At 62.0% G+C, this 57,671-nt stretch carries 49 protein-coding genes (1 of these 49 running past the window's edge); 36 read left to right on the top strand and 13 right to left on the bottom strand.

Features of this window, described 5'->3' with window-relative positions:
- From napA to ACMNI9_RS03795, 3 genes are all read right to left on the bottom strand, one after another.
- Nucleotides 1-523, bottom strand: the beginning of a protein-coding gene (napA, locus tag ACMNI9_RS03805) for a nitrate reductase catalytic subunit NapA (protein ID WP_418830927.1). It extends 2,036 nt beyond the left edge of the window; the window shows 523 of its 2,559 coding nt (coding positions 1-523); the start codon lies at nucleotides 521-523; the stop codon falls past the left edge of the window.
- Between the two features lie 87 nt (nucleotides 524-610).
- Complete coding sequence (locus tag ACMNI9_RS03800) at nucleotides 611-1,219, bottom strand: 4Fe-4S dicluster domain-containing protein (protein ID WP_225749065.1); 609 nt, start codon at nucleotides 1,217-1,219, stop codon at nucleotides 611-613.
- A gap of 211 nt (nucleotides 1,220-1,430) precedes the next feature.
- A complete protein-coding gene (locus ACMNI9_RS03795) occupies nucleotides 1,431-2,222 on the bottom strand; it encodes a teichoic acid transporter (RefSeq protein ID WP_418830926.1) in 792 nt (263 codons plus the stop codon).
- 307 nt (nucleotides 2,223-2,529) lie between these two features.
- Between ACMNI9_RS03795 and ACMNI9_RS03790 the strand changes: the two genes are divergently transcribed.
- Nucleotides 2,530-3,642, top strand: coding sequence for a TerC family protein (locus tag ACMNI9_RS03790; protein ID WP_114566894.1), 1,113 nt, complete (start codon nucleotides 2,530-2,532; stop codon nucleotides 3,640-3,642).
- A gap of 565 nt (nucleotides 3,643-4,207) precedes the next feature.
- On the opposite strand, the gene ACMNI9_RS03785 is transcribed toward ACMNI9_RS03790, so the two are convergent.
- Complete coding sequence (locus ACMNI9_RS03785) at nucleotides 4,208-5,116, bottom strand: diacylglycerol/lipid kinase family protein (RefSeq protein WP_225749067.1); 909 nt, start codon at nucleotides 5,114-5,116, stop codon at nucleotides 4,208-4,210.
- Between the two features lie 70 nt (nucleotides 5,117-5,186).
- Here ACMNI9_RS03785 and rnd point away from each other — a divergent pair, with 70 nt between their 5' ends.
- From rnd to ACMNI9_RS03755, 6 genes are all read left to right on the top strand, one after another.
- Nucleotides 5,187-6,332, top strand: coding sequence for a ribonuclease D (gene rnd, locus ACMNI9_RS03780; RefSeq protein ID WP_418830924.1), 1,146 nt, complete (start codon nucleotides 5,187-5,189; stop codon nucleotides 6,330-6,332).
- A 185-nt stretch (nucleotides 6,333-6,517) separates the two neighbouring features.
- Entirely contained in the window at nucleotides 6,518-7,180 is a 663-nt protein-coding gene (locus ACMNI9_RS03775) for a zinc metallopeptidase (RefSeq protein WP_418830922.1), read from the top strand.
- A 9-nt stretch (nucleotides 7,181-7,189) separates the two neighbouring features.
- Nucleotides 7,190-8,560: an exodeoxyribonuclease VII large subunit gene (gene xseA, locus ACMNI9_RS03770; protein WP_418830920.1), complete on the top strand. Its 1,371-nt coding sequence runs from the start codon at nucleotides 7,190-7,192 to the stop codon at nucleotides 8,558-8,560.
- Nucleotides 8,557-8,814, top strand: coding sequence for an exodeoxyribonuclease VII small subunit (gene xseB, locus ACMNI9_RS03765; protein WP_114566889.1), 258 nt, complete (start codon nucleotides 8,557-8,559; stop codon nucleotides 8,812-8,814). The genes xseA and xseB overlap by 4 nt, the downstream gene beginning before the upstream one ends.
- Nucleotides 8,815-8,973: 159 nt before the next feature.
- Entirely contained in the window at nucleotides 8,974-9,327 is a 354-nt protein-coding gene (locus tag ACMNI9_RS03760) for a histidine triad nucleotide-binding protein (RefSeq protein ID WP_114566888.1), read from the top strand.
- A 220-nt stretch (nucleotides 9,328-9,547) separates the two neighbouring features.
- On the top strand, nucleotides 9,548-10,762 hold the full coding sequence (locus ACMNI9_RS03755; RefSeq protein WP_114566887.1) for an acetate/propionate family kinase: 1,215 nt from the start codon (nucleotides 9,548-9,550) through the stop codon (nucleotides 10,760-10,762).
- A gap of 83 nt (nucleotides 10,763-10,845) precedes the next feature.
- Here the strand turns inward: ACMNI9_RS03755 and pta are convergent, their stop codons facing one another.
- Complete coding sequence (gene pta / locus ACMNI9_RS03750) at nucleotides 10,846-11,847, bottom strand: phosphate acetyltransferase (RefSeq protein WP_114566886.1); 1,002 nt, start codon at nucleotides 11,845-11,847, stop codon at nucleotides 10,846-10,848.
- A 223-nt stretch (nucleotides 11,848-12,070) separates the two neighbouring features.
- On the opposite strand from pta, the gene glf reads away from it, so the two are divergent.
- Together glf and ACMNI9_RS03740 are read left to right on the top strand one after the other, a co-directional pair.
- Complete coding sequence (gene glf / locus ACMNI9_RS03745; protein WP_114566885.1) at nucleotides 12,071-13,285, top strand: UDP-galactopyranose mutase; 1,215 nt, start codon at nucleotides 12,071-12,073, stop codon at nucleotides 13,283-13,285.
- Nucleotides 13,286-13,350: 65 nt separating this feature from the next.
- Nucleotides 13,351-14,373, top strand: a complete 1,023-nt coding sequence (locus ACMNI9_RS03740) for a glycosyltransferase family 2 protein (protein ID WP_418830918.1) — start codon at nucleotides 13,351-13,353, stop codon at nucleotides 14,371-14,373.
- 174 nt (nucleotides 14,374-14,547) lie between these two features.
- On the opposite strand, the gene ACMNI9_RS03735 is transcribed toward ACMNI9_RS03740, so the two are convergent.
- Nucleotides 14,548-15,615, bottom strand: a complete 1,068-nt coding sequence (locus tag ACMNI9_RS03735; protein ID WP_418830917.1) for a type IV toxin-antitoxin system AbiEi family antitoxin domain-containing protein — start codon at nucleotides 15,613-15,615, stop codon at nucleotides 14,548-14,550.
- A 271-nt stretch (nucleotides 15,616-15,886) separates the two neighbouring features.
- On the bottom strand, nucleotides 15,887-17,599 hold the full coding sequence (locus tag ACMNI9_RS03730; RefSeq protein WP_418830915.1) for an OPT/YSL family transporter: 1,713 nt from the start codon (nucleotides 17,597-17,599) through the stop codon (nucleotides 15,887-15,889).
- Between the two features lie 146 nt (nucleotides 17,600-17,745).
- Between ACMNI9_RS03730 and ACMNI9_RS03725 the strand changes: the two genes are divergently transcribed.
- The 4 genes from ACMNI9_RS03725 to cydC all read left to right on the top strand — a co-directional run bounded on the left by ACMNI9_RS03725 (nucleotide 17,746) and on the right by cydC (nucleotide 24,204).
- On the top strand, nucleotides 17,746-18,555 hold the full coding sequence (locus ACMNI9_RS03725; RefSeq protein ID WP_114566881.1) for a type III pantothenate kinase: 810 nt from the start codon (nucleotides 17,746-17,748) through the stop codon (nucleotides 18,553-18,555).
- Between the two features lie 42 nt (nucleotides 18,556-18,597).
- A complete protein-coding gene (locus tag ACMNI9_RS03720; protein WP_114566880.1) occupies nucleotides 18,598-19,917 on the top strand; it encodes a Na+/H+ antiporter NhaC family protein in 1,320 nt (439 codons plus the stop codon).
- A 327-nt stretch (nucleotides 19,918-20,244) separates the two neighbouring features.
- Nucleotides 20,245-20,688 carry a YbaN family protein gene (locus tag ACMNI9_RS03715; RefSeq protein WP_225749071.1) on the top strand — a complete coding sequence of 148 codons (444 nt, stop codon included), beginning with the start codon at nucleotides 20,245-20,247 and terminating at the stop codon, nucleotides 20,686-20,688.
- Between the two features lie 6 nt (nucleotides 20,689-20,694).
- Nucleotides 20,695-24,204: a thiol reductant ABC exporter subunit CydC gene (cydC, locus tag ACMNI9_RS03710; protein ID WP_418830914.1), complete on the top strand. Its 3,510-nt coding sequence runs from the start codon at nucleotides 20,695-20,697 to the stop codon at nucleotides 24,202-24,204.
- Nucleotides 24,205-24,294: 90 nt separating this feature from the next.
- On the opposite strand, the gene yfcE is transcribed toward cydC, so the two are convergent.
- Both yfcE and ACMNI9_RS03700 read right to left on the bottom strand, forming a co-directional pair.
- Entirely contained in the window at nucleotides 24,295-24,840 is a 546-nt protein-coding gene (yfcE, locus tag ACMNI9_RS03705) for a phosphodiesterase (RefSeq protein ID WP_114566878.1), read from the bottom strand.
- A 15-nt stretch (nucleotides 24,841-24,855) separates the two neighbouring features.
- Nucleotides 24,856-26,085, bottom strand: coding sequence for a deoxyguanosinetriphosphate triphosphohydrolase family protein (locus tag ACMNI9_RS03700; protein ID WP_114566877.1), 1,230 nt, complete (start codon nucleotides 26,083-26,085; stop codon nucleotides 24,856-24,858).
- 870 nt (nucleotides 26,086-26,955) lie between these two features.
- Here ACMNI9_RS03700 and ACMNI9_RS03695 point away from each other — a divergent pair.
- The 10 genes from ACMNI9_RS03695 (at nucleotide 26,956) to ACMNI9_RS03650 (ending at nucleotide 37,851) form a co-directional block, all read left to right on the top strand.
- Entirely contained in the window at nucleotides 26,956-27,726 is a 771-nt protein-coding gene (locus ACMNI9_RS03695) for a methyltransferase domain-containing protein (protein ID WP_418830913.1), read from the top strand.
- A 134-nt stretch (nucleotides 27,727-27,860) separates the two neighbouring features.
- Nucleotides 27,861-28,559, top strand: coding sequence for a hypothetical protein (locus ACMNI9_RS03690; protein WP_114567998.1), 699 nt, complete (start codon nucleotides 27,861-27,863; stop codon nucleotides 28,557-28,559).
- A 786-nt stretch (nucleotides 28,560-29,345) separates the two neighbouring features.
- On the top strand, nucleotides 29,346-31,037 hold the full coding sequence (locus tag ACMNI9_RS03685; RefSeq protein ID WP_181792631.1) for a response regulator transcription factor: 1,692 nt from the start codon (nucleotides 29,346-29,348) through the stop codon (nucleotides 31,035-31,037).
- Between the two features lie 87 nt (nucleotides 31,038-31,124).
- Nucleotides 31,125-31,835, top strand: coding sequence for a hypothetical protein (locus ACMNI9_RS03680; protein ID WP_114567995.1), 711 nt, complete (start codon nucleotides 31,125-31,127; stop codon nucleotides 31,833-31,835).
- Nucleotides 31,836-32,244: 409 nt separating this feature from the next.
- Entirely contained in the window at nucleotides 32,245-32,475 is a 231-nt protein-coding gene (locus ACMNI9_RS03675; protein ID WP_418830911.1) for a hypothetical protein, read from the top strand.
- A gap of 234 nt (nucleotides 32,476-32,709) precedes the next feature.
- Nucleotides 32,710-35,076 carry a molybdopterin-dependent oxidoreductase gene (locus tag ACMNI9_RS03670; protein ID WP_114567994.1) on the top strand — a complete coding sequence of 789 codons (2,367 nt, stop codon included), beginning with the start codon at nucleotides 32,710-32,712 and terminating at the stop codon, nucleotides 35,074-35,076.
- Entirely contained in the window at nucleotides 35,048-35,401 is a 354-nt protein-coding gene (locus ACMNI9_RS03665) for a 4Fe-4S dicluster domain-containing protein (protein ID WP_114567993.1), read from the top strand. The genes ACMNI9_RS03670 and ACMNI9_RS03665 overlap by 29 nt, the downstream gene beginning before the upstream one ends.
- A 21-nt stretch (nucleotides 35,402-35,422) precedes the next feature.
- Entirely contained in the window at nucleotides 35,423-35,653 is a 231-nt protein-coding gene (locus ACMNI9_RS03660; RefSeq protein ID WP_114567992.1) for a zinc finger protein, read from the top strand.
- Nucleotides 35,654-35,939: 286 nt separating this feature from the next.
- A complete protein-coding gene (locus ACMNI9_RS03655; RefSeq protein WP_216529542.1) occupies nucleotides 35,940-37,340 on the top strand; it encodes an MFS transporter in 1,401 nt (466 codons plus the stop codon).
- Nucleotides 37,341-37,608: 268 nt separating this feature from the next.
- Nucleotides 37,609-37,851 (top strand): hypothetical protein, encoded by a 243-nt coding sequence (locus tag ACMNI9_RS03650; RefSeq protein WP_216529543.1) that lies wholly within the window; start codon nucleotides 37,609-37,611, stop codon nucleotides 37,849-37,851.
- 249 nt (nucleotides 37,852-38,100) lie between these two features.
- Here ACMNI9_RS03650 and ACMNI9_RS03645 read toward each other — a convergent pair whose 3' ends face one another.
- Together ACMNI9_RS03645 and ACMNI9_RS03640 are read right to left on the bottom strand one after the other, a co-directional pair.
- Nucleotides 38,101-38,451 carry a hypothetical protein gene (locus ACMNI9_RS03645; RefSeq protein WP_114567989.1) on the bottom strand — a complete coding sequence of 117 codons (351 nt, stop codon included), beginning with the start codon at nucleotides 38,449-38,451 and terminating at the stop codon, nucleotides 38,101-38,103.
- A gap of 113 nt (nucleotides 38,452-38,564) precedes the next feature.
- A complete protein-coding gene (locus ACMNI9_RS03640) occupies nucleotides 38,565-39,830 on the bottom strand; it encodes an MFS transporter (protein WP_225749079.1) in 1,266 nt (421 codons plus the stop codon).
- Nucleotides 39,831-40,014: 184 nt separating this feature from the next.
- Between ACMNI9_RS03640 and ACMNI9_RS03635 the strand changes: the two genes are divergently transcribed.
- From ACMNI9_RS03635 to ACMNI9_RS03595, 9 genes are all read left to right on the top strand, one after another.
- Entirely contained in the window at nucleotides 40,015-41,331 is a 1,317-nt protein-coding gene (locus ACMNI9_RS03635) for a trigger factor (protein ID WP_418830909.1), read from the top strand.
- 117 nt (nucleotides 41,332-41,448) lie between these two features.
- Nucleotides 41,449-42,825: a ribosomal protein S18-alanine N-acetyltransferase gene (gene rimI / locus ACMNI9_RS03630; protein WP_418830907.1), complete on the top strand. Its 1,377-nt coding sequence runs from the start codon at nucleotides 41,449-41,451 to the stop codon at nucleotides 42,823-42,825.
- Nucleotides 42,826-43,334: 509 nt separating this feature from the next.
- On the top strand, nucleotides 43,335-43,526 hold the full coding sequence (locus tag ACMNI9_RS03625) for a hypothetical protein (RefSeq protein ID WP_114565961.1): 192 nt from the start codon (nucleotides 43,335-43,337) through the stop codon (nucleotides 43,524-43,526).
- Nucleotides 43,527-43,535: 9 nt separating this feature from the next.
- Nucleotides 43,536-45,392, top strand: coding sequence for a DNA primase (gene dnaG / locus ACMNI9_RS03620; protein WP_418830905.1), 1,857 nt, complete (start codon nucleotides 43,536-43,538; stop codon nucleotides 45,390-45,392).
- Nucleotides 45,393-45,481: 89 nt separating this feature from the next.
- Nucleotides 45,482-45,910 carry an NfeD family protein gene (locus tag ACMNI9_RS03615; protein ID WP_114565963.1) on the top strand — a complete coding sequence of 143 codons (429 nt, stop codon included), beginning with the start codon at nucleotides 45,482-45,484 and terminating at the stop codon, nucleotides 45,908-45,910.
- Entirely contained in the window at nucleotides 45,907-46,845 is a 939-nt protein-coding gene (locus ACMNI9_RS03610; RefSeq protein WP_418830903.1) for an SPFH domain-containing protein, read from the top strand. The genes ACMNI9_RS03615 and ACMNI9_RS03610 overlap by 4 nt, the downstream gene beginning before the upstream one ends.
- 254 nt (nucleotides 46,846-47,099) lie before the next feature.
- A complete protein-coding gene (def, locus tag ACMNI9_RS03605; RefSeq protein WP_114566116.1) occupies nucleotides 47,100-47,648 on the top strand; it encodes a peptide deformylase in 549 nt (182 codons plus the stop codon).
- Between the two features lie 2 nt (nucleotides 47,649-47,650).
- Complete coding sequence (gene fmt, locus ACMNI9_RS03600) at nucleotides 47,651-48,610, top strand: methionyl-tRNA formyltransferase (protein WP_216529548.1); 960 nt, start codon at nucleotides 47,651-47,653, stop codon at nucleotides 48,608-48,610.
- Complete coding sequence (locus tag ACMNI9_RS03595) at nucleotides 48,603-50,048, top strand: RsmB/NOP family class I SAM-dependent RNA methyltransferase (protein WP_418830902.1); 1,446 nt, start codon at nucleotides 48,603-48,605, stop codon at nucleotides 50,046-50,048. Before fmt ends, ACMNI9_RS03595 begins: the two co-directional genes overlap by 8 nt.
- A gap of 197 nt (nucleotides 50,049-50,245) precedes the next feature.
- Here ACMNI9_RS03595 and ACMNI9_RS03590 read toward each other — a convergent pair whose 3' ends face one another.
- Nucleotides 50,246-50,494: a hypothetical protein gene (locus ACMNI9_RS03590; protein WP_418830901.1), complete on the bottom strand. Its 249-nt coding sequence runs from the start codon at nucleotides 50,492-50,494 to the stop codon at nucleotides 50,246-50,248.
- A 74-nt stretch (nucleotides 50,495-50,568) separates the two neighbouring features.
- On the opposite strand from ACMNI9_RS03590, the gene brnQ reads away from it, so the two are divergent.
- A complete protein-coding gene (gene brnQ, locus ACMNI9_RS03585) occupies nucleotides 50,569-51,921 on the top strand; it encodes a branched-chain amino acid transport system II carrier protein (RefSeq protein ID WP_418830899.1) in 1,353 nt (450 codons plus the stop codon).
- Here brnQ and ACMNI9_RS03580 read toward each other — a convergent pair.
- The gene (locus ACMNI9_RS03580; RefSeq protein WP_216529550.1) at nucleotides 51,880-52,521 is read right to left on the bottom strand and encodes a TetR/AcrR family transcriptional regulator; all 642 of its coding nucleotides are present in this window, start codon (nucleotides 52,519-52,521) and stop codon (nucleotides 51,880-51,882) included. The two genes, brnQ and ACMNI9_RS03580, sit on opposite strands and share 42 nt — an antisense overlap.
- Before the next feature lie 229 nt (nucleotides 52,522-52,750).
- On the opposite strand from ACMNI9_RS03580, the gene ACMNI9_RS03575 reads away from it, so the two are divergent.
- The 3 genes from ACMNI9_RS03575 to ACMNI9_RS03565 all read left to right on the top strand — a co-directional run.
- Nucleotides 52,751-53,509 carry an ABC transporter ATP-binding protein gene (locus ACMNI9_RS03575; protein WP_216529551.1) on the top strand — a complete coding sequence of 253 codons (759 nt, stop codon included), beginning with the start codon at nucleotides 52,751-52,753 and terminating at the stop codon, nucleotides 53,507-53,509.
- Nucleotides 53,502-54,770, top strand: coding sequence for an ABC transporter permease (locus ACMNI9_RS03570; protein WP_418830898.1), 1,269 nt, complete (start codon nucleotides 53,502-53,504; stop codon nucleotides 54,768-54,770). Before ACMNI9_RS03575 ends, ACMNI9_RS03570 begins: the two co-directional genes overlap by 8 nt.
- A gap of 453 nt (nucleotides 54,771-55,223) precedes the next feature.
- Nucleotides 55,224-57,671 (top strand): DEAD/DEAH box helicase (locus ACMNI9_RS03565; RefSeq protein ID WP_418830897.1); only part of this gene is annotated, 2,448 nt, incomplete at its 3' end.

Genomic DNA, 57,671 nt, shown 5'->3' with positions numbered 1-57,671 from the left:
TGTTGTTGGACAGCAGGCCGGCCTTCCAGAACTTGGCGGTGGCGTAGCCTTCCGTGATGGGCTGCTGGCCCGATCCCCAGAACGCCAGGCGGCTCTTGTCCTTCTTCCAGGTGTCCTTGAGCTTGCCCGCCACCAGTTCGAGCGCCTCGTCCCAGGTGGCTTCGCGCAGGCCGTCGTCGGTGCCCTTCGTGGACTTGTCGTCGCGGATAAGCGGCACGGTCAGACGGTCGTCCCCGTACAGGATCTTTGCCAGATAGTAGCCCTTGACGCAGTTGAGGCCCTTGTTGGACTGGTTGTCCGGGTCTCCCGTCACCGACACCAGCTTGTTGTCCTTCACTTCGCAGATGACGCCGCAGCCGCAGCCGCAGAAACGGCACACCGACGTGAATTTCTGCCCCTCGCCCGAAGACGCTCCCTGCTGGTTGCTGCCGCATCCAACGAGCGACGACATGGTGCCCGCCGCCGCGGCGCTTGCCAGCGCTACGGCCGTGGCTTTGACGAACCCTCGTCTTGAGATGTCCATGACATCCCTCCTTCTCCCGTTTCTCTCCCGTTGCATTCGTGTCCTCAACCGCCGTCCGGACGGTGTGAAACCTCGTTCGCAGCTTCGTTACTGCGGATTGCCTCGCGCGCGTTCCGCATCGGTCGCGATGCGGATGGGCACGGTCGGCTCGCTGACCACGCAGCGCTCGACGCACAGCCCGCAGCCGACGCACGCGTCCTCGTCGATGACGGGGGCGAACAGCGTGTGGATGGCGTCGCCTTCGCGCATGCGGTAGTCGATGACGATGGCCTGGTCGATAAGGGGGCAGGCGCGGTAGCACACCTCGCAGCGCATGCCTTGAAACGCGATGCAGCCTTCCTCGTCGATGACGGCTACGCCCATGCGCACGTCGGAGCGCGCGGATACGTCGCGCAGCGCGCCGGTGGGGCAGGCGTCGACGCAGGGGAAGTCTTCGCAAAGGCGGCACGCCTGGTCGCGCGCGTCGATGCGCGGCGTGCCGACGGCCATGCCGGCTTCGTTGCCTGCGGGCTTGAGCGCTTGGTACGGGCACGCTTCGATGCACTTGCCGCATTTGATGCAGCGCGCCATGAAATCGGATTCGCCCTGCGCTCCCGGAGGGCGCAGCAAGCTGGACTCGCCGCGAGAGGCGTAGGCAACTGCCTGGAAGGCCACGATGGCGGCCGATGCGCCCGCTATGACGCTCGATAGTTTCATGAAATCCCCTCCTCGTACCCTGTATCATGCGCTTGAACGGGCGCGGTGCCTATCGGGGTATGTCCGAGTGCAAGGAGGGGATAAACCCGCCTTGTTGCGAGGGTTTTCTTCTATTCTTTTGCGAGGATATTAGGGAAGGGCGAAACGGGAAAACGAAGCCCGGCATCGAAAAAGACGGGGTCGATGACCCCGTCTTCCTGTGGTTTGCCTGCTACAGCGTGAGGCGTACGCCGACGTACACGGCGGTGTCGGGCAGGCCGGAGATGTCGTAGACGCTGGAAAGCGCGATGGCGGACACCTTCCAGGTGTAGACGGTGCCCCCTACGTCGACGGTGCCGGTTTGGAAGGTGTTGCCCACCTCGTCGACGCCCGCGCCGCCCTCGGGGGTGGTGGCCGGGTCGAATCCTTCGGAGGCGATGGCCGCCTGCACGGCCGCTTCCACGGTTCCCGACGTGAAGTCCGCGTACGTGACGCGCATGGAAACGCCTTCGCTGCGGTCGACCTCGAGGGTCCACGACCCGTTCAGCAGCAGCGCGGCTTCGGCGGCGCTCAGGTTCGCTACGCCCTTGCTGTACAGGACGCCCGCGTCAAGCTCGCTCACGTCGGAGGGCAGCTTGATGATGTCCATGTTGCCGGCGGCGGCTTCCTCTTCGCTCGTGGTGTCGTAGATGGTTGCGCCGGCGTCCACGAATCCCTGCTTGATGCTGGCGTTGTCGCCGTTTTGGATGACGGAGGGCAAAACCGGCAGGTCGTACGTAACTTCGCGAGCCAGGTTCTGTTCGACGCTCGCCTGGGCGCGGGCTGCTTTGCCCTGCACCTCGTCAAGCACGTTGAACAGCATGAATCCGCCGATGACGGCAGCTGCCGCCACGAACAGGCCCATGATGGCCATTTGGGAGCGCGGCATGTCGAGCGGGCGTTGAAGGCCGCTGGCGTCCAGGTAGCGGACGGGGCCGTCGCTTTCGACGTAGTCGTTGCGCTTGTTGAAGAAATTGAACTGCATGGCATCTCCTGCAGGAGGTCTCGGGTTCGTCCGGGATGATTTTGTGCATTGCGTAGTATAGCATTGCCGACGTGGGAACCTCGTGTTAGGATACGATCCGCCCGTGGGGGAGTAGTTGGCATGCGGCTTTAGCGCGCATGCGACACGTTCAACATCATGGCCGAAAGGTCTGGCGTGTCTTAATTAACGAGACTCATGGCGCGGTTCGCATGCATCTGCAGCCGCGCCATGAGTCTTTTTTTGTGAGCTGCGCCTTCCCCGGGAAAAGACGAGCAACCGAAGAAGCAGCAGAAGGAGCAATCAACCCGTGGATCTTTCAATCTTCGCATCACCCGAGGCTTGGATCAGCTTGGTCAGCCTCATTTTCCTGGAGATCGTGCTGGGCGTGGACAACCTGGTGTTCATCTCCATTACGACGAACCGCCTGCCCGAGGACAAGCAGCACATCGGTCGCAAGCTCGGCCTTGCCGGCGCGCTCGTCATGCGCATCGTGTTTCTGTGCTTCGCCTCGTTCCTCGTGCACATGACCGAGCCTTTGTTCACGGTCGACCTGGGCCCCTACACCCACGGATTCTCCGTGCGCGACCTGGTTCTGCTGATCGGCGGCGGGTACTTGATCTACAAGGGCATCGCCGAGCTGCGCGATACGCTCAAGCTCACCGAGGTCAAGGCCGAGCATTGCGAAGAGCACAAGGCGCTGCACCGCATCGCGCTGCCGCAGGCCGTGGGCACCATCATGGTCATGGACCTGGTGTTCTCCATCGACTCGGTCATCACGGCGGTGGGCATGGCCGACCACCTTATCATCATGATCATCGCGGTCATGTCGGCCGTGTTCTTGATGATGATCTTCATCGACCCCATCTCCAACTTCATCAACGGTCATCCCGAGATGAAGATGCTCGCGCTTACGTTCATCGTGGCTATCGGCGGGTTGCTCGTCATCGACAGCGCCGGCTTCCATACGGGCATCGAGCTTCTGCACATGCCGCTTGAGAAGCTGATCGTGTACTTCGCCATGGTGTTCTGCATCGTGCTCGAGCTTATCCAGATGCGCTACAACGCGAACTTCCTTGCGTGGCGCAAGGAGCGCTGGAAGAACGAGACGGCAGCTCAGATCGAAAACGTGCGCACCGAGATGCTTGAAGAGCTCAAGCGCGAGGCGGCTGCCGACGTGGCCTCCGGCAAGCCGGCCGACGCGGCGCGCGATGCCGTTGCCGATCGCGTCCGTCCGGTGATCATCGGCAACAACGTGTACGTGATGATGCCGATGGTGGGCGAGGACGCCGCATCGTTCAAAGAGCTGATGGCCGGTTCTGCCGCGGCCGGGGAATCGTTCAGCGCGCCGCTTGAGATCGGGGCGCACGTGGAGGACGTTTCCGGCGACGATCCCACCTACGAGGTGCCGAAGGACAAGTAGGGCTGTCCCTTCCCGATGGCTCGCTGGCGAACGGCCGTGCAGCTGCAACAAGCTGCACGGCCGTTTTGCGCGCGCCGTCGCGCTGGCGTGCGCGATGCCGGGTGGATGTTGCTGTGCTGGCGGATGCGCCGCCGGGTGGATGTTGCTGCGCTGGAGTGCGCGATGCCGGGTGCACGTTGCCGTGCTGGCGGATGCGCCGCCGGGTGCGGTTGCTGCGTTGGAGTGCGCGATGCCGGGTGGATGTTGCCGTGCGTGGCAAAACGGACGAGTTTTGCTGGTCCTCAAACGAGAATAAAAGCAACCGTCGACTCTGTGACCTGGGACGATAAAAAATCTCGGCGCACAACCTTCGGGCGAAAGCGCAAAAACCCCCGCAAAACTCGTCCGTTTTGACACGCGGGCGAGGTTTGCGGGGGTGCAGGGTTCGTGAGGTTCACGGGGGTTGCGGGGTTCGCAACGGGGCGCAAGGTTCGCAAGGGTCGTGAGGTTGCGGAGTTCGCGAGGAAACGTCCCCGATGCTGGCGCGGAAGCGCGTCGAAGCCGATAAGCGCACGGCGCGAAGCGGCTATTCCGCGAACTGGTTGTAGCCTTCTTCCGACACGATGAGGCGTGCCGCATGCGGCATCATGCGCGCGCTGAAGGGGGTGGTGAGGCGGGTGGCTTCGCCGTCGTACTGCACTTCCATGGGCGGATCGGCCTCCACGCGCACCGTGCGGGCGCGGTGGATTTCCAGGGCGCCCGTGCGATCGGGGAAGTCGCCCCCTCGATCTAGGATTCCCGCGAGCAGAGCCGGTATCAGCTCGAAGGCGTTTTGCGCTTTGAGCACCACCACGTCGAACACGCCGTCGCGCGGCTTGTTCTCGTGCGTGACGGCGATGTCGAATTGGATGCGGGAGAAGTTCACCAAAAGGATGCCCACGCCCTCGCTCTGCACGGTTTCGCCGTCCAGCTCGATGGTGAAACGCGACGTTTGCGGCAGCGGGTTCGCGATGGCCGCCGAAAGATAAGCCATAGGTCCGAACAGGCGCTTTGCAGGTTCGGCGCCGTGCATGATGGCGGCGTCGTAGCCTGCTCCGGCCATGATGCCGAAGCCGAACCGCTTGTCGGCCACCTCGATTTCGCCCATGTCGAAGTCGAGGGTGCGCATTTCCCGGATCATCTTCGCCAAGGCGTGCGGCTCAAGAGGCGAGGAGAGGTTCAGCGCAAGCAGGTTCGCGGTTCCCGCGGGAAACGGCAAAACGGGCACGCCCGTGTTCGCCAGCAGATAGTTGACCGTCGCCACCGTGCCGTCGCCGCCGCTTGCAACCACGGCATCGTAGGATGCGGCGTCGTCGAGCAGCGCGCTCACGGGGGTCGTTCCGTCGGTTGAGCGGACGCATACCTCGTCGCCGTCTTGGACGGCGGAGCGGATGAAGTCGTATACGGAGCCGTCTCCGAACCCGGACGAGAGATTGTTGATGACGAGCAGTTTCACAGATTCCCTTTCAGTTGCTATGATGGCATGGTACAACATAGAGCGTGAAACACAAGGTAAGGAACCCCCGGTGTACATAGCAAACCAAGAAAACCTCGTGGCGTTCGTCGAGCGCGCCATGCGTTCGAGCGTCCTGGCGATCGATACGGAGTTTCTTCGTGAAAAAACCTACTACGCCAAGCTGTGCCTTATTCAGCTGGCCACTGACGACGAAGCTGTTATCGTGGATCCGTTCTCCGTCGGCGATCTGGGCGCACTGAAGCCGGTGCTGGAAAACGAAAGCGTCGTAAAGCTGTTCCATGCGGGTTCTCAGGATCTGGAGATTCTTTTGCGCGAAGTGGGCGTGCTGCCGCGGCCGATTTTCGACACGCAGGTGGCGGCGGCCCTTCTGGGCCACACGCAGCAGATCGGCTACGCCGCGCTGGTGGGGACGGAATGCGGCGTCACGCTCAAGAAGATCGACTCGTTCACCGATTGGTCGCGTCGGCCCTTGTCCGAATCCCAGTTGGAATACGCGGCCGACGACGTGCTGTACTTGCCGCGCATGTACGCGCGCATGCGCGCGCAGCTCGAGCGAAAGGGCAGGCTTTCGTGGCTCGATCGCGACTTCAAGGAGATGAGCGACCCGGCCAAGTACGCGACTGACGAGCGCAGCCGCTATCGCCGCCTCAAGCGGGTCTCGCAGCTGTCGCGGCGCCAGCTTTCGGCGGCGCGCGAAGTGGCGGCCTGGCGCGAGCTGGAGGCCCAGCGCCGCGACGTGCCGCGCAAATGGGTGATCACCGACGAGCAGATCGTCGAAGCGTGCAAGCGCGAGGCGCGTTCCATCGACGAATTGTTCATGGTACGCGGCATGTCCGACAAGCTGTCGACGCGCGAGGCGCGCGCGGTGGTTTCGCTCATGGGATCCGCGCTGGACGCACCGCCTGATTCCTGGCCCGACGTCGATCGTTGCAGCAAGAACGAGCCGAACGTCGACGCGCAGGTTGATATGATGACGGCTGTCGTGCGCTTGCGTGCGAAGGAAAGCGGCGTGGCGTTTCCCACCTTGGCGAGCCACGACGACCTTGCGCGGGTCGCGCGCGGCTATCGCGACAACATCGACCTTTTGCGCGGATGGCGTCGCTCGCTCGTGGGCGAGGAGCTTTTGGAGCTTTTGGAGGGCAGGCTGTCGCTCAGGCTCGACGGGGGCGATCTCAAGGTGGACCGCATCGCGTAAGCGCCTGCTTTGCGGGGCTCGGCCCCGCATCTTGCAGTTCACGAAACGGTGACGGACGTTTGGTGATTTCACATAGCTTTTCGGCTTGTTTTCAGCGTGATTTCTGGGTCTTGTATACTGAAAGGGTAAGAGATGCAGCGGCCGGAGCGGCCGCGGAAGCTACCCCTTCGAAGGAGTGTTTCGAGTTGAGCACATCGTATATCCTCTTGATCGTCGTTACGCTTGCCATCGGCGGCTTCGCCACGTGGTACGTCAATTCGCAGCTGAAGAAGTACACGCACGTGCCCATTTCCACGGGCCTGACCGGCGCTGAAACCGCGCGCCGCATGCTGCAGTACTACGGCATCACGGGCGTCGAGGTGCATCGGGGCGGTCCCGGCCAGGACTTCTTCGACCCGCGCACGAACTCGGTGACGCTGGGCCCCGATTCGTACGACGGACGTTCCATCACCGCCACGGCTACCGCTTGCCACGAGGTGGGCCATGCGTACCAGTTCGCGCAGGGCTACGCGCCCATGAAGATCCGCGGCGCTCTGGTGCCCGTGGTGAACTTGGCTTCGAACGCGTGGATCTTCTTGCTGATGCTGGGCATTTTCATGCAGAGCATGGGCATGCAGACGCTCGCCATCGTCATGTACGGTGCTGTGGTGCTGTTCCAGCTGGTCACGCTGCCGGTTGAGTTCGATGCCTCCAAGCGGGCCATGGTGTACATGAACACCGCTGCGCTGCCGCAGTCCGAACAGGCGGGCTCGTTCAGCGTGCTGCGCGCATGCGCGTTCACCTACGTGGCGGCCGCCCTCACCTCCGTCCTGCAGCTTCTGTGGCTGCTGAGCCAGCGCCAGGAATAGCGTCGATCCATGGACGAACAGGAAAAATCGGCGGCGCTTTCCGTTTCCGCCGCGATGTCGCTTGCGAAAAGCGCGCTCGAAGGCGTGACGGTGCGGCTTGTGGGCGAAGTGTCCGAGCTTTCCAACAAGCCGGGCTACAAGGCGGTGTACTTCACCGTCAAGGACAAGAGCGCCGCTCTGCCCTGCATGATGTGGGTCAATCGCTACCAGGCGTCCGGCGTGCAGCTGAGCGTGGGGCAGCTGGTGGAGTTGACCGGTCGCTTCACGCTGTACGCAGCGAAGGGGCGCATGAACTTCGACGTGTTCTCCGTGGCGCTGGCGGGCGAGGGCAACCTGCGCTTGCAGGTGGCGAACCTGGCGCGCAAGCTGGAGGCCGAAGGGCTCATGCGGCCGGAGCGCAAGCAGCCTGTTCCGGCGTTTCCCCTGACGATCGGCCTGGTAACCTCACCGCGCGGCGCGGCCGTCCATGACGTGCTGCGCACGCTGCGGCGCCGCTTTCCCGTAGCGCGCGTCGTTTTGGCGGGTGTTCCGGTGGAGGGTCCGCGTGCGCCGGAGGATATCGTCGAGGGCATGCGCTGCGTGCTGCGCGCGGGCGCCGAGGTGATCCTCGTGGTGCGCGGCGGCGGGTCGTTCGAAGACCTCATGCCGTTCAACGACGAAGGCCTTGCGCGGGCGATCTCGAAATGCCCCGTGCCCGTGGTGACCGGCATCGGGCACGAGCCCGACACGTCCATTGCGGACATGGTCGCCGACGTGCGCGCCTCTACGCCCACGGCTGCCGCGGAAGCGGTAAGCCCGGCGCGCGAAAGCTTGGAGCACGTGCTCGAGGCTCGTTCGCGATCGCTTGCCGCGAGCGCCGGGCGCGCCGTGGAGCGAGCGACGGCCGAGGTGCGACGCATTGCGACCCGGCCCGTGCTGCGCGATGCGAACCTGCTGTTCGCGGCCGAGGCGCAAGGGCTTGACATGGCTGCGGAGCGCTTGTTCCGCGCCATCCCCGCGAACCTCGAGCGCGATCAAGAGCGATTGGAGCGTCAGCGCGAACGCCTTGCGCGCGTCCTTCCGCAGAACGTGGCGCGCGATCGCGAACGCCTTGCGCGCGAACGCGATCGGCTTGCCCTTGCGGGCAATGCGGTTATTGCGCGGTTCGAGCAGCAGGCCGGTCTTGCCGCTGCCCGCTTGAACGACCTTTCGCCGCTTGCCGTGCTGGGTCGCGGCTACGCCATCGCGCGCACCGCCGAGGGCGGCGTGGTGAAAAGCGTGGAAGCTGCGCCTGTCGGCTCGCTGGTGGACGTGTCGGTGTCCGACGGCGTGCTTGCTTGCCGCGTGGAGAACACGCATCGAATCGATACCGAAGTCGTAGTTTGGGAGGACGTGTCATGATGGAGAATACCGAACCGAAGCCCATCGAGGAGCTGTCGTTTCGCGAGGCCATGGCGGAGTTGGACGGCATCGTAGGCGTTTTGGAGAGCAATTCGCTCGAGCTGGAGGACAGCCTGCGAAGCTACGAGCGCGGCGTGTCGCTTCTGCGCGCTTTGCAGGGCCGTTTGACCGAGGCGCAGCAAAAGGTGGACGTGCTCATGGGCGAGCTCGTGGCCGACACCGACGACGGCGCGCGCGACACCAGCCTGTCCTGATGCGTTCCTACGCTCGGGGTGGGGTCCGCAAGACCGTCGCTTTGTTCCAAGGATCTTGCGAGGCTCCATCCCGAACGCTTGGCGAAGCCGATAGGTTTCGGGGCGCGCCGTCGTCGGCGACGTTCCCAAGATACGCTCGAACCGGAAAGAGGGATCAGCATGATCAAAGAGGATTGCCTGTTCTGCAAGATCGTGGCGGGGGAGATCCCGTCGACCAAGGTGTACGAGGACGATCGCGTGCTGGCGTTCGAGGACGTCAATCCGCAGATGCCCGTGCACACGCTCATCGTGCCGAAGAACCACTACGACAACATCGGCGACAACATTCCCGAGGATGAGATGGGGTACCTGTTCAACACGGTCAAGAAAGTAGCCGAGCTCAAGGGCATCGCCGAGAGCGGCTACCGCGTGATCGTGAACACGAACGACGACGCGCAGCAGTCCGTGCACCATGTTCACGTTCACGTTTTGGGCGGCGCGCCCATGAACTCGGGCGATCCTTCGCAAAAGTAGCATCTTCGCCTGCAAGGGCGCAGGGCCGACAAGACGGAGCCGGTAAGGTGGGGGGATGCCCTTCTGCCTTGCCGGCTCTTGCTGTATCCGGCATAAAGGCCCGGCTTTGTTTTCGGTGAACGGCGCGCCGCTTGCCGATAGGACGCCTCCTTTGAATACGGCCTTTTGCGCATGCGCCTAAAATATATCCCTTGGGAATAGTAAATAAGGAGGCAGATCGTTGAACGTCCTAGTTATCAATGCGGGATCATCTTCCTTGAAGTACCAGCTGGTCAACGTTGAGCAGCATGAGCTTTTGGCGAAGGGCATCTGCGAGCGCGTGGGTTCCGCCGAGGCTTTTCACAAGCATGGTCTTGACGAGAACGAGCAGGTCATCGATGCGAAAATGGCCGATCATGACGATGCGATGGCGTTGGTGCTCGAATCTTTGACCGAGGGACCTACCAAGGCCATCGATTCCCTTTCGGAAATCGACGCCGTTGGGCATCGCATCGTGCAGGGCGGGAAGTACTTCGACCGGTCCGTCCTCATTGACGACGAGGTGATCGCGAAGATCGACGAGTTGGCGGAGCTTGCTCCTTTGCACAACGGCGCCGCGCTCATGGGCATTCATGCGTGCATAAAGCACATGCCGAACGTGCCCATGGTGGCTGTGTTCGACACGTCGTTCTTCCAGACGCTGCCGCCGAAGGCGTTCATGTACCCCTTGCCTTACGAGCTGTACGAGAAGTACGCCATTCGCAAGTACGGTGCGCACGGCACTTCCCATCGTTACATCTCCGAGCGCGCGGCAGTGGTGCTCGACGAGCCGATCGAGGACCTCAAGCTGATCACGTGCCACCTGGGCAACGGCTGCTCCATCAGCGCCATCGACCACGGCGTGGCCGTGGACACGTCCATGGGGCTCACGCCGCTCGACGGCCTCATGATGGGCACGCGTTGCGGAGCGATCGACCCTGCCATCGTGCCGTTCGTCATGGAGCATGAGAACCTGACCGGCGCCGAGATGAACGACTTGATGAACAAGAAGTCGGGTCTTCTGGGCATCTCCGGCATCTCGAACGACCTGCGCAGTGTGCGCGACGCCTCCGAGCAGGGCGACGAGCGCGCGCAGTTGGCTTACGACATGTACTCGAACTCGGTGAAAAAGTACATTGGCCAGTACATCGCCGTCATGGGCGGCGTGGATGCCATCGTGTTGACGGCGGGCGTGGGCGAGAACTGCGAGAAGATGCGCCGCATGATCTTCTCGGGCTTGCAGCCCCTTGGCATCGTCCTGGACGAGGAGCGCAACCGCCAGCGCGGCTTCGAGCGCGAGATTTCGACGGACAGCTCGCTGGTGAAGATCATCATCATTCCCACGAACGAGGAGTACATGATCGCTCGCGACACCTTCGACATCGTGCACGAGAAGGCGAACGAGCCGCTGATCTAGCGCGTTCGGTGCAATCGACGGTAAAAAAGGCGACCTACGGGTCGCCTTTTTTGTCGGGTGCTTGCAGGTGCTGCTCCGGTAGGTTATTCGGCGGCTTTCTTCGCCTGGGCCTGCACGCAGGTGATGGCGATGACGCCCACGATGTCGTCGGCGGTGCATCCGCGCGACAGGTCGTTCACCGGGGCTGCGATGCCCTGCGTCACCGGGCCGTACGCCTCGGCGCGCGCCAGGCGCTGCACCAGCTTGTAGCCGATGTTGCCGGCGTCCAGGTCGGGGAAGATCAGCACGTTGGCACGGCCTGCAACGGGGGAGTCCGGAGCCTTCGATGCGCCCACGGAGGGAACGATGGCAGCATCAAGCTGAAGCTCGCCGTCAAGCGCCAATTCCGGTGCCAGCTCCTTGGCGATGGCCGTAGCTTCGACCACCTTGGCGGCGTCGTCGTTCTTCGCCGAGCCGTACGACGAATGCGAGAGCATCGCCACGGTGGGCTCGGTGCCGATGAGCGTTTTCCACGACTTCGCGGAGTTCACCGCGATATGCGCCAGCTTCTCGGCGTCGGGCTGCACTTCCAGGCCGCAGTCGCTGAACAGGAAGGTTCCTTCCTGGCCCAAATCGCAGTTGGGAACCACCATGATGAAGAACGAGCTGACCAGCTTCACGCCCGGTGCGGTCTTGAGAATCTGCAGGCTGGGGCGCAGCACGTCGCCCGTGGAGTGGCAAGCGCCGGCCACCATGCCGTCGGCAAGGCCGGCCTTCACCATCATGACGCCGAAGTACAGCACGTCGTTCAGCTTCTCGTCGGCGGCTTCGGGGGTCATGCCCTTCGCTTTGCGCAGCTCGTAGAATTGGCTTGCAAGCTCGGCGCGCAGCTCGGACGTGCGCGGGTCCACGATCCGCGCACCGTCGAGTCGGTATGCGGAGGCTTCGATGGCGGCCGCGTCGCCAAGGATGACGAGGTCGGCCACGCCGTCGGCCAGGATGCGCTCCGCAGCCGCCAGCGTACGCTCGTCGTCGCCTTCAGGGAGCACGATGGTTTGCTTGTTCTCCGTGGCTCGGGCGAGCATGGAATCGAGAAATGAACTCATGGCACCGTCCTTACGATCAAGTATCAAATTGCCGCTTCCAGCGCTGCGGCCGCGCTCGCATTCGTTTCCGAATTTATCCACTTTATATGATAATCCACGCAGCCCCGACCCTTCCCGGTAAAATAACGTGCGGCATATTTGGCGCGGCAAAGCGCGCGTCTCAACCATAGGATTCCCTCGCAGGCGCAGATGAGCCGGCGGGAAGGACAAGGAAGGCAGCTTCATGGGTGTGCAGTACCGGAAGTTCACTGATCTGGACAGGTCTGATTTCGACGTCATCGTTGTGGGCAGCGGTTTTGCCGGCAGCGTGGTGGCGCGCGAGTTGGCGGAGCGCGCCGGCAAGCGCGTCCTCATCATCGAGAAGCGCGGCCACATAGGCGGCAATATGTACGACGAGGCGGACGAAGCGGGCATCCTGGTGCACCGTTACGGGCCGCATATCTTCCACACCAACGACAAGCGCGCCTTCGACTACGTGCGCCGCTTCACCGATTGGCGCGATTACCAGCACGAGGTTCTGGCGGACTGGTACGGCACGTACATGCCGGTGCCGTTCAACAAGAACTCGATGGAAATCGCGTTCGGTCAGGAGAAGGCTGCCAAGCTGACCGAAAAGCTGATCGAGACGTTCGGCGACGAGCGCAAGGTCACCATCAACGAGCTGCGCGCGCAGGACGATCCCGAGCTTACCGAGATCGCCGACTTCATCTACAAGAACGTCTTCCTCTACTACACGCAGAAGCAGTGGGGCCTCACGCCCGAAGAGGTCGATCCCAGCGTGACCGCGCGCGTGCCCGTGTTCGTGTCGCGCGACAACCGCTATTTCCAGGATGCGTACCAGGGCATGCCCGCAGACGGCTATACGCCGCTGTTCGAGCGCATGCTCGACCACGAGAACATCGTGGTATGCCTGAACACCGAAGCGGAAAGCGTGTTCGACCTGGAGTTCGAGAGCGGCGACGAGAACGCTCCGCTCACGGCTATCAACGTCAAGGATCAGGCGTTCGAGGGTCCCATCGTTTACACGGGTCCGCTTGACGAGCTGTTCCTCTCGCGCTTCGGGCGCTTGCCGTACCGCAGCTTGGACTTCGTGTACGAAACGCACGACAAAGAGCAGGTCCTTCCGTGCGGAACGGTGAACTTCACCGTGACCGAGGACTACACGCGCATCACCGAGTTCAAGCATCTGACGGGCCAGACGGCTCCCAAGACCACCATCATGAAGGAGTACAGTCACTCCTACGACGATCCGAAGAAGCAGATTCCGTACTACGCCATCATCAACGACCAGAACAACGCTCACTACGAGCGCTATCTTGCGCTGACCAAGCCGCTTGCGAACTTCTATCCGCTGGGTCGTTTGGCCGAGTATCGTTACTACAATATGGACGTCATCATCGGCCGCGCGCTTGCGCTGGCCGATCAGCTGGCGGGGTAACAGGCATCGATTGCGCGGCGGGGACGCTCCCGCCGCGCTCTACCAAGACGACGGGGATAGGAACCATGAAGACCATTTCATTCGCCATTCCGTGCTATAACTCGGCGGCGTATATGGACAAGTGCATAGAATCCACTCTGGAGTGCGGCGACGATATCGAGATCATCATCGTGGACGACGGCTCGACCAAGGACGAGACGCCCGCCAAGGCCGACGCCTGGGCGGCGAAGTATCCGGATATCATCCGTGCCGTGCATCAGGAGAACGGCGGCCATGGCCAGGCGGTGAACACGGGGCTTGCGAACGCGACGGGGCGCTACTTCAAGGTGGTCGATTCCGACGACTGGCTCGACGAGCACGCCATGTCGGAGATCATGGGCTACCTGCGCTTCCAGTGCGAGCTGGAAAACGCCGTTGACCTGGTAATCGGCAACTACGTGTACGAGAAGGTGCACGAGGGGTCGCGCACCGTCATGCACTACCGCAACGTGTTTCCCGAGGGGCGCGTGTTCGGTTGGGCCGACGTGGGTCACTTCCTGCCCAGCCAGTACCTGCTCATGCATTCGGTCATCTACCGCACCCAGCTTTTGAAGGATATCGGGCTGGAGCTGCCGAAGCACACGTTCTACGTGGACAATATCTTCGTGTACGTGCCGCTGCCGCATGTCAAGACCATCTACTATCGCGATCTGGACATGTATCGGTACTTTATCGGTCGCGAAGACCAGAGCGTGAACGAAAGCGTCATGATCGGGCGCATCGATCAGCAGCTGCGCGTGACGCGCACCATGATAGACGCCGTGCGCCTGCCCGACGATGTGCCCGAGAAGCGTCTTGAGCGCTACATGGAGAACTACCTGTCCATGATGATGTGCATCTGCTCCATCTTCTTGCGCATGATCGACACCGATGAGGCGGAGGACAAGCGCGAGGCCATCTGGGATTACCTGAAACGCCAGGATTCGGACGTGTACCGCCGCATCCGCCGCAGCGCGCTCAATATGGGCACGAACCTGCCTACCGGCTTGGGCCGCAAGATCGGCATCACCGGCTATCGCATGGCCCAGAAGATCTTCAAGTTCAACTAACGTGAAAGCGGGCTTCGGCCCGCTTTCTGCTTTCTGGTTCGGTTCTCGTCCCGAGATCGGCGTCTTCCCGTTCCGCGTCCGTCGGTCCCTGCTCCCGATCCTCGTGACCTATTGTCGCCCGAAACGTACGGTTTTCTCGCCGAAACCGTACGTTTCGGGCGACAATTTCCTGAGCTAGGCGCCAAAAGGCTCGAAAGGGCCGTCCTCGAAGCTGCGCACCGTGAAAACCTGCGCCGAATCCGAGCGGGAGCGTTCGAACTTCCGCTCGGCAAGAGCGGTTTCGGTGCTGCGAGGAATCCCGTACCTTTCGAGCAGCTTCACGAAAAGTGCCTGGTCCATCACGTCCTTGCACGAAAATCGGACGATAGGCATGCCGTACAGCGTAATCTGGGCTTCTCTATGACGCTCATCGGCAAGCGCCCGCAACGAAGACCGGCCGCCGAGCAACTCCGCATCCTCGTATTTCTGCATCCCATCGAACTCTCCGAGGACCCTGCCTCCATCCAGGCGAGTCCAAAGGAAATCGACGCGATAGAACCGTCCCGCATGCAAGGGCTGCGGCAGAGCGACCTGAAGCTCGGGAAGCGCGAAGCCCTGCCTGATCATCACGGCGCGCGCAATGGATTCGCCCCCGCTTTCGCTCAAAGGGTCGGCGTGGTACATCGTGCGAACGGCATCGGCAACATGCGCATGGCCGCTTCCCAAGCGCTTGAAGCGGGAAACGAACCAGCTCGATGGTTTTCCGCTCATGCGCAGCGCGCTATCGGCAACGGCAAGCGCTTGCTCGAAGCCGGAAGTGCGCATGCAGTCGAAAACGGTCCGTGAAAGCGACGTTACCCGAAGCCCGCGAACGACCACGGGCTCGTCGCCCGAAATCACATGCCATCGAACGTTCGTCGAGCTGACGTTGCGCCTCGACCGGGACGTTGCAACGTGAACCACGTCCAGGCTGCTGTACGAAACGGACAGGCCGAACGCAACGGCAGCCGATTCGTGGCAAAAAACCCAATCCGGATGCAGCTCCTGCACGGTGCGAAGCACGTAGAGCGCCTGATCGAACCTCGAAAGCCCATTCCAGCACGCCGAGCTTGCATACACGCCTCGCATCGGACGAACGACCGCGCCGCATTCGGCGCGCCTCCGCAAGATCGCCCGAACGCGATCGCAAGAGGGAACCAGGCATTTTCCTGCACGCTCGGCTTGCGAGAGCAGCCCGGCAAGTTCTGCATCATTGGCTTTCATCGCATCTCACCACCATTCGCCCTATGAGACCTTGACCTATCATTTCACAGAATCAGCGCGGGCGGATGGTGGACATTCGGTTCGCAAGACGAACATTGTCGCCCGAAACGGACGGTTTCGGCGAGAAAACCGGACGTTTCGGGCGACAATGCGGGCTGCGACCCGCGAGCGCGACCTGCGACCGCCGGCTGCGGTTGCAGGTCGCAGCCGGCGGTTCGCGACCTGCGGCGATGTCGATGCCGCAGGTCGCGTCGTTGCTGCGCGCTCGGCGTTACGCGCCCATTCCGGCGAACACGGCGGCGAATGCCACCAGCACGCCTACGATGGACTCGCCGCCCAGAACGCCGCTCGACACCACAAGACCGGTCTCCTGCTGCTCCTTCTCTTTCGCGGCGCGCTCGTCAGGGGAGAGCTTGGCGCGGCGACGCTTGCAGACGGCGTCGTAGACCACCTTGACCATGGCGCCGATGAACGCCGTAAGCGACATGTAGAAAGGCAGGTAGATGCCCAAGCCCAGCATCATGGCGGGGAAGTTCAGCAGGTAAAGCGCGAATCCCGCCGCAAGCCCAAGGGCGAACGCCGGTACGGACGGGATGCCCGACACCATGGTGGCCACGACCGAAGCCTGCGCCGACACGAACGATCCGGTGGGCCCGAACGACTCCGGCCCGTAGGCGCTCACCAGCACGGCCATGACGGCCACGGCCACGATCGCGCCCAGCACGGCGCCGATCGCCTGGCCGATCCACTGCGCTTTCGGCGAGGTTCCCAGCACGTGGCCGGCATGGAAATCGTTCATCACGTCGCCGGCCAGGCCGCACGCGACGGCAACGATGCCCGCGACGAAGAACAGCTGAACCTGCGGCACGCTCGATACGGCCGCCACGGCCAGAAGCACGATAAGCCCGAAGATCTCCATGGGATCGATGCCCGTTTGGCCGACGCTTTGCGCGCTCATGGCCGTAGCCACCCAGGCAAGCGCCACTACGATGACGGCGGGCACGGGGCCGAGCTGCAGCCCGAAGCAGATGAGCAGCGCCACGGCCGCCACGCCGCATGCGGCAATGCCCGCGCTTAGGCGGATGCGGCGCCGTGCCGCCGGGTCGTCGCTCGAAAGGTTCGAGGGCGCGGGGCTGGCGGCCACGGTGAGCGAGCCTTTCGTGTTCTTGATCATCTGCCATGCCTTAGGCAGGATGTTCTTGAAGATGACGCCCAGGCCGGCGCCCATCATCACGCCCATGCCCAAGCTGGACACGATGCCCTGCCCGGACGCGACGTCCCACAGTCCGGCTGCCGATCCGCCTACGATGATGCCGAAGTTCGCGAACAGCGCGCCGGCGAACCATACGATCACCGCGCCCGTGCCCACTAAAAATCCTACGGCCAAGAGCATGGGCGAGTTGTAGATGCCGAACGCAACGCCGAGAACGGCTACGTTGCCGAACAGCATGGCCGGAATCACGCCGAAGAAATCGCGCAGCGCGGTGTAGACGCCGGCAAGGCCCATGGAGCCGAACAGCTTGAGGCCCACCTTGCCTCCCGCGTTGCCGGCGATGAGCGTTTGCGCAGCCGCTTCTCCGATGGGGTATTCCAGCTCGGCGTCTTCGATGAAGTGCCGCCGCAGCATAACGGTGCAGATGAGGCCCAGGATCACGCCGGACAGCGCAACCAGGAGCATTTCGAACCATCCCACTTCGTCGGCATAGCCCAGCATCCAGATGCCGGGGATGGTGAACGCGAGGCCGCCCGCTACCATGGCGCCGGCCGACATAACCGTATGCGTGACGTTCGCTTCGTTGAGGCTGGCTTTTCCGCGGCCGAGGCCTTTCAGGAAAAACAGCGAGATGATGGCCGCGAACACGATGGGCCAGGGGAGCGCCCCCATTTTGAGGGCCGTGTACACCGATGCCGCGGTGATGATGGCGCAGCCTACGCAGCCTATGAGAACGCCGCGCAGCGTCAGCTGCCCTTTGACAGAGTCCATATCCTTCTCCTTTTCGTATATCCGCTTCCCCTTGCGTTTTAGGAAGTCGGGTTACTGATCGGACGCGTACAGTATAATCGGTGCGGCGCGCGACGAGTATCGTTAAATTCGCGTGATTGTGTAATTCATGAAGGAAGGCGGCTTCTATGGGCGAGGGTCGAGCCGGGCAGCGTACGCGCGCGCCTCAGTCGGTGTTGGCTGTTGACGTGGGGAATTCGGTGACCAATCTGGGCTTGTTCGAAGCGGGCGAGCTGACGGCTACCTGGACGGCTACAACGTACGAGCGCATGACGGCCGACGAGGTCCGCGTTCGCATTTCCTCGTTTCTGGCGACGCTCGACAATCCCGTTTCCGTTGACGACGGCATCGTGGCGTCGGTGGTTCCCGGTTTGACGGACGCGTGGACTGCCGCCGTGAAGAGCCTGACGGGAAGACGGCCGGTTGTGGTGGGCCCCGGTTTGAAGACGGGGGTCAAGATGCGCTACAACGATCCGGGCGAGCTGGGGGCCGACCGCGTAGCCGACCTTGCCGCCGCGAAGGCTGCGTACGAGCCGCCGTTTCTGGTGGTCGATTTGGGCACGACGACCAACTTCGAGGTGGTCGACGCCGAGGGCGTGTTCGTGGGCGGCATCATCGCTCCGGGTCTGAAGCTTTCTGCACGGGCGGTATCGGATGCGGCTGCTCAGCTGGCGGTCGTGGATCTTCGCACGCCGGCGTCGGTGATCGGGAAGAACACGCGCGAAGCCATGCAGTCGGGCGTCGTGATAGGAGAGGTGGCTCGCATCGACGGATTGGTGGACGCCGTGTGGCGCGAGCTGGGGTACCAGACGACCGTTGTTGCCACGGGCGAGGACGCGCAGACGATGGCGGCGCTTTCGCAGCGCGTGACCTGCGCCGACGAGCACTTGACCTTGCGCGGTTTGGGGATATTGCACGGCCTGAATCGGCGTTGCTAGGGTACAATAAGCGGATTGTTCCAATTGGAAAGGGGTTCGTGCATGGAAAAGGGGAACGTGAAGGCGCTTCTGCCCATCGGGGTGTTCCTCGTGCTGTATCTGGGCCTAGGCGTGCTGTTCGAGTACGTTTTGGGCATATCCATGGGGTTCTACAACATTCCCATCGTGGTGATCTTCCTGATCGCGCTGATGGTGGCTTGCTTCCAAAACCGCAAGCTTCCCTTCGACGACAAGCTTGTCATCATGGGCCGCGGCATCGGGGACAAGACGATCGTCACCATGATCCTCATCTTCATGGCTGCCGGCATATTCGTGGGCACCGTTGGACGCGATAGCGCGGAAAGCGTCGCCTACCTGCTGCTTTCCGTTATTCCCGCTGAGTATTCGGTGGTTGTTCTGTTCGTGGTCAGCTGCTTCGTGTCGCTGTCCATGGGAACGTCGGTGGGTACCATCACGCTTATCACGCCCATCGCCGTGGCCGTGTCCGCTGCCTCGGGGTTCGACATGCCGCTGTGCGTGGCCAGCGTCATGGGCGGCGCGATGTTCGGCGACAACCTCTCGTTCATTTCCGATACTACCATCGCGGCGTGCCAGGGCCAGGGCTGCCAGATGAAGGACAAGTTTCGCGAGAACTTCAAGATCGCCCTGCCGGCTGCCATTGCAACGCTGGTCATCATCTTGGTGCTGTCGCTGGGCGCCGACATCAGCGGGACCGTGCATCATGAGTACGATCTGATCCAGCTTGTCCCGTACCTGATCGTGCTGATCGGCGGCATCGTGGGCATCAACGTGTTCATCGTGCTGCTGCTGGGCATTGTGTCCGGCTCCCTCATCATGATGGCAACCGGGGCGACCGCTCCCACCGACCTGCTGGCCAACATGGGCTCGGGCGCCGCCGGCATGTTCGAGACCACCATGGTGGCCGTGCTGGTAAGCGCGATTTGCGCCCTCATTCGCGAGTACGGCGGCTTCACCGCTTTGCTGAACGGCATCAAGAGCCTGTTCAAGAGCAAGAAGGGCGGTCAGCTGGGCATGGGCTTGCTGGTAGGCGCTATGGACATCGCCACGGCGAACAACACGGTCGCCATCGTTATGGCGAACCCCATCGCGGCCGACATGGCGAAGACGTACGACATCACGCCGCGCAAGACCGCGTCCATTTTGGACACGTTCTCCTGCGTGTTCCAGGGGGTCATCCCGTACGGCGCGCAGATGCTCGTGGCCGTTTCGGCTACGGCTGAGCTGGGATATGCGCTGTCGGCGTTCCAGATCATTCCGTTTCTGTTCTACCCGTTCCTGCTGTTGATCAGCTCGCTTGTGTTCATCTTTTTCGTGCCTGAGAAAAAGGTCGACAACGCGTAAAGATTCACCTTCGTGAAACGTGCCTGACGCCGCGCCCTCTTCGGAGGGCGCGGCTTTTTTGCGTTTCAGACTCGTGGCCGCGCGCCCTGCCGGGCTGGTTCTGACGAGCTTGGAGCCTGCGCAATAACGTGCGCCGCCGCCTTCTCTCGCTCCGCCTTCTCCGACCGGCTGGCAACGTCGCCCGGTGCACGGTCCTTCGCGTTGAGGAAATTAGCCAAGGTTTACAATATGGCGGTTGTCTCGTATCCTATCTATGTTAGTTTTGGATAACAAAGGGTCGTCCGGCTTCGGACGACGTGGTCGGTACGACGCGAAGGATGCTCGTCTATGAAGAAACGCAGGATCGGACAACGGTTATGGGCTTTCGGGGGGCTTGCAAGCTTTGGCTTGGGCGCGCTTGGAGCCGTGGTCCCGATTCTGCCGACGACGCCGTTTTTGCTTCTGGCGGCGTTTTGCTTCGCTCGCAGCTCCGAGCGGGTGAATGCGTGGTTCCGCTCGACCAGGCTTTACCGCTCGGTTGTCGAAGGGTACGCCACCAAGCGCACGATGACCGTCAAGGCGAAGCTCCTGCTGCTCGGCCCGCTTACCGTCGTGCTGGGGGTTTCGTTCGCGCTCATGGCCAACGTGCCGGTCGGCCGCATCGTGGTGGCTGCGGTGTGGATCGCGCACATCGTGTATTTCGGGTTTGTGGTCAAGACCGACCGGCCGTCCCCTGCGGCGCCGTCGAACGTCGATGTGCCGTCGCGACCCGTCGAGTCGACTGAAAGGTAGATGTTCGTGTTCAGCATGCGTCTTTTGCGTATGGTGCCCGCCGCGCGCGGGCCCATTGTTGTCAACGTCGCGCTGCAGTGGGCGGCTCTCGCCGCGAACGTGGCGCTTATGGTGTTTATCGGCTTGTTCGTGCAAGCGTGGTTCGAGGGTGTGAAGGATCTGGGCTCTTGGCTGATCGGCCTGGGATGCGCGGGAGCCGCCGCCATCGCGGTGCGGATGGCGTGTTTGGCCGGCGCGCAGCGTTGCGGGCTTGCCGCTGCGCAGGCCGCCAAGCGCGAGGTGCGCCAGCAGGTGTACGAGAAGCTGGTGCGCATGGGGCCTGCGTACTCCGAGCGCGTGTCCACTGCCGAAGCGGTCCAGGTGAGCGTGGAGGGCTGCGAGCAGCTTGAAAGCTATTTCGGGCAGTACGTTCCCCAGCTGGTCTACGCCGTGCTGGCGCCGCTCACGCTGTTCGCCTGCCTGGCGCCGTTGAGCCTTCCCGCTGCATCGGCCTTGCTTGCGTGCGTGCCGCTGATCCCGCTTTCCATCGTCGCGGTGCAGAAGATCGCCAAGCGCGCCATGCGTCAGTACTGGGGCGCGTACACCGATTTGGGCGAATCGTTCTTGGAGAACTTGCAGGGGCTGACCACGCTCAAGATATACCGGGCCGATGAGGAGCGTCATCGCTTGATGAATGACGAAGCCGAGACGTTTCGCCGCGCTACCATGCGCCTTCTGCGCATGCAGCTCAATTCGGTTACGGTGATGGACGTGTTCGCGTACGGCGGCGCGGCGGTGGGCATCGTGGTTGCGCTCGTGCAGTTCGCGAACGGGGAGATTCCCCTGTTCGCGGCGTTTGCGGTGATCTTCCTGTCGGCCGAGTTCTTCATTCCGCTGCGCACCTTGGGGTCGTTCTTCCATACGGCGATGAACGGCATGGCCGCCGCGGACAAGATGTTCTCGATTCTGGACGCGCCGGAGACGGCGCGAGGGTCGCGGGTCGTCGAATCGGAGCAGGCCGGCGTGACGTGCCGTGGCGTGGGGTATTCGTACGACGGCGAGCGAACGGTTCTCTCGGACGTGGATTTCGACGCTCCGGCGGGGTCGTTCACGGGCATCGTGGGCGAAAGCGGATCGGGCAAGTCGACGCTCGCGGGCGTTCTGTGCGGACGCAACGCGGGATTCACCGGGGAGGTCGAACTGGCCGGGGTGCCGCTTGGCTGCGTATCGCAAGCATCGGCGGCGCGCACCGTGACCGTGGTTTCGTATGCAAGCTACCTGTTCAAAGGATCCGTGCGATCGAACCTGCTCATGGCCGACCCGCAGGCAAGCGATGCCGAAATGTGGGCGGTGCTCGAGCGCTGTCGAGCGGACGGGTTCGTGCGTGTGGCGGGCGGGCTCGATGCTCCTGTAGCCGAGCAGGGATCGAACCTCTCCGGCGGACAGCGGCAGCGCTTGGCTTTGGCGCGCGCCCTTCTGCACGATACGCCCGTGTACGTGTTCGACGAGGCGACGTCGAACGTCGATGCCGAAAGCGAGCGCGCCATCGTGCGCGTGGTGCATGCCCTTGCGCGCGAAAAAACCGTCATCATGATCACGCACCGGCTGTCCGCCGTGGCGTCGGCCGACCGCATCTACGTCCTCGACGATGGCCGCGTGGCCGAATCGGGCGCATGCGACGAACTGCTGGCGCGTGACGGCGCGTTCGCACGTTTGTGGCGCCAGCAGGTTTCATTGGAGCGGTTCGCCAGCGCGAGCGAAGGCGAAGCTTCGCGTGCGAACGGGGATGACGGTGCGGGCGATGCCGAAGGCGGGGAAGCAACGCCCTCGAGTGCGGAAGATGCGCCGCCATCGGCCGCTTCTTCGTTCGCAACTGCGCCGCGCCGCTCTCACCTGGCCGTGATGATGCGGCTTGTGGGCCTGGTGAAACCGCTGCTTCCGTGGATGGTGCTAGCGGCGGTGCTGGGCGTGCTGGGCTTCGGCGCTGCCATTTTCCTTACGGTTCTGGCTGCGTTCGCGCTGGCCGATGCGGCGGGGCTGCCGCAGGGCGTGGGGCTTGGGACGGCGTTGGTCCTGGTGGCGGTGTGCGGTGTTGCGCGCGGCCCTTTGCGCTACGGCGAGCAGTTGTGCAACCATTATCTTGCTTTCAAGCTGCTTGCGCTCGTGCGCGACAAGGTGTTCGCTGCGCTGCGACGTCTGGCGCCGGCGAAGCTCGAGGGCCGCGACAAAGGCGATCTTGTGTCGCTTGTCACGTCGGACATCGAGCTCCTGGAGGTTTTCTACGCGCATACGCTGTCGCCTGCGCTGATCGCGCTGCTGGTGTCCTTGGGCATGGCGGCGTTCATCGGCTGGTTCTCGCCGTTGCTGGGCGTTTTGGCTTTGGCTTCGTATGCGCTGGTGGGCGTCGTGGCTCCGTTCGTGTCGTCGCTGGCTGCCGGAGAAAGCGGTCAGGCGGTGCGCGAGGGGCTGGGGTCGATGAACGCGTTCGTGCTGGACAGCCTGCGCGGACTGCGTGAAACGCTCCAGTTCGGGCGGGCGGGCGATCGCGTGCGCGAGTTGGCTGAGCGCACGAAGCTGTTGGAGTGCGACGAGGTTCGTCTCAAGGGGCGCGCTTCGGTCGCTTTGGCGGGCGTGAACGCGCTTGTGCTGGCGCTCGACGTTGTCATGGTGCTGGCTGCGGGTACGCTGGTGGCGAAGGGCCAGCTCTCTCCAGGTGCCGCCATCGTCGCCTCGTCGGCGCTCATGTCGTCGTTCGGGCCGGTGATCGCGGTGGCGAACCTGGGCTCGACGCTGCAGCAGACGCTGGCCAGCGGCGCGCGGGTTCTCGATCTTCTGGACGAGCGTCCTCAGACCGATGACGTGCTCGACGGTGCGGACGTGTCGGAGTTCTTGGGCGCAAGCGCGCGTGGCGTGGACTTTTCCTACGGAGACGTCGCGGTGCTCGACAACGTGGACGTGCGCATCGAGCCGGGATCGATCGTGCACTTGGCCGGCAGGAGCGGATCGGGCAAGTCGACCCTGTGCAAGCTGTTCATGCGCTTCTGGGATGCAACTCGCGGCGTAGTGGAGGTGTCTGGCACCGACGTGCGCCGCGTGAACACGGAAAGCCTGCGCGCGCTGCAGGGTTACATGACCCAGGAAACCCACCTGTTCGCAGGCTCCGTGCGGGACAACATCATGCTTGCGAAGCCGGATGCGACGGAAGACGAACTGCAAGCGGCATGCGACAAGGCGTCGTTGACCAGCCTGGTTGAGCGGCTTCCCCGGGGTTTGGACACACCGGTAGGCGAATTGGGCGATACGCTGTCAGGAGGCGAGCGCCAGCGCATCGGTCTGGCGCGCGTGTTTTTGCACGATGCGCCGTTCGTGCTGTTGGACGAGCCGACGTCGAACCTCGACAGCTTGAACGAAGCGGCCGTGCTCAAGGCGCTGCTTGACGGCCGCGAGGGAAAGACCATCGTGCTGGTGAGCCACCGTGCGTCGACGGCGTCGGTGGCCGACGCGACGTACACGGTGGATCGAGGTCGGGTGTCGTAGCGCGGGGCGGGGCTCGGGGTGAAGCGGGATGCGGGCGCTGCCGGGGTTGCGCCCCGCGCCGCCTCTCGCTTCGCCTCGCGTCTTGCCGGTTTACCAGCGTTGCTCGCGGATCGTTTCCCCTTCGAGGCTCTTGAGCGTGAACGTCCCCTGGTTGTATACGGCGTAGCTGGCGCTTCCGTCTTTGGGGATCGAGGCGCTGCCGGGATTGACGAACAGCACGCCGTTGCGCTCCTCAAGGGTTTTGACGTGCGTGTGGCCCGATAGGAACGCCGACCCCTTCGGCAGCGCCGGAGCGTCATCGGGGGATTTTCCGGGCAGGTGGCCGTGCGTGCAATACAGCAGGCGTCCATCTGCTTCGACCAGCGCGTAATCGGCCATGCAGGGAAAATCAAGCACCATCTGGTCGACTTCCGCATCGCAGTTCCCGCGCACGGCCACGATGAAATCCGCCATCTGGTTCAGTACGGCAAGCGCCTCTTTGGGCGCGTAGCCTTGCGGCAGGTCGTTGCGGGGCCCGTGGTAGAGAAGGTCTCCCAGCAAGACGATGCGGTCCGGCGCCTCTTCTTCAATGCGCCTGGCAAGCGTTCGCACGGCGGCGGCCGAGCCGTGCAGATCGGATGCGATGACAAGTTTCATGGGCGTCCTTTCGGTTCAGCTCAAATCGGCGCAGTAGCCGCGTCCGAAGACTTGCTTGTTGCTTTTGGGGAACAGGTGCGCATGCAAAGCCGTGAAATAGCTGTCGGTCATCGAGGCCATGTAGTCTACGACAATTTGATTGGGCTCCGTGGCCAGGTATTCCTCGGCCGACACCGTGCGGGATTTCGCTACGAGGTTCGATACGTGATGCTTGAACACAGGCGACGATTCGTCGCCCGCCTTAAGGTCGCTCAGCAGGCGCTCGTACAGCTCCGCGAACATTTCCTCCACCACGTTTCCCGCTCCGAGCACCATGCCCTCGCGTTCGTAGATGATCTCGTAATTCTGGCGCTTTGCGCGTTTGAGGTCGGCGAACACGTTTTCGCTCATGGCGATGCGGTCGGATCCGTAGCTGTTGTTCACGATGTCTACGGTCAGGTTGTTGATGATGCGGGCGTTGTCGCGGCCGATGACCGTGCTGTCGAATACGTCGAGGGAATCGATCACGCCCATGTCGATGGCATCCGCGCGATCCTTTCCCACGTAGGCGATCATGTCGCTCACGCGTACGACGCATCCTTCCAGCGTGGACGGTCGCAGCGTCTTGATGGTGGACTCGTCGGCGTTGCAGGCTTCCACCAGTTCGTCTAACTGGGAAAACGTAGCAGTATGGCCCATGCGCAGCACCTGCTGAGCGAATTCCCCATTGTGGCAGAGCACGCCGTCGAGCGTCTGCAGGCTGACGTTTCGCCGGTACAGTTGGTCGAGCACGCGCACGGAATGGACGTTGTGGTTGAAGTAGCGACCGGTTTGCGCGTGGTAGCACTTGTTGAGGAAATGCTCGCCTGCATGGCCGAACGGCGTGTGCCCAACGTCGTGGCCGAGCGCGATGGCCTCGATGAGGTCGCAGTTCAGGCCCAGCAGACTGCCGATGTTTCGCGCGATGCGGCTGACAAGCTGCACGTGCAGCCCGCGCCGGCAGATGTCGTCGTTTTCGATGAACGAGAACACCTGCGTCTTGTCCGCGTAGCGGTTGTAGGCGGGCACGTTGATGATCTTCTCGATATCGCGCGCGAAGGCGGGGCGCGTAAGGGTTCCCTCGTCATGCGGATTCGGCTCGCGGCGCGCGATGGCCGCGTCGTCGAACGCATGCGGGTTCCGCCTTCCGGCGGCTCGATCGGACAGGATGATCGCCTCGACGTCCTTGTCGAGGGCAAGGTAGGGGATGGAGGCTGGTTCGTTCATGCGTCCTCCTTTGAGATTCGAGGTTGAAGATCGCATCGATAGTAGAGTCTGATTGTATCATTTCCTGATGCTCGCCTGGAAATTCACGCGAAGCATACGACGGCGTTCTCGCGCGCCCGCTGCTGCCGCCTGCGACGACCCTCCACACGTCCTTGCGCGCCCGCTGCTGCCGGCAGTGCCGACCCTCCCCGTACGTCCTTGCGTGCCCGTGTCAAAACGGACGAGTTTTGCTGATCCTCAAACAAGGATAATGCGAGGTGACAGCCCTCTGATCAGGCACGATGTAAAACACTTGTAGCGGCATAGCCCCGACAAGGCGAAAAACCGCCGCAAAACTCGTCCGTTTTGACAGAAGGGCGTCGGTCCCGCAAGGTCGCCGGTCCCGCAGGGACTCCGACCTGCAAAGACGCCGACCCCGCAAGGTCGCCGGTTTCGCAGGCCCCCCGCCCCCGCAGGCCCCCGGCCCCTCGAAGCCAGTGCGAACGCAAGGCTGCGAGGTCTCGTCCCGCCTGTCCCAATCGTGACAGCACGGCTCGTCCGGGATCGGCTGCATCGAGCCGCCGTAAAACGAGAGCCGCACGATGCAGGGATCTCGAACTCGATGGGGGTGAGCATGCTCGGGTGACCACGGGGATGATCAGAGGGTCGTGCTCTTCATGCGAGACGCGGGCTGCAGCGTGCGGCTTGATTTGACTATAGAGAACATCTCGCGATGACGCATGGGCTAATCAGGGTATTTTCTCAAAATGAGGTCATACTCGGGGTACCACTTTGAGCTGCGTTGCGCCATTTGCCTTGCGGCGTTGTCGGGGCTTCGCTATGCTCCTTGCTGAAAGGGGAGGTCGAGGCAAGACGGTAAGGAGCGGGCAGATGGACTGGAACGGAGATCTTGCTGAAGCGGTGGCGCCCTATATGAAGGGAAGCCCCCTCATCGATGTCTTGGAAGCCGTTGCGAATCTGTCCGCGAAAAAGGTGGAAGCCCTTCGAATCCTGGACGTTGCATGCGACGAGAGCTTGAGCTCGACCGAGTTGGAGCGGTGCGGCTGCGTTGCCGTCGCAAGCATTTCGACGGTTGCGCGCGCTTCGGGCGATCGGCGCCCGGAGTTGGCGGACGTCGTTTATTCGGACGGAGCGTTCGACCTTGTGACCGACCAGATCTCCCTTCTGAAGAACGTGGCTTGCTGCTTGCCTGCCGGCGGTTTGCTGGTGGGGGAGATGGGGGCGTTCGGCAATGCGGAATCTCTTGAAGACGGCTATGCGCAGGCGATACGCAAGCACAGCGGCGATTACGTTTGCCAGTTCTGCTTCCCAAAAGAAAAAGCGTACCGACGTGCTTTGGAGATCGCCGGATTCGAGGTTGTGGCAATGAGCGCTTTTGACAAAGCAACGCCTTTGGAGAACGGTCGCGACGGCTTGCGCTTGTGGGCTGAGTCCCGCTTCGCGAAGAGCCTGGCCTTGTATCGCCCCGAAGACAGAGAGCTTGTTTTGGAGGACTACGAGAAAGCGTGCGAGGAGCGGTCGTGGAATGAGAGCAGTGGGTGTTGGGTGGCGGATTGCCGGCGCCTGCGCTTCGTTGCCAGGAAATCTCGAGCGGCAACCGCTCCGCTTGCCTATTCTCCGCTGCGTGTTCTGGGCTCTTGATCGCCCGTGATGAGCTCGGGCCCTTGCTCCCGGCTCTTCCCACCTTCGGTTTCTGTGCTAGTATGTAAGCAACCGCGATGCGGCTGGCATGGGGATGCTACATTTCATATTCTGCGATTGAGAGAGGATCTCCCATGTTAACGCCCTTAGACGAACTTATCTTCTCAGATGGTAACCGCGAATCTTTTCAGCGGATCATCGATATCACGCAAACGCATGGGAAGCCGGAAAAGCTCTTCCTTGTAGGTCCGAAAGAATCGGGCAAGACCACGGTGCTGCGCGCACGGCAGCTGGACAAGGACCTTCTTTCCACGAAGCGCGTTCTGTATCGTCCCTGTCAAGAACTGCCGGAGGCCATGCGGGCAAATGTCTATGACGGCTACTTCGATGACCTGGGAAAACACGAAGTCTTGTTCTTGGATGACTTCGAGGGCTTCTTCGAGGACGAAGAAGTGGGACCCATGTTGTGCAGGTTGTTGCTCCAGGAGCGCGAGCGTCATGGTTTGGATACCGTCATCTCGTCTGACAAACCGCTTTCTGAATTCGATTTGAGCCAGTTCGAAGGCGTTTTGGACGATTTCGAAGAAATCCGCATCGAAGCCCTCGATGGTGCCGGCCTGGTTGATTACGTGAGGACCCTTCTTGCCATGTACTACGAAGAAGGGAAAAGCCCCGTGCTTTCCGAGGAAGCGATCGATTACGTTGCGCACGGTTTGGGGGAGCCTCCCAGCATGATTCGCAAAGCCCTGTTCTATCTGATGACGGAGTATTCCGGTACGCCGGGCGCCGAGCTGTCCCGTGATTTCGTCGTAGAGGCGCTTGCGAAAGACTAACGCGTTTCCCGGTACGTTGAACGAAAAGGAAGCCGTCCGTGAGGGCGGCTTCCTTTTCGTTCAACGCTGTGCGATGGAACTTGCCGGCGCCGTCGCACGATTCCCGATGCTGCTGACTAGGCGGGGTGCGCATCAAGCCATTCTTTGCTGGGCGGAGTGTTTCGCTTGCATGGTTGGTTGCCGTGGTCGTGCCGTGGCGAAGAGCTTTTGCCGCAGGGATACGCGCAGATCAAGCCGCTGTAGTTGCAGCGAACCGGCTGGGGCCGAACAAGATCGTTCATGTCCTTGCCGCACTTTTTGCAGTGCAGATCGACGCCGTTGACGATGTCGACCCTGTCGAAGATGGTGCATGTGCCGCAATCCGGGCACGTTCCGGACTTTTTGGGTGCAGGTTGGCATTTCCCGCACATTGGATTGCATATCCAGCATCCTCCCGGCATGTGCGTTCTCCTATCGACGAGACCTGATGAAGACGGCTCCATCCAACAACGCCGTGCTTGTTGATTTTTTGGTGCGCACGCGCGCGAGCAAGGAAACGCGTTGGAATAGGCCTTGTGCGTGCGGGGGGGGGGGGGTATCATTGACTAAATTGGTTTTCCTATACGGTCACCGCACCGCTTCGCACGAATAAACGTATCACTCAGAATAGGCGCATTTGTACTGACGAGGGTACTAAAACGAGGGTTTTAGTACTTCTGGCTATATATCCCTCAGGGGTAGGTGGATAAAGTGTATGACATGGGCCGGTGGTTCGGGTCGCTGGCTTCACGGGGAAAGAGGGCGCTTATGGGGTTGGATAATCGTGTAGCATGCTCGCAGCAAGTTGAGATGGTTGAGGAAGCGAACGAGGCGTATACCAAAACGCTCAAGATGATCGGTTTCAAAGCTCTGCTCGGTTGGCACTATCTTGTTTTGTTCACGCCTCTTTTCATTGGGACCGCCGCAATCAACGCGCCATCCCTCTTTTTTCAGCGACAGGTTACGTTGTATCTGACTCTAGCCGTTACGTTCGGCATCTTGGTTCTGGTTGGAAAGCGCATGCTTCGCAAGAACAGAACCGCTCCTTCGAAGATCCTCTTGGTGTCTGCGGGCGCGTTGGCCACCCTTGCCACTATCGTCTCCGCCACGACAATGGATTTCCCCGTGCCCCTTCGTTTGGGCACGGTCGTGCTGCTTGGCGTCTCGGAAGCCCTGTTGATGTTCCTGTGGCTGCATTATTACGTGCGAGCTGCTGCAAACTACCTGACCCGCTCGTTTGCCGTCGACATGATCTTCGGCGGATTGGTGGCCCTGCTCGTCTGCAGCCTGCAAGAACCTATCGGCCTGATCGCAGCGGTGCTGCTGCCTCTGGTGGCCATTACGTCGCTGATGGCCAATTGGAGGACGGCGGAACCGTTGCCGCCAACTGGCTTCTCCGATGCGTTTGCCCCTCTTTCGCGCAAAGCAATTCGGGAATTCGCGCTTACATCGGTTCCGACGATGGTCTATGCGTTTGCGTTCGGGTTGTTGCAAGGCGCGTATCTTGTCGACGGCACGTTGCTGCTCATGGCCAACGACCCCCTGATTCTTGTCGGCATCGCGTTGGCGGGCGCGTGCATCATAGCCTCCTCGCTCCATTCGAAGCAAAGCCGGTCCATCGACGCCATCCATCGCTACTCCCTTTTGCTGTTCGTCGTAGGCATCGTGCTGCTGCCGTTTTTCCGGGAAGGCTTCGGCGCCCTAACCGCGGAATGCGTCATCTTGGCGGGCTTCAACTTGTTCGACTTCGGCGGCGTGATCATCGGCATCGGGATCGCCCAGCGCCTGCGCTCCGATTCCCTGCTGCTTGTCGACGGCGGCCGCGTGGTGGCTTACCTGTGCTTGGCGGTAGGCTGCATCGTGGGCGATCAGCTGATGATGCTTTTCATGGACCAGCACGGATGGCTGGTTCTCATCGGCGTGGGCGGCGTCGCGATCGCAATGCTGGTGGCTACCGTGCTCACGCCCTTCCATGAATGGGAGGAGCTTGCCTCCGACGGAGCGGATGCGCAGGCTGCCGCGCCTGCTTCGCAGCCTGAGCCGACCTCTGCCGACGACGCAGCTCGTGCATCTTCGTCTCAAAAGCCTCAGGCGCCGGCTGTTAAAGCCGCGTCCTCGGAAGACGGCGAGCCGGCCTCGCGCGGCAAATCGGCCAAACCCGAGGGCGGATACGTCGATTCCCCCTGGCGACGCACATGCCAGCGGATTGCTGAACTGTACAAGCTCTCGCCGCGGGAAACAGAAATATTCTTCTTTATCGCAAAGGGCCGCAATGCGGAATACGTTCAGCAGGAGCTGGTCATATCCATGCATACGGCTAAAACCCACATCGCGAACATCTATCACAAACTCGGGGTGCATTCGTCGCAAGAAATGCTCACGCTTATCGAGACGTTTCGAAGGGAAGACATCGAAAAGCAGGGGGCGAAGCTCGGAGAAAGGAAAGCTGTCAAAGACTGAGAAGAACGCGAAGGCGGCATAGGGAAATCCCGTACGTCTGCGCCGGCTTTTGTAAAGCAACTTGCACTCGATTGATAGGAGAACACGATGGCTAGCACTACGTTTCAACTTGATCCCGCGGATTTCGAACTGTCGGACTACGGTCCGGTTCGCATCTCCTTGCCCTCCATCCCCGCGGTGACGGAAGAGGATATTGAAGCCCAGCTGTTTTCGTTCGTTGTCGCTTCGGCTCATAAGGGGTCTAGCATCAAGTCGCTTGCCGATCTGGATGACGCATGGGTGCGGGATCATTTCGAGGGAATGTCCACCATGGAGGACCTGAAGGCGTCCATCAAGCAGGATCTTGAGAAAACGTCCCGCATGGGCCTTGAAAACTACAAGCTGCAATGCTGCAACGATGCGCTGATCGCCCGTCTGGAAGGAGAGGTGCCCGAAGCCGTTGTGACGGAGGCGATGGAGGCATCTCGATCCATGTACGACGATCGTCTGCTCGCAAGCGGCATGACCAAGGTCCAGTATCTTCGCCAAGAGAAGCTGACCGAAGAGGAGTACGAGCAAAAGATTCGCGCCGACGTGGCGTACAACCTGTCGCTCAACGTCGTTCTTGACAAGCTGATTGAACGGCAAGGGCTTGCCGTTGCCAAAGAGGATTTGACCGAGTACCTTTCCGCCGACAACCCCGAAGCGTTCCTTGCGGAGATCGAGAGGAACGGGAAGGTCGACGAAGCGTGCCAAGCTGCCGCGCGCGTGAAGGCTATGCGCCAGATCGTCGATACCGCCATCGTCGACGAAGGCTAGTCCTTTCGATCCGTCCGTTCCCCTGGAGTCTGCCCAAGCGACGCTCGAGCTGATTGCCAGGGTTGGCGCCAAGCAGAAAAGGCGTCGGTGGTCTGAGAGCCGCCGGCGCCTTTTTTACGCGTCAAAGCGATGGTCCTTGCTGCCGGGCTTTTCTTTCCCTGCTGCACGAAGCGTGATGGGGTCTTTGGTGATGTAAAGACGAAACGCCAGGTCAAAGTATCAATATCTTTGTACTAGAACGTATAACCCATGGTACTAGATGCCCCTTTTTCATACCGATTTGGGTAGGGAGCCGCAACTTCGGGCTGCTAAATTTCGTCTCGTGGATGCACCCCATGCCATTCACTTGGACTTGCGAAATGCTTCGTTGAGAACCAAAGAAAAGAAGTCGCTAAAGGAAGGAACGACCATGTGTTTCAGACCACCATCGTTCGATGACATGATGAAGAAGTGCCCGTCGTGCGGCACGTTCAACCCGCCCGAGAATGACAAGTGCAAAAAGTGCGGGAATGATCTTCCGACCGAGGCGCCCGCTTCCGGCGCTCCCGCGGCTCCCGGTGGCGCCCCTGCGGCTCCCGGCGCTCCGAAGGCTCCCGGTGCCCCTGCGGCCCCTGGCGCTCCCAAGCCTCCTACTGCGTAGTTGCAGCGGGCTTGAAGGTTTCCGCTGCTTGCAAGAACGCAGGTTTGCAGGGGAAGCGTTGATCGTCTTTAAGAAGCTCCGATGACGAGTGAAGAGGAGAATCGTACAAGGCTTTATGCGCGTTCCAAGATAGAACGAGGCTGTCGACGGGACGGGCGGGAAGGGCAAAAGGAGCTTCTGAAGAATAAGGGTTTCATCTATCAGTTGGCATCTCTTAATGAAAGGGGGATTTTCATGATCAACGAATACAACCATGATCTGTACAAAACAGACTGGCGCTGGTTTGAGAATGGTTATGAAGTGACCCGCACCTCGGTCTGGACCGGACCTGGGTGTCACAACGGCTGCGGCGTGCTTACGTACGTCAAGGATGGCAAGCTTGAGAAGATCGAAGGTGACCCCAACTTCGGGTACAACCAGGGACGTCTGTGCCTGCGCTGCCTGGACATGGTTGAGGCTATCTACAACAACGACCGACTGAAATGGCCTCTTCTCCGCGACGGCGAAAAGGGCGAGAACAAGTGGAAGCGCATCACTTGGGAAGAAGCGTTCGACTGGTTGGAAGATACGTACAAGAAGATTTGCAAGACGATTCACGACGACTACAACGGTATCGGGCCCGAGGGCATCGTGGCTCTTTCCGGTACGGGTCGTAACGCCATGTGGCACGGCGCCATGTGCCTGCGTGCGGTTTTCGGCAGCCCGAACATGTCGTTCGGCTTCCTCTCTGCCGACTCCTGCTATCAGCCTCGTATGACTGCCAACCTCATGAAGGACGGCGATTGCTGGATCCTCGACGCTTCCCAGCTTCACCCGGATCGCTACGACAACCCTGATTGGAAGCAGCCTGAAGTGGTTATCGTTTGGGGCAACGAGCCTCTGGCGTCCAACCCTGACGGTTTCGTCGGCCACTGGCTGATCGACCTCATGCGCATGGGCACGAAGTTCATCGTTGTCGACCCTGCTCTGACATGGCTTGCCTCGAAGGCCGACATCTGGTTGCAGGTTCGTCCCGGCACCGACTGCGCTCTTGCCATGGGCATGCTGCGCGTCATCGTCGACGAGGACCTGTACGATCACGAGTTCGTTGAGAACTGGTGCTACGGCTTCGACGACCTGGTCGAGCGTCTGCAGGACTACCCGACCGACAAGTGCGCCGAGATCTGCTGGATCGACGAGCAGGATCTTATCGACGCAGCCCGTATGTTCGCTGCTGCAAGCCCCGGCGCAATCCAGTGGGGTCTTGCCATCGACATGCAGATCTCCGCTATGGAGGCTTCGTTCGCCATCTCCGACATCACGGCGCTGTGCGGCAACCTCGACGTTCCCGGCGGCAACGTGCTCGTTCGCTACGCTTACAACAGCTCCAAGAAGTACGGCTGCGGCCTTGAGTTCATCTCGCAGGAGATGCTTGATCGCCGTATCGGCACCGACCAGTCCCCGATTCACAAGGCTGGCTACACGCCGTTCATTCCGCCCGATCTGCTGCTCGAAGCCATGGAGACCGGCGTTCCATATCCGCCTCAGATGATGTGGGTGCACGGCACCAACCCCATCGCCAACATGTCCGGCGATGCCCCGCGTCTGTACCGTGCGTGGAAGAACGTTCCTTATACGGTCGTGGTGGACTACTACCTGACCCCGACCGCCGTGGCGTTCGCCGACCTTGTTCTTCCGGTCGCCATGTCGGTTGAGCGCGACTCCTTCCGCTCTTGGTGGCAGCCGCTGCGTACGTTGACTGCTTCGGCTGGCCGCTACTTCGAGTGCAAGATGGACGAAGAGCTTGTGCTCGACCTTGGCAAGCGCTTCAACCCTGAGTTCTTCAACCAGTTCGAGACCACCCGCGACTTCTTGACGTGGATGATTCAGGACGACGGCCTTGGCGTTGACTACACGTTCGAGGACCTTACCCACAAGGTTTACGACTACTGGGATTGGAACGAGACGTACGAGAAGTACAAGAAGGGTCTGCTTCGCGAGGACGGTCAGCCGGGCTTCGTTACCGCGACCGGTCTGTACGAGGTGTCTTCTCCGCTGTTCGACGTGTGGGGCTTCGATCCTCTGCCGCATCACATGGAGCCGTACGAGAGCCCGTACCGTACTCCCGAGCTGTACAAGGAGTACCCGTACATCTACACCTCCGGGCACCGTCACATCGGCCTGTTCCACTCCGAGCATCGCCAGCTGCCGACGATGCGCGAGGTTCATCCCACCGCTATCGCCGACATCTCTCCGGAGATCGCGAAGGAGCAGGGCATCAAAGAGGGCGACTGGGTATGGTTCGAGAACAAGCGAGGCAAGTGCAAGCAGCAGGCGCATATCGCTCCTGGCCTGATGCCGAACCTCGTGCGTGCTCGCCATGGCTGGTGGTTCCCCGAGCAGGAGGCTGCCGAGCCCAACCTGTACGGCGTGTTCGACTGCAACGGCAATAACCTGACCACGATGGGCGTTTACGGTCCGACGCACTACGGCGCTCCGTACAAGAGCACGCTGTGCAAGTGCTACAAGGTAACGCCTGAAAACGATTGCTCGCCGAGCGCAATCGTCACCAAGGGAGGAGGTTTCGGGGGCTATGACTACACCCGATTCGAAGGAGACTAAGTACGGTCTGTTGATCGACTACGAATTCTGCACCAACTGTCACACCTGTGAGGTTGCCTGCAAGAAGACGCATGATCTTCCGATTGGCCAGTACGGTATCAAGACGCTCGAGTATGGTCCCGTGAAGAATCTGACGGGCAAGTGGGAGTGGACGTATCTTCCCCTGCCGACCGATCTTTGCGATCTGTGCGCCGACCGTGTGGCCGAAGGCCGCCTTCCCAACTGCGTACATCACTGCCAGGCTGGCGTAATGTACTACGGCACGGTGGAAGAGCTGGCTGCTAAGGCGGCTGAAAAGCCCAAGATGGTGCTTTTCACGAAATAACCGGACTGAAGGAGGAGAGCTATGGCTCGTCAGGAAAAAGGCGGATTCCGTCCGCCTCCGTTGGGGAAGATCTTGTGGAAGTGCACCGAGTGCAACACCTTTAACGCCGCAGATGCAACGGTATGCAAGAAGTGCGGTGCCGAGAAGGAGAAAGCACTCGACGAGTCCATCGAGAACGCTACGTTCAAACCCATTTCGGAGTCTGAGCGCCTGAATCAGGATCAGAAGATCTTGAAGGAGCTCGAGGGTTAGTAGCCTTGTTTCAGAAAAGGGTCTCAGGCTCCAGGGGGCCGAGACCCTTTTTCCTTTCCAATGTCGCTCGTCAAGGCGGTGCGCAATTCGATCCAAGGGAATAAGAGGGTTCTACGGATTGAAGCGCACGGCACTTTTATCGATGCGCATGGCGAGACGGCCTCTCGTTTTCCAGTTGTTTTCAGGAGGCCGTCGGACGGCACCGTTTCGTCAAAGCGACGCGCTTATAAGATTCCACTGAAGCTAGGGGATTGAGGCTTAAGTGGAACGTTACAAGGAGCGGTTTATGAGTGCAGATTCCAAAGCGGCTAGGAAATTCACCATTTCCCAGTTTATCGATTCGTTCGGAGTTAGTAAGTTTACGATCTCTATCTTTTTCCTCGTGGGCATCGCAATGATGTTCGATGGCTATGACTACATGATCATCAGCTATACGAACACGCAGATCATGCAGGAGTTTTTCGGTCCCGCAGGAAACGATGCACTGAAGGGCGCTCTGTCATCTTGGTCCACTATCGGCATCGTGGTCGGCTCGTTCGCCGCAGGCCCGCTGTCCGATAAGTTCGGTCGCCGTAAGATTCTGACGTTTGGCACGTTCATGTACGGTTTGTTCACCATTCCGTGCATTTTCGCCCCGTCTTACGAGCTTTTCTCGGTGTTCCGCGTTATCGCCGGTCTGTTCTTGGGCGTGTGCACGCCTATCGTTACCACGCTGTTCACCGAGTTCACGCCGACGAAGCAGCGTTCGTTCTTCATCACGTTCGGCATGGCTTGGATGATTGTCGGCTGGGTGTTCGCTGCCTTGATCGGCACCATCATGGTCCAGGTTGCAACGTGGCATTGGTGCTACGCTATCGGTGCGTTCCCGGTTGTCTACGCGTTCATTTTCGGCAAGTTCACACCGGAATCCGCCCACTGGGCGGCGGTTCACGGCAAGATGGATCTAGCGGTATCTACCTTGAAGTGCATCCAGAAGCGCTCTGGCAAGGACACGGGATTCGAAATTGATGCTGCGAACATTCTTGTTCCGCCCGTTGCCGGCAAGGCAAGCCCTGCTGAGGTTTGGAAGGGCAGGTACCTTAAGACCACGATTGCTCTGGTTATCATCTACTTTGCCGGTAACTTCAGCATCTACGGCGTAAACGCCTGGCTGCCGGCTTTGATGCTCGAAGCTACGGGCGGCGCGGTTACCGCTTCGTACATGCTGGCTATGGCTCAGAACGCGGCATCGGTTGTCGCGAACTGCACGACGGGCTTCGTATCCGAGGCAATGGGTCGTAAGCGCAACCTGACATTCGGTTACGGGTTGGCTGTTGTGGCGTGCTTGATAGTCTCTCAGGTTGTCAAGCTGCCTGCGGAAACGAGTTTCTGGCCGTACCTCATCGCATTCGTTTTCATGGGCTTTGCCTTGAACTACGCTATCACGGCTGCTCAGCCGATGATGTCCGAGTCGTATCCTACCGAGTTCCGCAACTCGGGCGTGGCCACCATCGTGGCGCTCGGAAAATCGGCCGGTATCCTTTCGCCTGTTGTTTTGGGCGGCTTGAAGGCTGCTGGCTGGGCGTTCTCTCCGCTGATTGCTTTGCTTGCGGTTCCCATGGCGTTCGGCTTCGCCGCATGCTTCTTGCTTCCCAAGGGAGCGAAGGGCATGAACATCGACGATATCGCCGAAGCCGTGGAGTCCTAGCACAAGGCGAACCTTCGCATCATGTGCTTTCCGTCTCTTGATAAGGGGATGGTTGGGCAACCTCGAACGGGCTTCCGAGTAAAATCGGAAGCCCTGACGGGTTGTGAAGGGGGTTTCGACTTGGAGGGGAAGGGATGCCGCGCTTTGGTTTGCGCGGGCTCGCAAGCGGCGGGCGACGGTGCGCGTGGCCGTCGTTCTTTTGATTCCTCTGGCGAATGCGTGGTTTCTACGCGCATTGCCAAAGGCCGTTAACGAAGGGGGATTTGACATGATCTGTCCATTTTGCGGAAGGGAATCGCAGTCGGAGGAGCATTGCACGAAGTGCTACGCCCTCTTCAACAAAGAGGTGCGCAGGATTGCGTACGACTCCGAAAACGACCCGAGAAGCGACATGATCGGGCCGTTCACCTCGAAGCAAGCCAAGATTCTGGCGTGGACTATCATGGGGTTGCTGATTGTTGCCTTCGTAGCGGCCACGGAGCTTACCGGAAACGGCTTGTCCGGGCACTGACGGGCAGGCGATCCGCTCTTCGGCTTTGCGCTCCTATAGAAGCCCTTGCTCGTCCCTGATGGATCGTGCCACATGGATCCATCAGGGACGAGCAAGGGCTTTTGTATGCGGGACGTAGGTATTGAAAAGGCGCTGTGCGCATGCGTACAGCGCCTTGCCTTGGTTTGCGGACTGGTTTGCAGGCGGTAAAGCAAGGCGTCCGCAACCTGCGTGGGCAGGGCTGCGGACGCAGGCCGAGCAGATCGCGGGTTACGACTGCGCGTTCTGGCGCGACTGCTGCTTTGCGCGATCCTTCACGTCTTTTTTGGAAAGCCCGGTACGCGCGTAGATAGAGTTGATGTACTGCCCGCTTTTCGTGAAGTCGATGCTTGCCGAGCCGGCGAAGATCGCAAGGCCAACTGACGAGACCATCATGACGGCCCCGGCAACGAGGTTGCCTGCCTCGATGATGCCGTTCAGCTCGAGCGCCAGCTTTCCCCATACCAGAACCAGAATGGCGGCCAGGGAGGCCGAGCACTTGATGATGTCTTTGCGTCGATTCGCCTGCAATCGAAGAATCTCCTCGTAGGCCTTTTGCTGGCGCTTGCTGTATCGAGCCATGATTGCCCCCTTGGTTCTTGACGAAGCTTCTTGCGAACGGCGTGCGCTCTACTATACCGAAAAGCTGAGTCCGCGAAGCGAAGGACTCAGCTTTTCGGCGTTCAACCGGGATACTATCCTCTTCTTGCAGCCCTGCGATTCTCGAGCATCTTCATGTCCTTGTCCCATTTCCGCGAGAAGGGAAGCACGGTGATCGTTGCAATGACGGAAAGCACGGTCATGACGATGAATATGGGAAGTCGGTTGGCCGCTCCGCCGACGGCGATGCCGACGACGATGTTCAAGATGGAGCCGAACGTGATGGCGAAGTTCGCCAAGGACAGGTTCAACGGGTAGTTCTTCGAGCCGAATCGCTGGCGAGCAAACGCGGAGGCCACAACGGGCACGCCGCCGTAGCAGAAGCCGCAGCACAGGGCGCCTATGATGTAGAGCGCCGAGATGCCGGTCATGAACGCGCTGACGATGCACGCGGTGGCGGCCACGGCGATGAGCCCGTCGATCAGCATGGTGATCTTCACGTTGGTCTTGTCGTAGATGAGGCCGATGACCACGCGCGCCAGGCCGTTGCAGGTTGATACCAAGCCAACGAGCAGGGTGGCGAAGCCGGCGTCGAGTCCGACGATCTGCGCGTCCGAAGCGCAATTGCCGATGGTCGCCAGCCCTATGGCGATCACGATGATCGCCCAGGTCCAGTACACGTAGAACGTCCCCGTTTTCAGTGCGCTATCCTCGTCGCCGGGATCGTAGCTGTCTCCCGTGGCCTTTTCGGGCGCCAGAAGCTCCACGATGTTCGCGGGCGGCCGCTGCAGGAACAGGGCCAGGGCAATCACGATCACTGCCGTGATCACGCCGATGGCCGTGAACACGGTTCCCAGGCCGAACAGGGGAATCAGGTTGACGGACAGCGTGCCCAGTATAAGGGATCCCAGTCCGAAGCCCATCATGAGAACGCCCGACGAGAACCCTACCTTGTCGGGGAACCACACGTTGGTGGTGGCGACGACCGAGTTGTACCCCACGCCTACGCCAAGGCCGCCGAACGTGCCGTAGCATAGGTACACGACCGCGATGCTCCCGTTGCCGAAGATGCCGGTTCCGGCGAAGCCGATGAAGAACAGAACGGCTGCGACAAGCAGCGTTCCTTTCACGCCGATCTTCTTCTCGATCTGGGAGCCGATGACCGCTCCTATGCAGAACGTGATCATCATGATGTTGAAGGTGAGCGCGACGGCGCCCTTCTCCAGTCCGAATGAGGAGCACATGGGCGCTGCGAACATCGAGAATGCGTAAATCAGGCCCAGGAACAAAAGCGTGAGCGTTGACAGAATGAGGTAAAGCACCCGCTTACTCTTAATCTGTCCGATGGTGAGATCAGACATAAAACCCCTCTCCTTTGGATTTTCCGGGAAAGCTCGTATACCTCAAGGATAGTCACCAAGGGGGACGCCCCCCTATAGTTGCCCGTACTAGATTTGGCGTTTTCATACTCCCGAAGGGACTACGCGAACGGGGACGAGTGCTAGATTTTCCCCATTGCATCTATCACGGGGAAAGGGGTACGTCATGCAGGTGGCTATGAGGCAGAAAAGCGTTGATACCGTTGAGCTTGCGGTGTTGCTTTCGACCGAAGAGGTGAAAGACGGGCTCAAACGCGCGGCGATCCTGGTGGCGTACGAGCATAAGGTCGAACCTGATCCCAAGCGGCAGCCGGTGGACGTGGTGCGCGAGGTGCTCGGAAAGGACGAGGCGGCGTTCTTGTTCGACGAGGCCGTTATGGCGCGCTGCGCGCCGTTCGCTTTGGCCGACCGCGAGGTCGATATCGTGGGCGAGCCGAAGTACGCATGCGCCCAGCATGTGCGCGAGGGCCATACGTTCGAGTTTCAGATGACGTGCGTTCCCGTTCCGAAGTTCGAGCTGTCCTCGTACGATCCCGTCGAGATAACCATGCCCGCCCTTGCCGTTTCGGACGATCAGGTTGAAGAGCAGATCCAGGCTTTGGTGAAGGCTTCCGCCGACCGGGGAACCGACGATAGCCATAGCACGGTGGAGAAAGGCGACTCCGTGGAACTGGAGCTGGAGACGATCCAGGACGGAAAGCCGGTCCGTGCGCTGTGCTCGAAAGCGCGCGTTTACAACACCGGCTCTTTGTCCATGCCGGACGATTTCGACGAGGCGATCGTGGGGATGGACGTCGGGGAAACGAAATCCTTCGAGTTCGAAGGCCCCAGCTTCGAGCTTGACGCGAACGGGCAGCCGGTTATGGAGTCGTATCGCTCGACGGTCACGGTCAAGCGCATCCTGTCGACGATTGAACCCGAGGTGACGGATGCGTGGGCGGCTCGCGTCATGCCGAACTGCTCGACCGTCGCGCAGCTGCGCGAGCATATCCGCTCGCGCTTGCTTCAGCAGCAAGCGAAAGAGCACCAGAAGCAAAAGGAGCAGCTGTGCGCCGCCGAGCTGGCCAAGCGCTTCAACAGCAAGATTCCCGATGCGGTATACGACGCCGCCATGTCCGAAGCTCGTAAGACGCTTCACAAGTCGCTGAAAGAGCAGGGGCAAACGCTGGAGGACTTCCTGAAGCAGCAGGGGATGGAGGAGCAGCAGCTGACGATGTCGGTGATGATGCAGGTGCGCGAGCAGCTGGTGCGGCAGTTCTCGCTTGACGCGTTCGCTCGACATGAGGGGCTTTCCGTGGAGGATGCGGACATCGATTCGTTCTTCGATGCGATTTCGCCCAACAACGCCGTTGCGGCGCGGAAGGATTTCGAGCGATCGGGCAAGCTGTTCGCCGCCAAGGGAGCCGCGCTGCGCTTGAAGGCGAATCGCCTGCTGGCGGAGCAAGCTGTCGTGCACGATGCTGCTGCGCACCGGGTCGGCTGAGCGCCTGCATTCTGGAAAGCGCGTGGAGCAAGCGGCTGCTCGGCCGGATGCGCGTGTTCCGGTCGGGCTCGCGCGCTTTGCGTATCGAACTTGCGAGCGGAGCATGGGAGGACGGCTGTGGCGTGGGGAAGAGAGCACATTACGAAACAGGCGTTTCGCACTGCGCCTGAGGACTACGCCGCGTTCGAGGCGATCAATTTGGCGGGGCGAGAGAACGTTCGCGTGTTGGACGTCGGATGTTTCGACGGCTTCAACACCCGGCTGAAGTTCGCGCCTTACGACTCGATCGCGCGCGTCGTGGGCATCGACCTGTCGGCTGACGATATCGCGCGTGCCGTTGCGCAGACGGATGACGCTCGCTTTCTATTCGTGCATGCCGCCTTTGAAGACTTCGAACCCGAAGACGGCACGGCTTTCGACGTGGTGTACTTCTCCCACGTGCTGCAGCATGTGCGGGACCCGCAGGCGGCTTTGGCCAAGGCTTATCGGTTGCTGACGCCGGGAGGGTTCGTCGTCGTGAAGACCACGGACGACTCGGTGAAGCTGTCGTATCCTGACCCGAGTCAATCGATGAAAAGGCTTTTCGCGCTGTACGATGAGCACGTGCGACCGAATACGGCCTGGACGGCGTGCACCGACCGTTGCAATGGGCAGAAATGCTACACCTACCTGGTTCGCGCGGGTTTTTCGCCGATACGGGTGAAAACGTTTTCCGTAGACACGGTTGGGAAAGCGCGCGAGGAGCGTCTTGAACTGTTCGAGCGTTTCGCGTACTTCAGGCGAAACGTGCCGAGCTGCGTCGATGCGGCGATAGCGAACGAAATCCACGCGCTTCTTGACGAATGGAAGGCTCTTTTCGAGAGCGACGAGTACTACTTTTCGTCGGAGTCGTTCGTGGCTATCGGACAAAAGCCCGACGTCGACCGGCGGCCTTGGACGTTCGCTGGCGATGCGTTCGGCGACGGTCGTGCCGGGTGCGCGCAATTCTCGGAGTTGCAGGGGACGATGGACACGGAGGGCGATGCGCTGCTGATTCGCCCCATGGTGGAAGACGATCTTGCGGGCGTCATGGCCATCGAGGCGAAGGCTTTCCAAGATCCGTGGACGCCGCTTGCCTACGCTCTTGAGCTTCGGCACAATCCCTGTGCGCATTACGAGGTGGCGTGTGCCTTGTCGGGGGGCGGTTCTCCTGTCGCTTGCGATGTGACGGGGTATCTTGGCTGGTGGGAGGCGGGCGATACTGCAGCGATCGTAAGGGTGGCGGTAGATCCTTGCGCCCGACGGGGCGGATGCGGGACGAAGTTGGTGAAGCGCGCGTGCCAGCAGGCGGCGGCGCGGGGGTGCCGTTCCATGCAGTTGGAGGTGCGTGCTTCCAACGAATCCGCGCGCGCGTTTTACCGGCGGCTTGGATTCAGGGACGTTTTCGTTCGGGAGGGGTTCTACGATTTCCCGGCTGACGACGCAGTGGTGATGGCGAAAGAGCTTGAACCGTAGGCTTCGCGCTGCGCGGCGGGTTCGCGCGTCCGGCGGGTTTGCGTCGGTTGCGTCGCTCGCGTGCTCGGTAGGTTCTCCTGCTTGCGCCGCGCACCTTCGCGTGCTCGTGCGCCCGCGTCGAGCCGCCTACACGTTCTCGCGCGCTCGCTGTTGCCGGTAGTGCCGACCCCCCGTACGTCCTTGCGCGCCCGTGTCAAAACGGGCGAGTTTTGCTGGTCCTCAAACTAGGATAATGCAAGGTGACAGTCCTCTGATCAGGTGTGATGCAAAACACTTGTAGCGGCATAGCCCCGACAAGGCGAAAAACCGCCGCAAAACTCGTCCGTTTTGACAGAAGGGTACTGGTCCCGCAAGGTCGCCGGTCCCGCAAGGACCCCCGGTTCCGCAAGGCCCCCCGGTCCCGCAAGCGTCCCGGTCCTGCGAGAACACCGGCTCCGTGCCAGGTGCTGGCGCGCGGCGGTTGCACGCTTGCGCTATACTGTCCGAAACAAAACTCGGAAGGGCGGCGCATGAGGAATCGGGAGCGAATCTACGCAGGCATCGCGGTGCTGAGCTTCGTCTTGATGACGGGCAGCTTGGTGATGACGTACATGAACGCGGGCGAGGGCGAGGTCGGTTTGCTGGACCTGGGTCCGTCCCTTGCGCTTGGCCTGCTGTTTTTGGTGAACGTCGTTCTGGCCAAACAGAACAAGCAGAGGTAGGGTTCGCGCATGGCCGGCATCAGCGAAGAAGACATTCAGAAGGTACGCGAGGCGAACGACCTGGTGGCCGTTATCAGCGAGCGCACGCCTGTGAAGCAGCGCGGGCGCGATTTCTGGTGCTGCTGTCCGCTGCACAACGAGAAAACCCCCTCTTTCAAGATCGATCCCGCCACGCAGCTGTGGCATTGCTTCGGCTGCGGCGAGGGCGGCGACGTGTTCTCCTTCATCATGAAAACCGAGGATTTGAACTTTCCCGAGGCCGTGCGCCGCTTGGCGGAGCGCGCGCATATCGAGATATCGGACGCCGGCGGGCCGCGCAGCGTTGGTTCTAGCAAGAAAGCGCGACTCAAGGCCGTGTGCGAGGAAACGGCGGACTTCTACCATACGCAGCTTATGCGCAATCCCGGCCCCGAGGCGAGCGCCGCGCGCAGCTACCTGGGCGCGCGCGGGCTTGGCGGCGACGTTCCCAAAACGTGGCGGTTGGGCTTCGCGCCGGGTCGCGGGCAGCTGGTGCGCCATCTGGCGGCAAAGGGGTTCAAGCCCGACGAGATGGTGCAGGCCAACGTCGCGCTTTCGGGCGACGGCGGCAGGCTGCGCGATCGGTTCTACAACCGCGTGATGTTTCCCATCAACGACCCGCAGGGCGAGTGCATCGCCTTCGGCGGGCGCGTGGTGGGCAAAGGCGAGCCGAAGTACCTGAACTCCCAGGAAACGCCGCTGTTCCATAAGTCGCAGGTGCTGTACGGCATGGAGAAGGCGAAGGCGTCCATGGCGTCAACGGGCACCGCCATCGTGTGCGAGGGCTACACCGACGTGATCGCGCTGCACGAAGCGGGGATCGAGAACGCGGTGGCCACCTTGGGCACGGCGCTCACCATGCGCCACATTCGTCTGCTCGCGCGCCATGCGCAGCATCGCATCGTGTACCTGTTCGATGGCGACGAAGCGGGGCAGCGTGCGGCCGACCGCGCGCTGGCGTTCATCGACGACAGCATGACGCCGGAGGCGGGTCGCACCAAGATCGAGCTGGCGGCCGTCACGCTGCCGGACAACCTGGACCCGGCCGATTTCGTGTCGGATCGCGGGGGCGCGGCGCTGCAAGAGCTGGTCGAACATGCGCAGCCCCTGCTCAAGTACGGTATCGATCGTCGATTGGCGCGCCATGACCTCAGTCGTGCCGAAGGCCGCTCGGCCGCCTTGGCCGATGCGCTCTCGGTGCTCGCGCCCATCAAGGACTCCATGTTGGCGCGCGATTACGCCGTGCAGATCGCCAGCAGATGCCGTGCGCGCGAGGAGGACGTGCTCGATCAGCTGGGCAAGCTGAAGCCGCCGCGCGCTGCGGACGCCGAAGGAGCGGACGCTGCGGCAGACGACGAGCCTCGGTGGGCTCCGCAGCCGCGGCGCGAGCGGCTTCCCCAATCGGAGGTCAACCGGCGCCGCTTCGAGCGCCAGTTGCTCGCCCTGATCGCGTCCCGACCCGACCTGGGCCTGCTGCACGCTGACGCGCTCGCGCAAACGCGGTGGCGCGAGCCTGCGCACGCTACGATCGCGCAGAGCATGCTGGACACGCTGGCCGAAGACCCTGCAGCTCAGCCCGCGCGGCTGGTCGGCGAGGTCGCGCGCGTGCTGCCCGCTGCGGCCGGCATGTTGACCGCCGGTGCCGAAAGCGCTGTGGAGGACGAGGGCCGCTTGGCATCTTTCCTGGTGGAAGAGCTGTCCATAGGCGACGCGGAAGATGCCGTGGCAGCGCTCAAGGCCCAGCTTTCCGATCCGTCGCGTCTTCCGGCCGACGAGTACGAGATGCTGTTCGAAGCCGTGGCCGCCATGCAGCAGGATCTGACGCGCCGCCGCGCCGCGCACGTGTAGGCGCAACCGTTCGGTTTCGAGTCCGCTGCGCGTCATGCTGTCGTGCAGACGGATAGTGTATACTCGAACAAGGAGAAAGGAGCTACCGTATGAGCCCCTTCGTATGGTTGGGCGTCGCCGCGGCGATGGCCCTTGTCGAGGTCGTTTCGCTGGGCCTCATCACCCTGTGGTTCGTTGTCGGCGCGCTGGTAGCGTTCGCCGCGAACCTGCTCGGCGTCGATCCTGCCGTGCAGGTGATCGTCTTTCTGGTCGTTTCCGTCGTGTGCCTTGTGGCCCTTCGCCCCGTGTTCATGAAGTACCGCAATCGCGGTGATTCCAAGGAACCGACGCTGGTCGGCCAGGTTGCCGTCGTGTGCGAGGCTATCGACAACGATCGCCTGGTCGGGCGCGTTGAAACGTCCGATCACATGACCTGGGCCGCCTGCTCTGCCAGCGGAGAGCCCCTGCCCGTTGGCCAGAACGTCGTCGTGGTCGGGCAAGAAAGCGTCAAGCTCATCGTTGAAAGGAAACTCCCATGATCTTCCTTATCGTGCTCGTCGTGATCCTGGTTCTGTTCTCGGTCACGTGCATCAAAATCGTGCCGCAGGCCGAAGCCGCCATCGTGGAGCGCCTGGGCTCGTACCTGACCACCTGGAACAACGGGCTGCACGTGAAGATTCCCTTCATCGACCGCGTGCGCCCCTACGTGTCGCTCAAAGAGCAGGTGTTCGACTTCCCGCCGCAGCCCGTCATCACGAAGGACAACGTGACCATGTCCATCGACACCGTGGTGTTCTTCAAGATCATGGACCCGAAGCTGTACTGCTACGGCGTGGAGAATCCCATCGTGGCCATCGAGAACCTGTCGGCCACCACGCTGCGCAACATCATCGGCGATCTTGACCTGGACACCACGCTCACCTCGCGCGATACCATCAACGCAAAGATGCGCTCCATCCTTGACGAGGCCACCGACGCCTGGGGCATCAAGGTCAATCGCGTAGAGGTCAAGAACATCACGCCGCCGGCAGCCATTCAGCAGGCTATGGAAAAGCAGATGAAGGCCGAGCGCGAGAAGCGCGAGGCGGTGCTTTTGGCCGAGGGCGAGAAGCAGGCTGCCATCACTATCGCCGAGGGAAAGAAGCAGGCGCAGATTCTTTCCGCTGAAGCCGAGAAGCAGACCATCATCTTGGCTGCCGAGGCCGAGAAGGAGAAGCAGATCCGCGAGGCCGAGGGCGAAGCGGAGGCTATCAAGAACGTGCAGCAGGCGACGGCCGACGGCATCCGCGCGGTGCGGGAAGCGGGCGCCGACAACGCCGTTTTGACCCTGCAAGCCTTCGAAGCGCTCAAGAAAGTGGCGGACGGTCGTTCCACGAAGCTCATCATCCCCTCCGACATCCAGGGCCTTGCCGGGTTGGCGGCGTCGCTCAAAGAGATCGTCGTGGACAACGAGGATTCCGCTCGTACGGAGTAGCGGCCCGAACGCTCGAGGTGCTTGAGGCGCCGTTCGAGCGCGCTGCGATGCGGCGCGTGTCGAACGGCGCTTTTCGTCGGCTGCCTCCCGCGTGCGGCGAACGGTCGCCAAGTTCGGTCTCTTGCGCTTCTCACCTCGCGTTTTATGGATCTTTCGGCAAGCCGCTGGACAAGGGCGAAGCGATTGCGGACAATGCTTGCCAGAATTTTGTTTCGCGGCGCCTCGAGCGTCGCGCGCGTGGATACCAAAAGGACGTGCTGACCGTGATTACTATCGTGCAATCTCCCAATCCCATTTTGAACCAGCCGTGCGAGCCGTGCGATCTTGGGGACAAAAGCCTGAAGCGCTTGGCCAAGCAGATGGTGAAGACCATGTACAAGAATTCCGGCTGCGGCCTTGCCGCGCCGCAGGTGGGCGTGACCAAGCGCCTGGTGGTCATCGACTGCGACGAGTCCGACGAGCAGAACCCCATGGTACTGGTGAACCCGGTGCTGGTGGAGACGAAGGGCGAGGTCGTCGTCGAAGGGGAGGGCTGCCTGTCCATCCCCGGCATCTCCGTGCCCATCGCCCGGCCGTCGTGGGCGCGCGTGCGCTTCTTCGACCTGGACGGCGAGGAATGGGAGATCGAAGGCGACGGCCTTCTGGGCCGCTGCCTGCAGCATGAGCTGGACCACCTGGACGGCGTGACCATGTTCGAGCGCTGCGATCCCCTCGCGCGCATCCAGGCGCTTCGCGATTACGACCAGGCGGTTGCTTCCGGCGCGAAGCCGGGAGAGACCTCGCTTGATCCACGGGTTCGATAACCATGCGCGTCGTGTTCATGGGCACGCCGGAGTTCTCGGCTACGATCCTCGATGAATTGGTGCAGCAGCATGAGGTGGTTGCCGTTTACACGCGCCCTGATGCCGTGCGCGCCCGCGGGAAGCAGTTGGAGCCTTCGCCGGTGAAGGCGACGGCTGAGCGCTGGAACATTCCCGTGCGCACGCCGCGCACCCTGCGCGACGAGGACGTCCAGCGCGAACTGGCCTCGTTTCGCCCCGACGTCATTTGCGTGGCCGCTTACGGGGCCATTCTGCCGAAGGCCGTGTTGGATCTTCCCCGGTACGGCTGCCTGAACGTGCACGCGTCGCTTCTGCCTCGCTGGCGCGGCGCCGCTCCTATCGAGCGCGCTATCCTGGCGGGCGACGAAGAGGCCGGCGTATGCATCATGCGCATGGAAGAGGGCCTGGATACAGGCGCGTACTGCGTGTGCCGCACGGCGAGCGTCGGGGATTTGAACGCTGAAGAACTGACCGACGAGCTGGCTATTCTGGGATCTCACGCCCTGTTGACCGCGCTGGTGCGCGTGGAGCGGGGCGTGTGCGATTGGACCGAGCAGGACGAATCGCGCGTGACCTACGCCGATAAGATCGCCAAGGGCGAGCTGGACTTGTCCGTTGGCGATTCCGCTGCGCTCATGGTTCGCAAGGTGCAGGCTTCGAGCGCCGCGCACCCTGCGCGCGCCGAGGTGGCGGGGCGCGCGGTTACGGTGCTGTCGCTTGCTCCCGTGGCGGCCGATAGCCAGGCGCGCGATCTTGTTGCGGGCATGGCTGCGGGCGATGTTCGCTATGCGGCGAAGCGCTTGTTCTTGGGCGCGGCCGACGGCGCGGTGGAGCTTCTGATTCTGAAGCCGGCGGGCAAGCAGGCCATGGATGCGAAATCGTTTGCCGCCGGGATCCAAGGGATCAAGGACGGCGGCCTTATCTGGAAGGGGCTTCATGCCTGATCGTAATAAGGGCTCGCAGGATCGACGCGCGCCGAAGGGATACGCCGGACCTGTGGAGAAGCCGCGAGAGAGCCGCGCCTCGCGATCGAAAGCCAGCCCGGCTCGGCTTGCCGCGCTCGACGTGGTGCGCACCGTGCGCGAGCGCGGGGCGTTCGCTCAGGACGTTATCGGCAAGCGCATCGACGGCTCCTCGCTTTCGCCTGAGGACCGCTCGTTTGCGACGCTGCTCGCATTGGGCGTGGTCAGCTCCGTGGGCACGCTCGACGATGTGCTCGATCGGGCGCTCAGCAAGCCGACGGACGTGCAGCCCGACGTGCGCGACGCCCTGCGTTTGAGCGTGTACGAGATCATCTTCCTGAACAAGACGCCGCATGCAGCGGTTGACCAGGGAGTCGAGCTGGTGCGCTCGTTCGCGCCCAGGGCGGCTGGCCTTGCGAACGCGGTGCTGCGCAAGGTGGTTGCTTCACGCGCGTCCTTCCCGTTCGGCGATCCGACGCGCGACGTGGAAGCGCTGGCTCGCCTGCATGCTTTCCCCGTTTGGCTGGCGCGCAAGCTGGTGCTCGATCTGGGACCCCAGGCGGCGTTGGACTTCATGCGCGCCTCGAACGAGCCGGCGCCGCTGTTCGTGGCGGCGAATGCGGCGAAGACGGACGAAGCCGCCGTGGCCGCCGCGTTCGCGAAGGCGGGAGAATCGACGCAGCCGGTTGAGATCGACGGCGTGCCCGTGCCCGGCTGCCTGCGCGTGAAGGACAACCGCGCGTTGTTGCTGCCCGAGGTCAAGCAATTGTTCGTGCAGGGAAAGATCCTTGTTTCCGATGCCGCGTCCCAGCTGGTGGCTGCGTCCGTCCTGCCGCAGGACAAGCCCGCGTCCATGCTGGAAGTGGGCGCCGGTCGCGCAACGAAGACCATCTTGCTGCAAAGCGCGGCGCAGCGCACGTGGGGGTCGCAGATCGAGTCGTACGTGACGCTGGACAATCACGGGTTCAAGACGAAGCTGCTGCTCGAGCGCGCCGCGCGGTACGGCTCGTGCGTGTCGGAGGCGCTGACGGGCGACGCCCTGGCGTTGGGCAACGTGGTTCGCGATCGCCTGTTCGACGTGGTGTTCATCGACGCGCCGTGCTCGGGGCTGGGAACGCTGCGACGCCATCCCGAGATTCGCTGGCGCTTGCAGCCCGAGGACGTGGCCGCGTTCGCGAAGACGCAGCTGGGCATGCTGCGCGCCGCCGCCGGGCATGTGGCGCCGGGCGGAACGCTGGCGTACGCGACGTGTACGGTGACCTGCGAGGAAGACAACCAGACGGTGAAGGCATTCCTCGCGAGCGAAGAGGGGCAGCGCTTTCAGCTGGCTCCCATTGCCGGTCGCTCGTGCTTGGCTACGCGGCTTGCGCCGGGGTCGTCGGACGCGCATTTCGCCGTAAGGTTCGCGCGCGTTTCGTAGAGGACGCGAAGGGTCGTGCGTTTTTCTCCGTCCAGCGCACGCGCAAAGGCGTTCCGTGGTAGGTTTTGACGGTTTGCGGTCGTCGTGGACGTGTCGCAAACCGCATCCGATCTTCCAGTAATTTTCTATGATTTTTTGACCTGGTGTAATGCTGGGCCATCTGGTTGTGGTCGCAAGCAAGGGACTCTGCAACAACCTCAAACCGTCAAAACCTGCCAGCGAACGCGGTTTTTCGTGCGCAGGACCGTGCTGGGCAGGAGAACGGGCGGGTCGATGGCCTGTTCGCGGGATCGTGCTGGGCGGGCGAACAGGGGCGGGTCGATGGCCCGTTCTCCGGCGAACAGCGCGAAGCAGGCCATCGGCTTCGCCCCTTCGCCTTGCTCGTTTGCGTCGATTTCATAGTGAAACAATATGGAATAGCGATCGAACGAGGGCAGTGCTATCATTGCGGATCGTTCGCGCCGTCGTTTCGCGGCGCGCAAGGGCGTGGCAGTACGATACGGAACTCAGGAGGAACCTCGTGGAAGAGCAGCAACAAAACGCGCGCGGCGGGCTGCGCCCCAGTCAGCTGCTGATGGTGGGCGGCATGCTGTTCTCTATGTTCTTTGGAGCGGGGAACCTGATCCTGCCGCCGCTTTTGGGCTTGCAGGCGGGCACCGAAGCCGTCCCGGCTATGGCGGGCTTTCTGCTTGCGGGCATCGGCCTACCCGTGCTGGGCATTGTGGCCGTGGCCCTGTGCGGCGGCGTGCGCGAGCTGGCGGGGCGCGTGAGTCCTTTGTTCGCATCGGTGTTCATTGCGCTCGTGTACCTGACCATCGGCCCGTTTCTGGCTATTCCGCGCACGTCCTCTACGGCGTACGAGATGCTGCGGCCTTTGTTGCCGGGACCTGACGTGATCGATCCGAACGTGGCGGCGGTCGTGTTCTCGGTTGCGTTTTTCGCCGTGGCTTTCGTTTTGGCGCTGCGGCCTGGGTTGCTTTCGCGCGTGCTGGGCAAGTTCTCTGCGCCTGCGCTTATCGTGCTCATCGTCTTGGTGGTGGGCGCATCGGTGATCGGAGGCGGGGGAGAAGTTCTCGAGCCGCAGGCTCCGTACAGCGTGAACGCGGCGACGCACGGCTTTTTGACCGGATACCAGACCATGGACCTGCTGGCTGCGCTGTGCTTTGGCATCGTGGTTGCGGCGAACGTGAAGCAGCTGGGCGCGCGCGATCCGAAGCAGGTTGCCGGCGCCATTTCGAGTGCGGGCGTCGTGGCCGGCGTGCTCATGATGGTCATCTACTGCGGCTTGGGATTCGTGGGCGCCACCATGGGCGGCGCGCTGCCCGACGCGACCAATGGCGCGGCCATTCTGGCGGCATCGGCCAGCATGCACTTCGGCGAGGCTGGGGCCGTTATCGTGGCTGCGATCTTCCTGATCGCGTGCCTGAACGTATGCACGGGCTTGATCTCGTGCTGCTCCGAGTACTTCTTCGAGGCCGTCCCGCGCGTGCCGTTGATTGCCTGGGCGGCTGCGTTCGCCGTGTTCAGCTGCGCCGTTTCGCTTTTGGGGCTGGACGCGATCCTGGCGTTTTCCGCGCCGCTTCTGGGCGCGTTGTACCCGCCGGCTATCGTGCTGGTAATCATGGGCCTCGTGCACGCTCGTTGCGACAAGCTGTCGCTCATGTGGCCGTGGGCGGTGCTGTCGACGGCCGTGTACAGCGTGGTTGTGGGTCTGCGCGACGCGTTTGCGCCCGGCGCATGGCTGCCGCTCGATGCGCTGCCGTTTGCGGACTTCGGCCTGGGATGGGTGCTCATAGCCTTTGCGGGCGCCGCCGTGGGCGCTGCATGGTCGCTAGCTCGACGTCGGCGCGAATCGCGTTGCCAGCAAGGCTGATTCGCTGATCACGCCCTCGTCGAGAAACGTTTCCAGCAGCATGGGCGGAACGGTCCTTCGCATGCGCTGGCCGAAACGGGATCCGAAGAGCTGCTCGGTTGTCATGTCGGGCAGGTGCTCGGCGCGATAGGCCAGCAGGGAAAACACTCCGCCAAGCGCGAACTCGATGGCAAGCGACGAGTTGAATCCTAGATTCGCCTCGTCAATGCCAAGCATGCCGATCCAAGCTTGCTTCATGGCGCGCTTGAGCGTTCCCTGCAACTGCGGGGATCCGTGTTTTCCGGCTATCAGGCTGAGGCGATCAAGGTGCACGTGGTATTTGGGGTCGCACAGCAAGGCGTCCAGGTTGCTTTTCGGGTCGATGATCTCCCTGAACACCGCAACCATAAGATCGGTTGGCAGCATTTGCTCGACGGCGTCTTTCGCTAGCTCGCCAAGGTTGCCGTAGTGGTAGTAGAACGCGTTTTTGTTGAGGCCCGTCGATCGTAGGATATCCGCCACCGAAAGCGCCGCGTAAGGCTTTTCGGCCAGCAGCGTCCAGAATGCGTCCCTCATGCGGTCGACGGCGGGGACGTCCTGCCCTTTTTTCGGTCGCGGCACGGTTTCCTCCTTGCTATGAGCGCTTTGCTCATTTGTAATTGGTCGTTTTCCCGTGATTTGCATATTTTTATTGGACGCATAGGCCAATAAAATCATCCTAGAACAGATGGCGAAGGGTCGTCAAGCACCGCGGTTCCCGCATGCGGGCTCTTCGAAGCAAGCCGCGCTCAAGCGCGCGGGGAGGGGACGTGATGCCATGGAAACGCAGACGCGTGCGAATGGGCGGCCTATGGTCGAATTCAAAGGCGCGGTTCAGAGGTTCGGCAGGAAAACGCCTTTGGCGGACGGCAGGCGCACCGTACTGGATCGGGTGAACCTGCGCGTCGACCGGGGCAGCATTCTCTGCCTGCTGGGGCCTTCGGGGTGCGGCAAAACCACCATGGTCAACCTTATTATGGGCGTGACGGTGCCGGCGGCGGGCGAGGTGCTGGTCATGGGCGAGCGCGCTCCGTACCCTACGGCGCGCGCCCGCGTGGGCTACATGCCGCAGGAGGATGCGCTCTACGACGACATCACCGCCGAGGAGAACCTGCGGTTCTTCGGCGCGATGAACGGGCTTTCGGGTGCGCGGCTGGACGCGCGCATCGGCGAGATGCTGAAGTTCGGTCGCTTGGAAGACGATCGCAAGAAGCTGGTGTCGGCGTTTTCGGGCGGCATGAAGCGAAGGCTAAGCCTGGGCGTGGCGATGCTGCACGAGCCTGAGCTGCTGGTGCTCGACGAGCCAACGGTGGGGCTTGATCCCGATCATAGGCGTCGCATCTGGGATGCGTTTTCCGCGATGGCGGGCGAAGGGGCCACCATCATCGTGACGACGCACGTCATGGACGAAGCGGTTCGGTGCGACCAGATAGCCATGCTGCACGGCGGCCGCATCATCGCGAACGCATCGCCTGCCGATATCCTTGTGCAAACGGGAGCCGACAATCTGGAGGATGCGTTCCTTATCCTAGAGGGCTCGTCTGAAGGGAAGGAGGCCGATCATGCGTAAGACGCTCGCGGTTGCTCGCCGCATCCTCTCGCAGTTCATGCACGATAAGCGCACCATCGCGCTTCTGTTCGTGGCGCCCATCGTGGTGCTGTGGCTGCTGTCGGTGCTGCTGGGCGCCGACTCCTACCAGCCGCGCATCGCCACGGTTTTGCTTCCGTCTTCATATCAGCATGCGCTCGAGGCGCAGGATGCGCGCGTGTCGGACGTGGGGGTCGACGAAGCCGAGCGTCTGCTGCGCTCCAATAACGTGGATGCGGTATTGCGCATGAAAGGCGACGCGACGCTGGAGATATGGGCCGAAGGCAGCGATTCCACCAAGACCGCTGCCGTGATGGCGTGCGCGTCGTCTGCCATGGCCGACGTGCAAAAAGACGCGGCGGATCAGATGGAAGCGGACATCGAGGCGAAGAAGGACGAAATCGAGCAGGCTCGGGAGGACGCTGAATCCAAGCAGGTCGAACTGCGCAGCGCTATCGAAGAGGTGGCGCTCTCGCTTCCGCCGAGCGCTTTGGCGAAGATGCCGGAGTCGGTGCGCGACATGTTGGACGGATCGCTTGCGAGCACCGTTTCGGCTGAGGATTTCGCCCTTGACCCTTCGTCGTACATGCCGGTGAAAGAGGTGGAGACCTCGTATTTGCACGGTAGCGAGGATTGGAAGATGTTCGACTTCTACGGGCCGGTGTTCATCGGGGTGTTCTTGTTCGCGTTCACGTTCATCACAAGCGGCATGTCGCTGGTGAACGAGCGCGGCGCGGGAACCATGGCGCGCTTTCTGGCGACGCCGGTCAAGCCGACGCAGATCTTGGGCGGCTACTCCATTGGATTCGGCGCGCTGGCGCTTGCGCAATCGGGCGTGATCCTGGCGGTGGCGTTGGGGCTGATCGGTTTTCCCAACGAAGGCAACCTGGGCTTGGTCGTGGTGACGGCGGTGTCGATGGCGCTGGTGTCGGTGACGTTGGGGCTTTTGGTGTCGGGCCTGGCCAGCAACGCGTTTCAGGTTATCCAGCTCATGCTCTTGTTCGTGGTGCCGCAGATACTGCTGTGCGGCTTGTTCGACCTGTCGAGCGCGCCGGGCTGGCTTCAGGCGCTGGGCCAGTGCATGCCGGTGACGTACGGGGTGGACGCCCTGCGCGCGGTGATGCTGCGCGGTGCCGATTTCGCGGCGGTCTGGCCCGATCTTGCGGTTCTGTGGGGATTCGTGGCAGCGTTCTTCGTGCTGGCGGCGCTGGGCTTTCGCAAGAAGCGCGCCCGGGTGCGGTAGCGGACGGGGTTGGGGTCCTTGCGCTGCACGGTTTTGCCCTCAATGTTGCGCTTGACTCGGCATGCTTCGGCCTCGCCTTCGCACGACCTGGCAAAACGATCGCGTGACGCAAGTCCCCGAGGGCGGGGCGCTCAAGGAACTCGCGATACGCGACATTGGGGGCAAAACCGTGCGGCAAACGCGGCCCTGCGCGGTGCCGCCAACCTGAATGGACGCTTCGGCTGCACGACTGGGCGCATGTGGTCCGGTTGTGCTTTGCGGGTGCGGATTATCGTATCGGCTTGGGAGCTCCAGTCCGCGTGTTGTCACGCCAGCCTGCCCCCGCCCCCGCATCACGCGCGTTTTGGCGCGCAGAACGCGAGGACTTTACCGCTTGCTCGTCCGCGCGCACGCGGTAACGGGTAAAATAAATGCTTTGCAAAGTATCGCTGGTATGTTCGGAGGTCGTCCCGCATGGTCGAACGCGCAACAGAGGAAACAACGGAGAAGCCCGAAGGGGCGGCGTTCGCGCACGGGTCGCTGGGGCTGCTCGCGCCAAGCTGGTGGGAGCCTGAAGAGGGGGAGCCTGCCCCCGAACCGTGGCTCACGCCCGACGAAGCGCTCGACCGCTTCCTCGATTGGGTGGCGTCGCGCGGCATCGACTTGTGGCCCCATCAGGAAGAAGCGCTCATGGCGCTCATGATGGGCGATCACGTTATCCTGGGCACGCCCACGGGTTCCGGCAAGTCGATGGTCGCGCTGGGCCTGCACTTCATGGCGCTTGCCACGGGTCGACGCGCGTACTACACAGCTCCCATCAAAGCTCTGGTCAGCGAGAAGTTCTTCGATTTAGTGGACGTGCTGGGGCGCGAGAACGTGGGCATGATCACGGGCGACACGCACATCAACGCGCAGGCGCCGGTCGTGTGCTGTACGGCCGAGATCCTGGCGAACGAAGCGCTGCGCGAGGGCGAGCGCGCCGACGTGGGCTGCGTTGCCATGGACGAGTTCCATTTCTACGGCGACGCCGACCGCGGATGGGCGTGGCAGGTTCCCTTGCTCACGCTGCCGAAAACGCAGTTCTTGCTGATGAGCGCAACGTTGGGCGACGTCTCGAACATCGCGAGCTCGCTCAAGGAGCGCACGGGCGTCGACGTCGACGTGGTGGCCGACGCCCCGCGCCCCGTTCCGCTGTCGTACGAATACGTGGAAATGCCGCTCGAAGGCACCGTGGAGTTGGCGCTGCGCAACGGCGAGGCTCCGCTCTACATCGTGCATTTCTCGCAGGATGCGGCGCTTGCCACGGCGCAATCGCTTTCGAGCTTCGGCGTGGCGTCGAAGGAACAGCGCGAGGACATCAAGCATGCCATGGCCGGCACGCGCTTCACCACGGCGTTCGGCAAAACGCTCAAGCGCCTGCTTTCAAGCGGCGTCGGCGTGCATCACGCCGGCATGCTGCCTCGGTATCGCTTGCTGGTGGAAAAGCTTGCTCAACAGGGACTTCTTCCCGTCATCTGCGGTACGGACACGCTGGGCGTGGGCATCAACGTGCCCATTCACACCGTGCTTTTGACGGCGCTCACGAAGTTCGACGGCTACAAGATGCGCCGTCTGCGCGCCCGCGAGTTCCATCAGATCGCGGGCCGCGCGGGTCGCAGCGGCTTCGACACCGAGGGCGTGGTGCTGGCCGAAGCTCCCGAGCACGACATCGAGAACGCGAAGCTGGTGCAGAAAGCCGGCGGCGATCCGAAGAAGCTGCGCAAGATCAAGAAGAAGCAGCCGCCCGAAGGGTTCGTCACCTGGAACAAGCAGACGTTCGAGCGCCTGATCGAGGCCACGCCCGAAACGCTCAAGCCGCGCATGAAGATCACGCATTCGATGGTGCTGTCGGAAGTGGTGCAGGGCGGCGACGCCTACGCGCGCGTCCGCAAGCTCATCGCCGATTCCGCTCAAACCGACGAAGAGAAGGCCGCCCTGGTCGTGCGCGCGGACGACATATTCGCCACGCTCGTGAACGCCGACGTGGTGGAGCGCGTGCAGGCCGAAGATGGAAGCACGGAATACGTCACCACCGTCGATCTTCCCGAGGATTTTGCGCTTGATCAGCCGCTTTCGCCGTTTTTGCTGGCTGCGCTGGAGCTGCTGGACCCGGAAAGCGACACGTACGCCCACGACGTCATCTCCATGGCCGAGGCCACGCTGGAAAACCCGCGTCAGGTGCTGCGTGCGCAGGAGCGGCAGGCGAAGGATCGGGCCATGGCCGACATGAAGGCCGACGGGGTGGACTACGAGGAACGCTTGGAGCGCATCGCCGAGATCACGTACCCCAAGCCGCTCGAAGATCTGCTGGGCGCGGCGTTCGAGCGCTATTGCCAGGAGGTGCCGTGGGCGCGCGATTTCCAGCTGGAGCCGAAGTCGGTCCTGCGCGACATGCTGGAAACCGCCAGCGACTTCAAGGGCTACGTGCAGCGTTACGGCATCGCCCGGTCGGAGGGGCTGCTGCTGCGCTACCTGGCCGACGCGTACCGGGTGATCGCGCGCACGGTGCCGGTGGACAAGCGCAACGATCGGCTGGAGGACGTCATCGCATGGCTGGGCTTCGTGGTGAGGTCGGTGGACTCCAGCTTGATGAATGAATGGGAGAACGCGGGGTCGGCCTTGGACGCGGCTGCGCCGGTGGACGCTGACGAGGTGGTGACGGATCGGCGCGGCGTGACGGTGCTCGTTCGCAACGCGCTGTTTTTGCGCGTGCGGCTGGCTGCGCAGGAGCGCGCGGCGGAGTTGGGCCGCTTGGACCAGGATTGGGGCTGCGGGGAGCCGCGTTGGCAGCGCGCCTTGGATTCGTACTACGAAGCGCACGACGAGGTGCGCATCGACGGCGATGCGCGGTCGATGGCCTATCTGGAGATCGACGAGTCCGAC

It is taken from the genome of Paraeggerthella sp. (assembly GCF_048427265.1).
In the GTDB taxonomy this organism is placed as follows: Bacteria; Actinomycetota; Coriobacteriia; order Coriobacteriales; family Eggerthellaceae; genus Paraeggerthella; species Paraeggerthella hominis.
This window is presented reverse-complemented; position numbering and strand designations above follow the sequence as displayed.

Bases quoted from the DNA above. Each gene is read 5' to 3' on its own strand.
- ACMNI9_RS03730 (WP_418830915.1), bottom strand. From the start codon at position 17,599: ATGGACTCTGTCAAAGGGCAGCTGACGCTGCGCGGCGTTCTCATAGGC.
- ACMNI9_RS03685 (WP_181792631.1), top strand. From the start codon at position 29,346: ATGGGGTTGGATAATCGTGTAGCATGCTCGCAGCAAGTTGAGATGGTT.
- xseB (WP_114566889.1), top strand. From the start codon at position 8,557: ATGATGGAGAATACCGAACCGAAGCCCATCGAGGAGCTGTCGTTTCGC.
- fmt (WP_216529548.1), top strand. From the start codon at position 47,651: ATGCGCGTCGTGTTCATGGGCACGCCGGAGTTCTCGGCTACGATCCTC.
- ACMNI9_RS03625 (WP_114565961.1), top strand. From the start codon at position 43,335: ATGAGGAATCGGGAGCGAATCTACGCAGGCATCGCGGTGCTGAGCTTC.
- dnaG (WP_418830905.1), top strand. From the start codon at position 43,536: ATGGCCGGCATCAGCGAAGAAGACATTCAGAAGGTACGCGAGGCGAAC.
- ACMNI9_RS03595 (WP_418830902.1), top strand. From the start codon at position 48,603: ATGCCTGATCGTAATAAGGGCTCGCAGGATCGACGCGCGCCGAAGGGA.
- yfcE (WP_114566878.1), bottom strand. From the start codon at position 24,840: ATGAAACTTGTCATCGCATCCGATCTGCACGGCTCGGCCGCCGCCGTG.
- ACMNI9_RS03660 (WP_114567992.1), top strand. From the start codon at position 35,423: ATGGCTCGTCAGGAAAAAGGCGGATTCCGTCCGCCTCCGTTGGGGAAG.
- pta (WP_114566886.1), bottom strand. From the start codon at position 11,847: ATGAGTTCATTTCTCGATTCCATGCTCGCCCGAGCCACGGAGAACAAG.
- ACMNI9_RS03645 (WP_114567989.1), bottom strand. From the start codon at position 38,451: ATGGCTCGATACAGCAAGCGCCAGCAAAAGGCCTACGAGGAGATTCTT.
- ACMNI9_RS03675 (WP_418830911.1), top strand. From the start codon at position 32,245: ATGTGTTTCAGACCACCATCGTTCGATGACATGATGAAGAAGTGCCCG.
- ACMNI9_RS03670 (WP_114567994.1), top strand. From the start codon at position 32,710: ATGATCAACGAATACAACCATGATCTGTACAAAACAGACTGGCGCTGG.
- ACMNI9_RS03690 (WP_114567998.1), top strand. From the start codon at position 27,861: ATGTTAACGCCCTTAGACGAACTTATCTTCTCAGATGGTAACCGCGAA.
- ACMNI9_RS03665 (WP_114567993.1), top strand. From the start codon at position 35,048: ATGACTACACCCGATTCGAAGGAGACTAAGTACGGTCTGTTGATCGAC.
- glf (WP_114566885.1), top strand. From the start codon at position 12,071: ATGGGTGTGCAGTACCGGAAGTTCACTGATCTGGACAGGTCTGATTTC.
- ACMNI9_RS03715 (WP_225749071.1), top strand. From the start codon at position 20,245: ATGAAGAAACGCAGGATCGGACAACGGTTATGGGCTTTCGGGGGGCTT.
- ACMNI9_RS03795 (WP_418830926.1), bottom strand. From the start codon at position 2,222: ATGCAGTTCAATTTCTTCAACAAGCGCAACGACTACGTCGAAAGCGAC.
- ACMNI9_RS03635 (WP_418830909.1), top strand. From the start codon at position 40,015: ATGCAGGTGGCTATGAGGCAGAAAAGCGTTGATACCGTTGAGCTTGCG.
- ACMNI9_RS03735 (WP_418830917.1), bottom strand. From the start codon at position 15,615: ATGAAAGCCAATGATGCAGAACTTGCCGGGCTGCTCTCGCAAGCCGAG.
- ACMNI9_RS03740 (WP_418830918.1), top strand. From the start codon at position 13,351: ATGAAGACCATTTCATTCGCCATTCCGTGCTATAACTCGGCGGCGTAT.
- ACMNI9_RS03695 (WP_418830913.1), top strand. From the start codon at position 26,956: ATGGACTGGAACGGAGATCTTGCTGAAGCGGTGGCGCCCTATATGAAG.
- ACMNI9_RS03570 (WP_418830898.1), top strand. From the start codon at position 53,502: ATGCGTAAGACGCTCGCGGTTGCTCGCCGCATCCTCTCGCAGTTCATG.
- ACMNI9_RS03800 (WP_225749065.1), bottom strand. From the start codon at position 1,219: ATGAAACTATCGAGCGTCATAGCGGGCGCATCGGCCGCCATCGTGGCC.
- ACMNI9_RS03655 (WP_216529542.1), top strand. From the start codon at position 35,940: ATGAGTGCAGATTCCAAAGCGGCTAGGAAATTCACCATTTCCCAGTTT.
- ACMNI9_RS03640 (WP_225749079.1), bottom strand. From the start codon at position 39,830: ATGTCTGATCTCACCATCGGACAGATTAAGAGTAAGCGGGTGCTTTAC.
- ACMNI9_RS03650 (WP_216529543.1), top strand. From the start codon at position 37,609: ATGATCTGTCCATTTTGCGGAAGGGAATCGCAGTCGGAGGAGCATTGC.
- ACMNI9_RS03760 (WP_114566888.1), top strand. From the start codon at position 8,974: ATGATCAAAGAGGATTGCCTGTTCTGCAAGATCGTGGCGGGGGAGATC.
- ACMNI9_RS03615 (WP_114565963.1), top strand. From the start codon at position 45,482: ATGAGCCCCTTCGTATGGTTGGGCGTCGCCGCGGCGATGGCCCTTGTC.
- ACMNI9_RS03575 (WP_216529551.1), top strand. From the start codon at position 52,751: ATGGTCGAATTCAAAGGCGCGGTTCAGAGGTTCGGCAGGAAAACGCCT.
- ACMNI9_RS03610 (WP_418830903.1), top strand. From the start codon at position 45,907: ATGATCTTCCTTATCGTGCTCGTCGTGATCCTGGTTCTGTTCTCGGTC.
- ACMNI9_RS03720 (WP_114566880.1), top strand. From the start codon at position 18,598: ATGGAAAAGGGGAACGTGAAGGCGCTTCTGCCCATCGGGGTGTTCCTC.
- xseA (WP_418830920.1), top strand. From the start codon at position 7,190: ATGGACGAACAGGAAAAATCGGCGGCGCTTTCCGTTTCCGCCGCGATG.
- ACMNI9_RS03725 (WP_114566881.1), top strand. From the start codon at position 17,746: ATGGGCGAGGGTCGAGCCGGGCAGCGTACGCGCGCGCCTCAGTCGGTG.
- ACMNI9_RS03680 (WP_114567995.1), top strand. From the start codon at position 31,125: ATGGCTAGCACTACGTTTCAACTTGATCCCGCGGATTTCGAACTGTCG.
- ACMNI9_RS03700 (WP_114566877.1), bottom strand. From the start codon at position 26,085: ATGAACGAACCAGCCTCCATCCCCTACCTTGCCCTCGACAAGGACGTC.
- ACMNI9_RS03590 (WP_418830901.1), bottom strand. From the start codon at position 50,494: ATGATAGCACTGCCCTCGTTCGATCGCTATTCCATATTGTTTCACTAT.